The 57,671-nt window shown below is 49.6% G+C and carries 46 protein-coding genes and 1 tRNA gene (1 of these 47 only partly in view); 11 read left to right on the top strand and 36 right to left on the bottom strand.

Annotated elements, in window-relative coordinates; genetic code table 11:
- Positions 1 to 117: 117 nt before the first annotated feature.
- The gene (locus K331_RS0110225) at positions 118 to 1,221 is read right to left on the bottom strand and encodes an FAD-dependent monooxygenase (protein WP_084165443.1); all 1,104 of its coding nucleotides are present in this window, start codon (positions 1,219 to 1,221) and stop codon (positions 118 to 120) included.
- Between the two features lie 262 nt (positions 1,222 to 1,483).
- Here K331_RS0110225 and K331_RS0110220 point away from each other — a divergent pair, with 262 nt between their 5' ends.
- The 3 genes from K331_RS0110220 to K331_RS0110210 all read left to right on the top strand — a co-directional run bounded on the left by K331_RS0110220 (position 1,484) and on the right by K331_RS0110210 (position 6,114).
- Positions 1,484 to 1,831, top strand: coding sequence for a winged helix-turn-helix transcriptional regulator (locus K331_RS0110220; RefSeq protein WP_025680695.1), 348 nt, complete (start codon positions 1,484 to 1,486; stop codon positions 1,829 to 1,831).
- 288 nt (positions 1,832 to 2,119) lie between these two features.
- On the top strand, positions 2,120 to 4,153 hold the full coding sequence (locus tag K331_RS0110215) for a DUF6359 domain-containing protein (protein ID WP_404821480.1): 2,034 nt from the start codon (positions 2,120 to 2,122) through the stop codon (positions 4,151 to 4,153).
- 347 nt (positions 4,154 to 4,500) lie between these two features.
- Positions 4,501 to 6,114 (top strand): bifunctional metallophosphatase/5'-nucleotidase, encoded by a 1,614-nt coding sequence (locus K331_RS0110210; RefSeq protein ID WP_028590236.1) that lies wholly within the window; start codon positions 4,501 to 4,503, stop codon positions 6,112 to 6,114.
- A gap of 224 nt (positions 6,115 to 6,338) precedes the next feature.
- On the opposite strand, the gene phnE (K331_RS0110205) is transcribed toward K331_RS0110210, so the two are convergent.
- From phnE (K331_RS0110205) to K331_RS29255, 17 genes are all read right to left on the bottom strand, one after another.
- Positions 6,339 to 7,145 (bottom strand): phosphonate ABC transporter, permease protein PhnE, encoded by an 807-nt coding sequence (phnE, locus tag K331_RS0110205; RefSeq protein WP_028590235.1) that lies wholly within the window; start codon positions 7,143 to 7,145, stop codon positions 6,339 to 6,341.
- A gap of 139 nt (positions 7,146 to 7,284) precedes the next feature.
- Positions 7,285 to 8,100 carry a phosphonate ABC transporter, permease protein PhnE gene (gene phnE, locus K331_RS0110200; protein WP_018887207.1) on the bottom strand — a complete coding sequence of 272 codons (816 nt, stop codon included), beginning with the start codon at positions 8,098 to 8,100 and terminating at the stop codon, positions 7,285 to 7,287.
- Positions 8,090 to 8,905, bottom strand: coding sequence for a phosphonate ABC transporter ATP-binding protein (gene phnC / locus K331_RS0110195; protein WP_028590234.1), 816 nt, complete (start codon positions 8,903 to 8,905; stop codon positions 8,090 to 8,092). Before phnC ends, phnE (K331_RS0110200) begins: the two co-directional genes overlap by 11 nt.
- Positions 8,906 to 9,071: 166 nt before the next feature.
- On the bottom strand, positions 9,072 to 10,172 hold the full coding sequence (locus K331_RS0110190; protein ID WP_084165439.1) for a phosphate/phosphite/phosphonate ABC transporter substrate-binding protein: 1,101 nt from the start codon (positions 10,170 to 10,172) through the stop codon (positions 9,072 to 9,074).
- 350 nt (positions 10,173 to 10,522) lie between these two features.
- Complete coding sequence (locus K331_RS0110185; RefSeq protein WP_028590232.1) at positions 10,523 to 13,039, bottom strand: FAD-dependent oxidoreductase; 2,517 nt, start codon at positions 13,037 to 13,039, stop codon at positions 10,523 to 10,525.
- Positions 13,032 to 13,334 carry an ArsR/SmtB family transcription factor gene (locus tag K331_RS0110180; protein ID WP_028590231.1) on the bottom strand — a complete coding sequence of 101 codons (303 nt, stop codon included), beginning with the start codon at positions 13,332 to 13,334 and terminating at the stop codon, positions 13,032 to 13,034. Before K331_RS0110180 ends, K331_RS0110185 begins: the two co-directional genes overlap by 8 nt.
- Before the next feature lie 206 nt (positions 13,335 to 13,540).
- Positions 13,541 to 14,719 (bottom strand): amidase, encoded by a 1,179-nt coding sequence (locus tag K331_RS0110175; protein ID WP_028590230.1) that lies wholly within the window; start codon positions 14,717 to 14,719, stop codon positions 13,541 to 13,543.
- A gap of 245 nt (positions 14,720 to 14,964) precedes the next feature.
- Positions 14,965 to 15,756, bottom strand: a complete 792-nt coding sequence (locus K331_RS0110170; RefSeq protein WP_028590229.1) for an AAA family ATPase — start codon at positions 15,754 to 15,756, stop codon at positions 14,965 to 14,967.
- A 292-nt stretch (positions 15,757 to 16,048) separates the two neighbouring features.
- The gene (locus tag K331_RS0110165; RefSeq protein WP_028590228.1) at positions 16,049 to 16,378 is read right to left on the bottom strand and encodes a hypothetical protein; all 330 of its coding nucleotides are present in this window, start codon (positions 16,376 to 16,378) and stop codon (positions 16,049 to 16,051) included.
- 144 nt (positions 16,379 to 16,522) lie between these two features.
- Positions 16,523 to 17,803 carry a galactokinase gene (locus K331_RS0110160; protein WP_028590227.1) on the bottom strand — a complete coding sequence of 427 codons (1,281 nt, stop codon included), beginning with the start codon at positions 17,801 to 17,803 and terminating at the stop codon, positions 16,523 to 16,525.
- A 180-nt stretch (positions 17,804 to 17,983) separates the two neighbouring features.
- Positions 17,984 to 19,030 carry a glycoside hydrolase family 53 protein gene (locus K331_RS0110155; RefSeq protein ID WP_028590226.1) on the bottom strand — a complete coding sequence of 349 codons (1,047 nt, stop codon included), beginning with the start codon at positions 19,028 to 19,030 and terminating at the stop codon, positions 17,984 to 17,986.
- A 301-nt stretch (positions 19,031 to 19,331) separates the two neighbouring features.
- On the bottom strand, positions 19,332 to 20,393 hold the full coding sequence (locus K331_RS0110150) for a glycoside hydrolase family 53 protein (protein WP_028590225.1): 1,062 nt from the start codon (positions 20,391 to 20,393) through the stop codon (positions 19,332 to 19,334).
- A 41-nt stretch (positions 20,394 to 20,434) separates the two neighbouring features.
- Positions 20,435 to 21,313 carry a carbohydrate ABC transporter permease gene (locus K331_RS0110145; protein ID WP_018887196.1) on the bottom strand — a complete coding sequence of 293 codons (879 nt, stop codon included), beginning with the start codon at positions 21,311 to 21,313 and terminating at the stop codon, positions 20,435 to 20,437.
- Between the two features lie 302 nt (positions 21,314 to 21,615).
- Positions 21,616 to 22,506, bottom strand: coding sequence for an ABC transporter permease (locus tag K331_RS0110140; RefSeq protein ID WP_018887195.1), 891 nt, complete (start codon positions 22,504 to 22,506; stop codon positions 21,616 to 21,618).
- Between the two features lie 311 nt (positions 22,507 to 22,817).
- Positions 22,818 to 24,446: a type 2 periplasmic-binding domain-containing protein gene (locus tag K331_RS0110135; RefSeq protein ID WP_197031746.1), complete on the bottom strand. Its 1,629-nt coding sequence runs from the start codon at positions 24,444 to 24,446 to the stop codon at positions 22,818 to 22,820.
- Between the two features lie 286 nt (positions 24,447 to 24,732).
- On the bottom strand, positions 24,733 to 26,379 hold the full coding sequence (locus K331_RS0110130) for a response regulator transcription factor (protein WP_028590223.1): 1,647 nt from the start codon (positions 26,377 to 26,379) through the stop codon (positions 24,733 to 24,735).
- On the bottom strand, positions 26,376 to 28,148 hold the full coding sequence (locus K331_RS29255) for a sensor histidine kinase (protein ID WP_036634610.1): 1,773 nt from the start codon (positions 28,146 to 28,148) through the stop codon (positions 26,376 to 26,378). Before K331_RS29255 ends, K331_RS0110130 begins: the two co-directional genes overlap by 4 nt.
- 222 nt (positions 28,149 to 28,370) lie before the next feature.
- Between K331_RS29255 and K331_RS0110120 the strand changes: the two genes are divergently transcribed.
- Positions 28,371 to 30,416 carry a methyl-accepting chemotaxis protein gene (locus K331_RS0110120; RefSeq protein WP_226383576.1) on the top strand — a complete coding sequence of 682 codons (2,046 nt, stop codon included), beginning with the start codon at positions 28,371 to 28,373 and terminating at the stop codon, positions 30,414 to 30,416.
- A gap of 168 nt (positions 30,417 to 30,584) precedes the next feature.
- Here K331_RS0110120 and K331_RS0110115 read toward each other — a convergent pair whose 3' ends face one another.
- From K331_RS0110115 to K331_RS0110090, 6 genes are all read right to left on the bottom strand, one after another.
- Positions 30,585 to 31,598, bottom strand: a complete 1,014-nt coding sequence (locus K331_RS0110115; protein WP_036634608.1) for a metallophosphoesterase family protein — start codon at positions 31,596 to 31,598, stop codon at positions 30,585 to 30,587.
- Positions 31,598 to 31,933 (bottom strand): DMT family transporter, encoded by a 336-nt coding sequence (locus K331_RS0110110; protein WP_028590220.1) that lies wholly within the window; start codon positions 31,931 to 31,933, stop codon positions 31,598 to 31,600. Before K331_RS0110110 ends, K331_RS0110115 begins: the two co-directional genes overlap by 1 nt.
- A 4-nt stretch (positions 31,934 to 31,937) precedes the next feature.
- Positions 31,938 to 32,696, bottom strand: coding sequence for an HAD family hydrolase (locus K331_RS0110105; protein WP_028590219.1), 759 nt, complete (start codon positions 32,694 to 32,696; stop codon positions 31,938 to 31,940).
- A 144-nt stretch (positions 32,697 to 32,840) separates the two neighbouring features.
- On the bottom strand, positions 32,841 to 34,223 hold the full coding sequence (locus K331_RS0110100) for an ABC transporter substrate-binding protein (RefSeq protein WP_051289762.1): 1,383 nt from the start codon (positions 34,221 to 34,223) through the stop codon (positions 32,841 to 32,843).
- A 75-nt stretch (positions 34,224 to 34,298) separates the two neighbouring features.
- A complete protein-coding gene (locus K331_RS0110095; RefSeq protein WP_226383575.1) occupies positions 34,299 to 35,219 on the bottom strand; it encodes a carbohydrate ABC transporter permease in 921 nt (306 codons plus the stop codon).
- Complete coding sequence (locus K331_RS0110090; protein WP_028590216.1) at positions 35,219 to 36,094, bottom strand: carbohydrate ABC transporter permease; 876 nt, start codon at positions 36,092 to 36,094, stop codon at positions 35,219 to 35,221. Before K331_RS0110090 ends, K331_RS0110095 begins: the two co-directional genes overlap by 1 nt.
- 207 nt (positions 36,095 to 36,301) lie before the next feature.
- On the opposite strand from K331_RS0110090, the gene K331_RS0110085 reads away from it, so the two are divergent.
- Positions 36,302 to 36,883 (top strand): GbsR/MarR family transcriptional regulator, encoded by a 582-nt coding sequence (locus tag K331_RS0110085; protein WP_028590215.1) that lies wholly within the window; start codon positions 36,302 to 36,304, stop codon positions 36,881 to 36,883.
- A gap of 174 nt (positions 36,884 to 37,057) precedes the next feature.
- On the opposite strand, the gene K331_RS32660 is transcribed toward K331_RS0110085, so the two are convergent.
- The 3 genes from K331_RS32660 to K331_RS0110070 form a co-directional block, all read right to left on the bottom strand.
- Positions 37,058 to 37,534, bottom strand: coding sequence for a hypothetical protein (locus tag K331_RS32660; RefSeq protein WP_036634605.1), 477 nt, complete (start codon positions 37,532 to 37,534; stop codon positions 37,058 to 37,060).
- Position 37,535: 1 nt separating this feature from the next.
- Positions 37,536 to 38,294, bottom strand: coding sequence for a hypothetical protein (locus tag K331_RS0110075; RefSeq protein WP_226383574.1), 759 nt, complete (start codon positions 38,292 to 38,294; stop codon positions 37,536 to 37,538).
- A gap of 321 nt (positions 38,295 to 38,615) precedes the next feature.
- Complete coding sequence (locus K331_RS0110070; protein WP_028590212.1) at positions 38,616 to 38,957, bottom strand: zinc ribbon domain-containing protein YjdM; 342 nt, start codon at positions 38,955 to 38,957, stop codon at positions 38,616 to 38,618.
- Positions 38,958 to 39,288: 331 nt separating this feature from the next.
- On the opposite strand from K331_RS0110070, the gene K331_RS0110065 reads away from it, so the two are divergent.
- Positions 39,289 to 42,852 carry an S-layer homology domain-containing protein gene (locus tag K331_RS0110065; RefSeq protein ID WP_028590211.1) on the top strand — a complete coding sequence of 1,188 codons (3,564 nt, stop codon included), beginning with the start codon at positions 39,289 to 39,291 and terminating at the stop codon, positions 42,850 to 42,852.
- A gap of 189 nt (positions 42,853 to 43,041) precedes the next feature.
- Here K331_RS0110065 and K331_RS0110060 read toward each other — a convergent pair whose 3' ends face one another.
- The 6 genes from K331_RS0110060 to K331_RS0110035 all read right to left on the bottom strand — a co-directional run bounded on the left by K331_RS0110060 (position 43,042) and on the right by K331_RS0110035 (position 50,902).
- Positions 43,042 to 44,373, bottom strand: a complete 1,332-nt coding sequence (locus K331_RS0110060; protein ID WP_028590210.1) for a glycoside hydrolase family 32 protein — start codon at positions 44,371 to 44,373, stop codon at positions 43,042 to 43,044.
- 166 nt (positions 44,374 to 44,539) lie between these two features.
- Positions 44,540 to 45,382: a carbohydrate ABC transporter permease gene (locus tag K331_RS0110055; protein WP_018887888.1), complete on the bottom strand. Its 843-nt coding sequence runs from the start codon at positions 45,380 to 45,382 to the stop codon at positions 44,540 to 44,542.
- Positions 45,383 to 45,421: 39 nt separating this feature from the next.
- Positions 45,422 to 46,300, bottom strand: coding sequence for a carbohydrate ABC transporter permease (locus tag K331_RS0110050; protein WP_028590209.1), 879 nt, complete (start codon positions 46,298 to 46,300; stop codon positions 45,422 to 45,424).
- A 76-nt stretch (positions 46,301 to 46,376) separates the two neighbouring features.
- Entirely contained in the window at positions 46,377 to 47,687 is a 1,311-nt protein-coding gene (locus tag K331_RS0110045) for an ABC transporter substrate-binding protein (RefSeq protein ID WP_028590208.1), read from the bottom strand.
- Positions 47,688 to 47,991: 304 nt separating this feature from the next.
- Positions 47,992 to 49,098, bottom strand: coding sequence for a response regulator transcription factor (locus K331_RS0110040; protein WP_028590207.1), 1,107 nt, complete (start codon positions 49,096 to 49,098; stop codon positions 47,992 to 47,994).
- Entirely contained in the window at positions 49,091 to 50,902 is a 1,812-nt protein-coding gene (locus tag K331_RS0110035; protein WP_028590206.1) for a cache domain-containing sensor histidine kinase, read from the bottom strand. The genes K331_RS0110040 and K331_RS0110035 overlap by 8 nt, the downstream gene beginning before the upstream one ends.
- Before the next feature lie 181 nt (positions 50,903 to 51,083).
- Between K331_RS0110035 and K331_RS0110030 the strand changes: the two genes are divergently transcribed.
- Both K331_RS0110030 and K331_RS0110025 read left to right on the top strand, forming a co-directional pair.
- A complete protein-coding gene (locus K331_RS0110030; RefSeq protein WP_028590205.1) occupies positions 51,084 to 52,097 on the top strand; it encodes a LacI family DNA-binding transcriptional regulator in 1,014 nt (337 codons plus the stop codon).
- A gap of 136 nt (positions 52,098 to 52,233) precedes the next feature.
- A complete protein-coding gene (locus K331_RS0110025; protein WP_028590204.1) occupies positions 52,234 to 54,501 on the top strand; it encodes an alpha-galactosidase in 2,268 nt (755 codons plus the stop codon).
- A 215-nt stretch (positions 54,502 to 54,716) separates the two neighbouring features.
- On the opposite strand, the gene K331_RS0110020 is transcribed toward K331_RS0110025, so the two are convergent.
- Both K331_RS0110020 and K331_RS0110015 read right to left on the bottom strand, forming a co-directional pair.
- Positions 54,717 to 55,955 (bottom strand): MFS transporter, encoded by a 1,239-nt coding sequence (locus K331_RS0110020; protein ID WP_226383573.1) that lies wholly within the window; start codon positions 55,953 to 55,955, stop codon positions 54,717 to 54,719.
- Between the two features lie 196 nt (positions 55,956 to 56,151).
- Positions 56,152 to 56,445 (bottom strand): hypothetical protein, encoded by a 294-nt coding sequence (locus K331_RS0110015; protein WP_156897637.1) that lies wholly within the window; start codon positions 56,443 to 56,445, stop codon positions 56,152 to 56,154.
- A gap of 234 nt (positions 56,446 to 56,679) precedes the next feature.
- Here K331_RS0110015 and K331_RS0110010 point away from each other — a divergent pair, with 234 nt between their 5' ends.
- The 3 genes from K331_RS0110010 (at position 56,680) to K331_RS31860 (ending at position 57,439) form a co-directional block, all read left to right on the top strand.
- A complete protein-coding gene (locus K331_RS0110010) occupies positions 56,680 to 57,114 on the top strand; it encodes a hypothetical protein (RefSeq protein WP_028590201.1) in 435 nt (144 codons plus the stop codon).
- A gap of 8 nt (positions 57,115 to 57,122) precedes the next feature.
- Positions 57,123 to 57,278: a winged helix-turn-helix transcriptional regulator gene (locus K331_RS31435; RefSeq protein WP_318842586.1), complete on the top strand. Its 156-nt coding sequence runs from the start codon at positions 57,123 to 57,125 to the stop codon at positions 57,276 to 57,278.
- An 89-nt stretch (positions 57,279 to 57,367) separates the two neighbouring features.
- Positions 57,368 to 57,439 (top strand) — tRNA-OTHER (locus K331_RS31860).
- Between the two features lie 72 nt (positions 57,440 to 57,511).
- Here the strand turns inward: K331_RS31860 and K331_RS33110 are convergent.
- Positions 57,512 to 57,671: the 3' end of a transposase gene (locus tag K331_RS33110; protein ID WP_404821479.1), read on the bottom strand. It continues 203 nt past the right edge of the window; the window shows 160 of its 363 coding nt (coding positions 204–363); the start codon falls outside the window, past its right edge; its stop codon occupies positions 57,512 to 57,514.

The raw sequence follows: 57,671 nt of genomic DNA, 5'->3' as shown, positions 1-57,671 counted from the left end.
AATATCTACGTATTGTCCAAGAGGTCAGCTTACTGTGACAAAGCTCTTCTTCCACCCGCCACTTTGATGAATGGTTAAGACAGCTTGTCATATCTCACTAGACATCGCAAGATCTCGTTAGACCTCGCTATATTCAAAATGCTGGCTGAACGCTTCTTCCATCCTAAACTGTCGCTCCTGCTGCTGCTCGGCTGCTGCACGTCGCTTATATTCGAAGCGACTCAATCGAGCTGCGGACACATCCCCTGCTCTTAGGCAGGCAAGCAGTTCGTCAGCGAGCACATCGGCATCAGCGAGCGCAGCATTCAAGCCGAAGGCCCCTGTAGGTGTCATCGTATGAGCGGCATCGCCGAACAGCACAAGTCCGTCCTTCACCCAGGTATCACAGCTGGCACTGAATATTTGCAGCAGCACGAAATCCTTCCATGATGTAATATGTCTGCTCACCTGCTCATTCAGATCAGGGAATGCCTGAGCAAACAGCTGAATGAACGGCTCAAAAGATCCTTTTACCAACGCAGGATAGGAACGCTCTTCAATATTCCAGCCAATCTGTACATGCTCATGAGTCTGAGTAAAAAGAGATAGCTGATGCCCGTTCACGAGGGCAAATCTGGAAATGGGCTCCCAACCGGATGGGGTAGGAATCTTCGCCCAGAGCATGTCATATCCGTGTCCCGCCTTCTCTACCCCAATGCCAGCCCGCTTGCGTACGGTGGAATAGCGTCCGTCCGAGCCTGCAACAACTGTGCTATGGACCTTCAGAAGCTCACCATCTGCCATACGAACGGTAACACCGCAATAGTACCCCTGTTCATTCTGAAGCAGATCCATCATCGTTGCCCCGGTAAGTAGTTTGAAATGCTCATATCGGCTGGCTCTCTCCAGAATGGCATGAAGCAGCTCGGTCTGCGATATGTGGATGCCCACATGACCGGCCTCCTCTTGTGGAGCGATGGTCTTGAGAATATGCTGCTGTGCCCAGTATTCAATGCGCTCCAGCTTCAGATAAGCATCTGTGGGCATTTCCTTCAAAATCCCATGCCTCTCCAGCACCTTGAAGCCTTCTTCATTCACTAGTTCACCTCGGAAGGCTGCTCCAATAGACGTCTGCTTCTCCAGCAAGATTGTAGAGATGCCGTTCTCGACCAATAGACAAGCAAGCAAAGCCCCTGCCGGACCACCACCAACAATACATACTTCATAATCCAGATTTATCATAAGCTCCACCCATTGATATTAAGATAACAAATGTTTATTTTCTTAAGATAAAGACTGCATAACAAACGAAACTCCATTGAATAAGTGCACTTCAAAAGAACGAGTACACACTTCAAAAGAGGAAGTACACTTCAAATCATCTAATTACTTTATGTAACGAATTATATTTAAATAACAAGCTTCCGTCAAGTATATAATTTTAGTAAAGTAACATTGTATAATTTGCATAGTTTAGATATAATGATAACAAGAGGTGATTACTATAGAACTCCCACAATTGTGTCCCAGGTTCGAGAGAGCGGTTGAGATTTTGAGTAAACGCTGGACCACGCTGATTGTTCATCAATTGTTAAATGGTCCCCAGCGATTCGCTGCGATCGAGAACTCCTTGACTCATCTGAGCGGTAAGGTTCTATCCGAACGTCTGAAGGAACTGGAAGAGGAAGGTATCGTTCAGCGGACGGTATATCCCGAGAAGCCTGTACGCATTGAATATTCCCTTACGGACAAAGGCAAAGAGCTCGCCCCATTATTTGATGATATCTCCCATTGGGCGACTCGCTGGATTGAGCTGCCTGCCACTGCGGAGGCTTCTACCGCCAAACGTTAATTACACGTCGTCCTTTTTTTTCAAAAGCCCGCTTTCGTGAATTCTAGCGAAAGCGGGCTTTTGTATTGGAATCGAGCTTTTACGACAAAACACGATAAAACAACATTACACAAAACGCGAGAAAAATATGTGTATAAAGACCTATTTTTCGAAATTTTATATTTTTATTACAAAATTAGTTAGTAAAATCATCATTCCTTCGTTACCCTCAAAGTGTGTTGGATAAAATTACATGCAGGAGGGATTGGCAAAGTGAGAAATCGATGCTTCAAACACGCAGTAAGCCTGATGTTCATCTTCACGCTCTTATTATCATCATGGACGGGGAACTCGGTACAGCAGGCGGCAGCGGCGGACGCGCTGACCGTTAGCGAAGCTATTGCTCTAGGCAACAACGGTAGTTCTGTAACGGTAGAGGGCTATATCATTGGACATGCTACAGGCTCTAATGCTGCAAAATTCCAGGCCCCTTTTGCTAACGACTTCAATGTACTGATCGCAGATACTGCGAGTGAACAGGACAAGACCAAGCTTGTGAATGTACAGCTCACTGCTTCATACCGTGGCGATTACGGGCTGCAAACGAACCCTGACCTGATCGGCATCAAGGTGCGGGTAACGGGTACACTGGCGACCTATAATAATTTCCCGGGACTGAGAAGTCCAAGCGCTATCACTCTGGCAACCGATGATAACGGTACTCCTGGAGATGGAGATGGAGACGGCGGCGGTGACAATGGCGGTGGGAACGGAGATGGCGACGGCGGCGGTAATGACGGCGGGACTGATCCCGGCGACAATGTACCTCCACTGGAGAACGGGGCTGGCAAAAAGGTTCTGTTCGATAACACCCACGCCCAGACAGCCGGAGCAGCAGACTGGGTCATCGAAGGTGCATTCTCCGATTTTGCCGACGGGCTGCGGGCTGAGCAATTCGAGGTGGATCAGCTCGAACGCTCGATCCCTTATACTTTTGGAGAACAAGCCATTACGTATGACAAGCTGAAGGATTATGATGTATTCATCGTTGGTGAAGCCAATATTCCATTCAAGAAATCCGAACAGGACGCTATCCTGCGTTTCGTGGAAGAAGGTGGCGGCTTGTTCTTCATCTCGGATCACTACAACGCGGATCGTAACAAGAACCGTTGGGATTCCTCCGAAATTATGAATGGCTACCGCCGCGGGGCATATCACAACCCGACACTGGGCATGTCTGCTGCTGAAGCCGCCTCACCTGCCATGCAGGATGTCGTAAGCTCCGATTGGCTGGCGGACCATTTTGGACTCCGCTTTCGCTACAACGGAATTGGTGATGTGACCGCTACGGACATTGTTGCTCCGTCCCAAGCCTTCGGCATTACTTCAGGGGTGAGCGGTGTAGCCATGCATGCTGGCTCGACGCTGGCAATCATTGATCCTGCGCAAGCCAAAGGAATCGTGTACCTGCCCCAAGGCAACATCCCTGCATGGAGCTATGCAGTGGATCAAGGGGTCTATAACGGTGGAGGACGGGCAGAAGGCCCTTATGCAGCGATCTCCAAACGCGGCCTCGGCAAAGCTGCCTTTATCGGCGATTCCTCCCCAGTAGAGGATGCTACCCCGAAATATTTGCGCGAAGAGACAGGCACTACTAAAAAGACCTATGACGGCTTCAAGGAGCAGGATGACGCCGTATTCCTTGTGAATACAGTGAAATGGCTGGCGATGCAAGAAAATTACACCAGCTTCGATCAGGTGGACGGCTTGACGCTGGACACCCCAACGTCTCTGCTGCCCATGGAGACCCCTGCGAATTCGACAGAACCACAGCTAGAGCCATGGGCAGAGCCGGCTCCAGGCTATCTGTGGTATGACCCGACAACGTTCAAGCCCGGCTCCTACGGTGCTACTCAAAGCTCGGGCGGAACTGCTGGCTACAGCCTGTCCGTCCCTAGTAATCTCGCAGCTGGTGGGACATACACCATGACCGTCACTGCGCAAGGCTTGAACCCTGGACAGACCGTATCGGATCTCCGTGCTGGCATTTACTTACCTGGCGGGGAGCAAATTGCCCGCTTCCAAAGTGCTAACGGTAGCTGGTCTTCTTATGGATACAGTCCGACCTTTGCATCTACAGCCGACAATGATGGAAAGGCAGTGTACACCTTGACCTTCCAGCTGAAGGCGGGCGTTACAGGCCAAGCTAGCATGCGTCTCAGACAAGGCAGCAACAACCTGCTGACCGAGTCCGTTACCATTGGAAGCGCAACGACATCCGCAGCATCGATCATTCCGTTGCATCCTGCAATATCGAGCTACTCTGAAGCTCTCGCAAGCTGAGCCTGCTCAGCCTAGATATATCCGATCCACTAAGGCTCATATAGACTCATTCCAATGCATCAAGGCTGGATTAGAGAAATATCCGGCTTCTAAGGCCTCGTCAATCTCTATTTAGACCTGTTAAGAATGAGTTGAGATTCGTTGAGACTAGATTACTCTATTCAAGCTCCAGACTACCCTCCTGTCTCCTGACAAGAGGGTAGTTTTTTACATTGCATTTACATAACGTATACAGAGTCAGGCATTCCGGGCGCTAAGCTTAAGAGGTGATTTTACACACGCAGTTCTAGGCGAGGCTATATAGGAAATATCGCCTAGGACTGCGGCATAAGAGGAGGAACACGATCGTGAACGCAGCTGTGCGCCGTCAAATTGCTATTTTGACAACAAGTGATATTCACGGGTACATTCAACCCTATTCGTATATGGAGGGCGGACCGTCCAACCTTGGCTTCGCTCGAATCGCAACACTGCTTCAGGAGGAGCGAGGCAGATGGGGCGACCGCATGCTTTATGTGGATAATGGTGACAGCCTGCAGGGCTCGCCGCTAACCTATTATCAGGCAAAAATTGATAACTCTGCCGACAATGCCGTCGTCTCTGCCTTGAATGCGGCCCACTGTGCCGGAGCTGTCATTGGCAACCATGAGTTCAATTTTGGTCTTGCCCACCTGCAAGAAGCCATGCTGCAATCCGACTTCCCGTGGCTCTCGGCCAACACAGTATCTGCATCCACTGGTGAGCCAGCCTTTGGTCAACCCTATCTGCTACACGATACATCAGAAGGGATTCGAATCGCCGTACTGGGCCTGACTACCGCGCATATTCCCGTATGGGAGCTGCCAGAGCATATCGAGGGCCTTCGCTTCGAAGACCCGGTAGCCTGTGCCCGGCATTGGGTACCTTATCTCAGGGAGCAGCTGGAGGCGGATATCGTCATTGTCTCCTATCACGGTGGCTTTGAGCGAGATCTTCAATCCGGGGAGCCCACCGAGGCCTTGACGGGTGAAAATCAGGGCTACGAGCTTTGTCACGAGGTATCTGGCATGGATGTACTGCTGACCGGGCACCAGCATAGACAGATTGAGGGTCTTCAAGTGAACGGCGTCTGTGTCATCCAATCAGGCACGCAGGGGCAATTTCTTGGCAGAGTCATATTGGAGCTGGAGTTAGCATCGGACAGCCAATCCGACCCTAAGCCTCGCTGGAGACTGCTCACGGCCCATTCCGAGCTGCTTGCAGCAGGTGAGGTGGAGCCAGCGGAGCATATTCTCGAACGGACGGCTCCCGTCGAGGAGCGCTTGCAGCATTGGCTGGACCAGCCGATTGGCGAGACCGCTAATGACATGCGGCTGGTGGATGTGCATCAGGCACGACTGGAGGAGCATCCCTTCGTTGAATGGATCAACAGGGTGCAAATGGAGGTTAGCGGAGCAGCCATCTCCTGCTCTGCCCTGTTCGACGATTATGCCCCTGGCTTCGGTGAGCAGATCTCAATGCGAGATATTCTCGCCAACTACAAATTTCCGAATACGCTGCGTGTCTTAAGGGTGACGGGACAAGATATCCGTGAGGCACTTGAATTATCAGCCACCTATTTCTTGCTGGAGGCAGATGGCCGCATCGGTGTTCATCCATCCTTCCTCCTGCCGAAGCCCCAGCCCTATAACTACGATATGTGGGAGGGCGTGAGCTACACCCTTGACGTATCACGTTCTGTGGGAGAACGGGTAGTGATGCTGGAGCTCGACGGAAAGCCGCTTCAGCCCGAGGCCGAATATGAAGTAGTCATGAACAATTACCGCGCAAGCGGCGGAGGCGGGTTCGATATGTTCCGTGGCAAGCCTGTCATTAAGGAGCTACAGACGGACATGGCAGAGCTGCTCGCCGACTACATCCGTTCGAAACGAACCATTAGTACCACCGTGAACCATAACTGGCGCGTAATCAGCAAGAGCTGACACCCAACTCTCCAACTAAACTACGAGCACTGTAATTACAAAAAACAGGAGCTATCGGATAATGAATCCTAGTAGCTCCTGTTTTTGTACAGCATGTTACATAACTCGGGTTCAATCACCTTTGGAGGCTAGATGTCAATATCTTGCCGCCAGGCATATTGCTGAATATGAGCGGTCGACAGGGCTCCTCACTTACAGCGGCTCCATGCTCATATCATGCTCCACTAGCCCTTGACCAGCTTGGAACGAAGTCGATTGGATACCCACTCGATGATCAGGATCAGGACTACCAGCCCAATGAGAATGGCTCCGACCTGATTCCACTTGTAGCTTCGCATGGCGAAGATCAGCGGTGCACCAATTCCACCTGCACCGACGAGACCCAGAATGGATGCCTCACGCATATTCATATCGAAGCGATAGATCATAACGGACAGAAAGACCGAGAACAACTGAGGTACGATGCCGAAGCGGATTTTCTCAAATGTCGTACAGCCAACCGAGGTCATCGATTCCAGGACTTTCGTATCCAATTCCTCAATCGCATCCACGAAAAGCTTGGACAGCATACCGATGGAGACGAGCCCCACGGTAAGCACGCCGGCGAACGGCCCCGGGCCCGTTACACGAATCAGCATCAGACCATATACCAGTGCTGGAACGGTCCGAATCGTAATAAGCAGTAGCCTTGTAACCCAGGATACGGGTTTTGGTACTACATTGGATGCAGCCAGAAAAGCAAGCGGGACAGCCAACACAGAGCCTACCAGCGTCCCCAGAAAGGCAATGGCCACGGTCTGAAGCAGCAGGTACAACACGCCTTGCTCCGTGAAATTGAAGAGCAGGGTGAGATCCGGCTGAAACAGCCCTTTAAAAATATTAATAGCAATCCCTGCTCCGCTCTGGTCGATATCGTTCAGATTCACTGTCGTCAGTGACCATACAAAGAGCACGAGAATGACTGCCATAATGGTCAGGAGGTAGCGATGACTGCGTGGTGCAGCCTGCAGCTCCTTTTCTACTGTCGTCATAGGTCCTATATTCTCCCTTAGGAATAAATTTCATAAATGAACAACACGATTTTTGGTAACTAGATACAGACAAACTAAACCGTTTTGATCTATATCTAGTCATACATTGAAGCAGCTAAAGGTATTATGAAATTTATTCTTAGATTAACTTTTTCCGGAAATGCTCGCTTATCGTCTCAATGATGTATACGGTGACGATCAACGACAAAATGATCATGCCGACGCTGGAATACTCCCGCCAGCCCAGATTCTCATTGATGAGCAGTCCGATCCCTCCGGCCCCGACATAACCCAGAATCGCTGCATAACGGACATTGCCCTCAAAGCAAAATAGGGAGGTCGACAGATAGCTCGGAAGAATCTGCGGGAGTGTCGCGTAACGAAAAGCCTGGATTCTCGTCATTCCGATGGACTCCATAGCCTCAAAGGCTCCCATATCGACGTTTTCAATCTGCTCGTAGACCAGCTTCCCCACATACGATACGGTAAAGAGCATGATTGCTACCGTTCCTGCCATCGGCCCCAATCCGAAGATGAAGGTAGCAATCAGTGCAGTCACTAGGGTTGGCATTGTTCTCAGCAGACTCAGTAATGTCTTGCTGATGACGACGATAACTTTATTATGAACAATATTCGAGGAAGCCAGCACAGCCGCCGGCAGGGCAAGCGCCGCCCCGATCATGGAGCCGAGCAAGGACATCTTGAGCGTATCCAGCAGCGGTCCCCATATGGATGAGAAGCTGTTCCAATTGGGAGGAATCATATTCCCGATAATGACAAAAAATTGACCGATCCGCGAGAACAGCACATCCAGCTTGAAGCCGGTGAACTGAACCGAGAAGATGGTGCAAATCAACAGAATAATGATGACCAGCGGTGTTCTTGATCTTCTTTGCAGGACGACTTTGCCACTGGGTAGCTTGATCTGGTGTGGAGGAAAGAGCTTATCCACCATAGACAGAGCCTCCTCCTACGGCAACGGGCTCTGCTGCATGCTCGTTAAAGGATGCTTTCTCCTCCTCAAATTTGCCTCCATAAATGTGCTCCAGAATATCTGTAGTCACTTGGGAAGCTGCGCCGTCAAATACGACCTCGCCTTTGTTAATTCCGATAATACGATCTGCATATTCCAACGCGATTTCCACATGGTGAATATTCATAATGACGGAAATATTCATAGCCTTGTTAATGTTCTTGAAATCGTCCATGACGATACGTGACGTCACCGGGTCCAGTGAAGCAATCGGCTCATCCGCCAAAATGATATCAGGGCTCTGGGCCAAGGTACGCGCCAGCGCTACCCGCTGTTGCTGACCACCTGATAGCTGATCTACACGGACGAATGCCTTGTCGAGTATACCGACCTTATCCAAGGCCTCCAGTGCCTTGATCTTCTGTTCCTTCGTGTACAGCCCTATCCATTTACGCCAATGCGGCAGGTCCGGAACAAAGGAGACCAATACATTGTTAATGACCGTCGTCCTCGTCACCAGATTGAAGGATTGGAAGATCATTCCGATTCTCCGCCGAAACTGTCGAACCTGCTTTCCCTTCAGCTTGGCCACATCTACCTTATCAACCAGCAGTGTGCCTCCAGTGATGTCATGCATTCGGTTAATGCAGCGAATGAGCGTAGATTTGCCGGCACCGGAGAGACCGATGACCGCTACGAACTCCCCCTGCTCAATCTTCAGATTAATATCTCGCAATGCCGTCGTTCCATTGCTATAAGTCTTATCAACATGATTAAATTCGATCATGGAACTACTCCAATCGTTATTAGTGAGAGATTCATAACCCCGTGAGAAGCTTAATAACATGGCGGGAAGATTCATAAAACCAATGAGAACATCCAAAAAGCCGATGTTCTCATTGGTCTCCATGATGGGCCATCTCTGATATTTATCGTAAGTGCCCGTTGCTGTCTTACTTCTTCATATTTCTGAGCAGCTCTTGGGCTTTTCTCTCGCCATCGTAATCAGCTGCTGTAGCTTCCTTATAACCTTCATGCGTGTAGACTGCGATGACTTCTTTGCCTTCTGGTGTCTGTGCAATAGCGATGAACGCTTTTTGCAGTGCAGCCTTGAAGGCATCATCCATGATTGGGCTTGTCTTGCTTACACTGATGGTATCGTTGTAGATTGGCTGTGTTACACCAATAACATTAGTCTCATCCCAGATTGTGCCGCTACGACCGAAGTCTTTTGTCCATTGATCCACGTAGTCTCTTCTTGCATCCGCATAAGCTACGATAATATCAGCTTGTCCGGAAGCCAGTCGCGCAAAGGAACTACCGTAGGAGTCCGATTGTGTAACATGAGCCAGATCTGTCAGGCTCTTCTGGAAATTGTCCTGCAACCACAGGGTAGGATAGATATATCCAGCCGAGGATGAGGAAGACATAACGGCCCAGTTCGCACTGTTCAGATCCTCCCAAGTCAATTGCTCACCTTTATTTACTTTCTCAGCCAGCTCTTTACCCTTGTCCGTAGGACCCGCGATGAAAAGGCTGCGGTAATAAGTAACTTGATCGCTTGTAGGGTCTGTCGGCTTGTTGTCATTCCAATCCTTCGCCGCATCGGAGTCATTGGACAGTCCTGCACGGGTTGCCGTCAGAATGACGTCTGCTCCATCATCATACAGAGCATAAGTACCTCCCGGAATAAAGCCGATATCTGTAGTCCCCGCTGACAGTGCTTCACCAACAGCTTCGTATGTGGTTCCAACATTGATGTCTACGTTACCCACTGTATAGCCTTCCGTCTCCAGTTGCTTCTTGAGAAGCTCCTTAAGCGGCTCGGTTGCCGTTACGATCTGCTCCGGATCTTTGGATGGTACAAAGCTCACCTTCAGCTCCGGAATTTCCTTGTTTGCGGAAGAGGTATCCCCAGTGGTTTCCCCTGCTGGCTGCGTTCCGGCTCCGTTACTTTCTGTAGTGGTGCCTGCACCTCCGGATGCGCAGCCTGCCATCAGCCCTATAACTAAGATCCACAGGGCAACAAACATCAATCTGTTTTTGACTTTCACGTACACTGACCCCTTTTTTGGTAGATTTGTTAACACTCTGGAACTATACCAAACATGAACTATCATACTGCTGAAATATCAGAGCGAATTCAATTCTATGTAAAGGAAATGAAAAAATTAGCATATCGTAAGTAGGACCTGATAGGAACAAGGCATCTCGAAAAAATCAATTATAGAAAAACACAGTAATAAAAGTACTATAGTAATAGAAATAAGCCGTCACCCATGATCCTGGATGACGGCCTGTCTATTGTAAATCAAGTTACTCCCTGACTGGATAAAGTTCCTGTGTGTAGAAATGTCCACTAGTCCTGCACAGCCAATTTGGGATAGCCCCATTGGATGTCAATTTAGATAAAGAGATTAATTCCCGATTGATCCGCTTGCCCCAGGTAGTAGCCCACTCCGCCAAGTCGTACACCGTCAATCAGCTCCTCTGGCTTGATGCCCATGACATCCATCGACATTTGACAGGCGACAAGCTCCACTCCCTGCTGGATCGCCGTCTCGATCAGCTGCTCCAAAGAGAGAATTCCCTGGCTGTTCATGACACCACGGATCATTTTTGGGCCCGCACCAAGCATGTTCATACGTGACAGCGGGAGCTTACGGCTACCACGCGGCATCATGAGGCCGAACATACGACTGATCCCATTTTTGACGACAGGTGTCTTGGTGGACTTGCGAATGACATTCAATCCCCAGAACGTGAAGAACATCGTGACCTTCTTGCCGCTAGCTGCTGCTCCATTAGCAATGATGAAGGATGCAATAGCTTTATCCAGGTCGCCACTGAATACAACCATACTGGTGCCTGACGCAGATGCCCCTCGATTCAATTCAGCGTTCGGCTCCAGGCCCTTCCCCTTCTGAATATAGGCCTCAATTCGCCCACCTGGCAGTCTGTTAAGCTGAAGCAGCTCAGCTTGAACCATATTCGCCCAAGAGCGAATATCCTCGTAGAAGCCAGGATCTGACGCAATAACATGGAGTACCTGACCCTCGCTTAGCTGATCCATCTGCTGGCGCACCTGGATTAACGGACCAGGACAGGATAGTCCACAGGCATCAAGCACAACGTCTGCATGGGCAACATTCGTACTAGTCTCACCTGACATGCTGTGGGTGAATGACTCATGTGCAGCTGATACCGGGGCCGAGCTCGTTGCTGCTATCTCCCTTTTGACTGTCTGATTTGTGCTACTGGCATCACCTTGTCCCGGCTGATACTTGAACATTTGATAGCTCTTGTATCCTCCTGTCAGATTTCTAACCTTATAACCAAGCTGACTTAGAATTCTTGAGGCCGTATATCCACGAAGACCTACCTGACAATAGACCCAAATCTCCTTCTCTATATCCAGCTCCTGCAGTCGATCTCGCAGCTCATCTACTGGAATAAGCAACGAGCCCGGGATGTGACCATTGTTATGCTCCAGCTCTGTTCGTAAATCAACCAGAATCGTATGCTCGGGATCACGTCCTTGCAGCTCCTGTGGGACGAATACGTCCACCAGTCCCATTAATACATTGTCTGCAGTGTAGCCCGCCATGTTCACAGGGTCCTTGGCCGAGGAATAGGGAGGAGCGTAAGCCAGCTCCAGCTCCGTCAGATCCGTCACCGTGCCCCGCATACGGATGACCGTCGCGAGGGTATCTATACGCTTATCCACGCCCTCATGGCCCACTGCTTGCGCACCAAGAATGATCCCCTCATCGTTGAACAGGAGCTTGATGGTCATTGGCATTGCTCCTGGATAATAAGTCGCATGTGAGGAAGGATGAACATAGATCACGTGATAAGGTATACCTTCTCTGATCAACGTTTTCTCATTGTTCCCCGTTGACGCTGCTGTCATATCAAACACCTTCAAAATGGACGTACCCTGTGAGCCTTCATATGTTCTGTTCAGACCACAGATATTGTCTGCAGCAATTCGCCCCTGCTTGTTGGCAGGACCGGCAAGAGGCACCGCTGTGATCGCCCCATTGACATAGTCTCTGACAGCCACAGCATCTCCTACTGCATACACATCTCCAAGACTTGTCTCCAATCTCTCATTTACAAGGATATGGCCGCGAGGGCCCCGTTCGATCCCGCTCTCCCGCAGAAAATCCGTGTCCGGGGTAACACCAATAGCAAGCAGCACCATATTACCTTGAATAAAGGAGCCATCCGCCATGTGCACCTCAATACCATCTGCTACATCCCGGAACGATTGAACCTTGCGGGACATCAGCAGTTCGACACCACGCTGCTCCATCTCCTTCGCAACAATCCCAGCCATTTCTGAATCCAATGGTGACAGGAGCTGAGGACCTCCTTCGACCAGCGTGACAGCAAGACCAGCCTCTCGCAGATTCTCAGCCATCTCCACGCCGATGAAGCCGCCCCCGATGACAATGGCTGATGAAATACCATCCTCGGTAATCATTTGTCTGATTCGATCTGTATCTGGGATGCTGCGCAGCGTATAAATACGTGGACTGTCTATGCCCGGAAGCTGTGGCCTCAGTGGTCGTGCACCTGGAGACAGAATAACCTGATCATAGCTCTCCTCGTAGCTTCCACGTTCTTTGCTGTGAATATGGACAATCTTCCTGTCCGGATCTATACCAATGACTTCGCTATCCGTCCGAATATCCAGATTGAACCGTTGTCGCATGGCTTCCGGGGTCTGCACCATTAGCCTGGAACGGTCTGTGATCACCCCACCTATATAATAGGGTAGACCACAGTTCGCATAGGATATATACGAGCCCCTCTCAACCAGAACAATGTGGGCACTCTCATCCAGTCTCCTCAATCTGGCCGCAGCAGATGCCCCCCCTGCTACCCCGCCGACAATGACAATTTTCTTACCCATGAAATATTTCCTCCTCTGCAACGAGCACCCTTACCAGTTGTCTGATTCGGTCGTTCGCAATCGTATAGTATACTTCCAAGCCATTGCGCTTCGCCTCGACGATCCCTGCGCTACGCAGCTTCTGTAAATGCTGGGATACTGTTGATTGTGGAAGATCCAGACATTCCTGCATGAAGGCCACATTACACTCCTTCTTGGTCAGCAACCCGTTGACAATACATAGCCTTACAGGATGGGCCAGCGCCTTCAGCAGTTCTGCAGCTTCTTCATACGTTGTGATGACATCCTTTTGCATCAGTGCTAATCCCCTTCACAAAATCGTTATATTCATATATTACGATATAACGATTCAGAATGCAAACTCTTTACCTCCTTTAACGAAATAAACTACACCTCGTATATGCAAAAGAGCAGCAATTCTCCACTAGGAGAACGCTGCTCTGCTTGGCTAATATGATTTTGATTGCGAGCCTAGTACCCAACCAAATCTGTCTCTTGCAACTATGACTTCAATACAGGAAGGATGCTCACAGCCCATTCCAGAAGGCGTAGGTCCTGATTCTGACCCGCAATTACGGAGATTGCCAGTGGACAGCCCTGATCCGTGCCAAGGGGAATCGTTAGCTGAGGTAGTCCGCATAATCCAGCAATGCAGGTCAGCTGCATCGTCTGGCTTCTGCGTCTCTCGATGTGTGCCCCGGCAAGCCCCAGCTTGGGAGCAGCCCCCGGCGTAGTCGGAATAACGAGCAACTCCCCGTTTGAGAGCACACGAGTCAATTGCTTCATCATCTGCTGTCTCCGGTGCTGTTGCTCTCTATAGTCCACCTGCTCAATGGTGCGAGCCCAAGCGAAGCGCTCTGTGATGTCGGGCCCAAAGACAGGCTTCGTGCGCTCGATCCATTCGCCATGGGTCTGCCATATCTCGTAGCCCTGTATGATACGAAATACGCTCATCCACTCAGCTAGCCCCTCTGGAGCAATACGTGCCATTTCACGTTCCACTTGTAAGCTCCCCAGCTTGCTTAGCTCATTCTCCAGAATACCACGACTGCTCTCATCAGCCAGCTCCCACGCTTCTTCGGGGAATAGCATGCGCGTGAATCCGATTTCTCCGAAGCGGTTAGAAGGCAACAATGCCCGGCCAAGCTTCAGCATCAGCTCAGGATCACGAGCGATCCAGCCCACCGTATCAAAGCTACCTGCCAAGGGGATGACGCCGTCTAATGACACACTGCCATATGTTGGCCGCATCCCGTACACGCCACAATAAGCTGAAGGCACTCGAACTGAACCGCCCGTATCTGTTCCTAGCGTAAAATCAGCCAGCCCGGAGGCTACAGCAGAGGCGGAGCCGCTGGAAGAGCCTCCGGGTATGCGATCCGGGGCCTCGGGATTTAATGGTGTTCCATAATGAACATTTTCACCGTTCAGGCTGTACATCAATTCGTCCGTATGCGTCATCGCCGACAGCCTCGCCCCTTGCTGCAGAAGAAGCTGCACTGCCTCGGCATGCTGCTCAGCCGGAGTATGCGAGGAGAGCCAGCTTGGATTGCCCGCACTATTGGTATGGCCCTTGACGGCAAATACATCCTTCACCATGAAGCTCATACCGCTCAGTATACCCTCAGCGAGAGGCTCCACGGCGACGGATCGGAACACTGCACTGTGTGATTGCTTCATGTTCAGACCTCCTTCCAGAGGACCTTGATTGCAGTCCAACTGTCCATGCTGCCACCCAAGTAGCCATGGTTCAACGTGATACCATCTTAAGAGAGGTATTATCTTACGTAAACCATTCCAGCATATTTTTGGAGGAAGCACTAAGGAGACAGCAGGAAATTAGCATTATATATAAGCCGAGTTAATGCATCACATCAGCCAGCAGCGATCAGCCAGCAGCGACTTTATACTCACATGTGATCTGTTCACTCATCCTCATCATCCAGTAGCTCACCAAGCATACGCTCCCGATTGTTCATGAATTCCTTGGTGACAATATAATGGTCTGTCTCCTCCAGGCTGCACCGATTCAGCCCCTCCTCATCTACCTTGTAAATCCATGACTGCGGATAGGCCATAATAATCGGAGAATGCGTAGAAATGATAAATTGGGAGCCTTGTCGCACCAACTGATGAATGCGAGTCAGCATGGCCATTTGACGGAGCGGAGATAGGGCAGCCTCCGGCTCATCAAGAATGTACAATCCATTCCCACGAAAGCGATGTACAAAAGCAGCAAAGAACGATTCACCATGCGATTGCTCGTGCAAAGATTTCCCTCCGTATGCATCCTTGATCTTGGGCCCTGGTGCTGCATCCAGCTCGTCCAGATCCAGCTCGTCTATATGAGTAGCCAGATTATAATAGCTTTCCGCTCTGAAGAAGAAACCATCTCGTGCCTGACGTGTGCTCCGTACCAGTCGTAAATAGTTATACAACGAGGAATGTGTTGCCTGCGTAGAGAAGATATTATTTCGCGTTCCACCTTCGGCGTTGAAGCCCCAAGCTACGGCTATCGCTTCCATCAGTGTGGACTTGCCTGCACCGTTCTCGCCTACTATATATGTGACCGCAGGATGAAATTGTAGCTCCGACAACTGCCTGACGACCCCCAAATTAAACGGATAGCTTGATTCATATGGAATCATCTCCCGAAGAAGCCGAACTGCCCGCAAAAACGGCTCCTGCCCAAAGGTATTATCATATAATCTGTTCATTTCCGCCTCCCTCTAGCCCCAAGGGTATGCTCGTCTCTTGTTGATATTTTCCTATTAAAATTATAACCCAAGTCCAGCGGACGAAGCATGCTGATTGTGTTTGTGTTTGTCTTTATCATTCGCAATTAATCTCTTTTAAAAGCAAAATAAGGCCTGCAAAGCACCCTCCCAAGCCTGAGAGTAGTAGCTTGCAGACCTTATAGATTGTATAGGCCTTATAGACTCTGTAGACCTTTCAGTCTTCAATTCTTCAAGTCTTGCAGTCTTGAAGAAAATTCATCCTGTTCCCGCTCTAGTCCAGGACATGAATTGGCGAAAAATCTACGACCTCTCCATCCTTTACAGTATGAAGAGAGAGCCGCTGGGCATGCAGCTGCCGCAGAAACCGATGAAATACATAAATGGAGTCCGTAATACAAGACAGGTCTGGAGCCAACACGATGGTAGCCTGGTCCAACCGGGGCGCTAGCTGCTCAGAATCAAATTCATATTCCTCCTGCGCTCCCACGCGAACCACCTCTCCGCTCTCCCAGCCCTTCTCCAGCAAATAAGACTGACACCCCTCCAACTGTAAGGCCTCACTTCTCTCATCTGCAGCCCTGATCAATATGAGCACCTTCATACCATGCTCCCCCTGTCCACAAAGAACCTGAATTCAAGAATTGAACCCTCTTGCTTCAGTCTATGCGGTACAGGACAGGATCATGTCGGGATGACGAGTTGCCCTCATCATTGAGGTGTGAGCTTCACAGGCTGTAGAGAAAATCTAGCCCTTCAGCAAGTCATTTAGACATACAGCTCCATATGGGCGCACATGAATGACGAAGGTTGATGTATCGACAGTCTTCTTGATCAGCTCTTCATAGCCAGCTACATATTCATCCGGCAGGATTGCCAGAATAACACCAGCAAATCCACCACCATGCACACGACAAGCTCCCTGACCGATACGCTTCAGGTACAGCTCAGTCACTGCCAGGGTAATAGAAATCCCCTGCTCCTTGACGTTGGAATCCTGATATACATTCTGCAGCCATTTCCACGAGGAGTTCCCCGACTCGGTAATCAAGGTCAGGAAGTCATCGAATTGATTGCTTGTCAGAGCTTCCACTTGGGCATCTACCCGGTCGTTCTCTGCGAGGAAGTGCAATGCACGCATAACCGCACGGTCCCCTGCTTGCTCTCGCAGCTGCTTCAGATTCGCGTAGATCTGCTCCTCCGTCACATCGCGAAGTACCTCCGCACCCAACAGACGAGCAACCGCCTTCATTTCATTCGGCACAGCAGCGTAATCCTCTGTCAGATCGGCATGGTTGCCGCCCGTGTTGACGATGACAAGCGAGTAGCCGCTCTCTCTGAAATTATAGGGTACAGGATTAATGACAGGTGTAGCCGGATTGGCAAAATCAATAGCGATGAATCCACCATAGCCGCATGCCATTTGGTCCAAGAGGCCGGAAGGCTTGTTCCAGAAGTGATTCTCTGCATACTGCCCGATCTTGGCTAGTGCAACCGTATCCTGTGAACCTTCATTATAGAATGTGTTCAGAATCGTTCCGATCAGCATTTCGAAGGAAGCAGAGGAGCTAAGGCCAGAGGCCGGGATTACATTTGTGCTCACATAAGCCTGGAAACCTCCCACTTGCAGCCCTTGTGCTGCAAAGCCTGCGGAAATGCCGCGAATCAGCGCTGCTGTACCGCCTTCGCCAGACTGAGGGGACAAATCGCTAATATCAATGACGAACTTATCTGCATATCCTTCAGAAATGATCGTAATGACTGGAGCATCTACCTTGGAAGCGGCTGCAATCGTATCCAGATCAATACTGGCTGCGAGTACTTTACCATGATTATGGTCCGTATGGTTCCCTCCGATCTCACTTCTGCCAGGAGAGCTGAACAACACAGGAGCCGAAGCACCAAAATGCTCTTGATACGCTTTCAACAATGCGGTATAGCGTTCTGTCTGTTCGCTGAGCTTCGCTGCTCCGTATAGCTCCTCCAAAACTTGCTGCCATGTCTGCTGCTGTAACAATTCTGATGTCATCTTCAATTTCCTCCAAATATAAGACTATACTTCATACACCTGCGGCTGATGCTGCCCTCATCCTGCACGGATTGCCCTATTTCGCCATATGCTCGCCTTTTGTCGATTGGTGATCGCAGATATCTTATTGGTCCACAGCGTTCACTCTGAATGAGCTAATAGCTTTCATAGGCTTTCAAATTAGTTCAGGAAGCCCTCAAGCGCCTGCGTAGGTCGGCCGTCTGTTCCCCAGGCTCCTTTATTATAGCCATCGTTGTAGCCCGGAGTTGCGGCAGGCTCCCAATAGAATACGCCCTTGCCTCTTCCACCCGATAGATTCCTTACCTTCTGCTTAATATCCGAAATAAAGCTTTTAGCAGCCGCAGCTTCATTATACTCCAAACCGATTTCCGAAATCACAACATCTTTTTTGTATTTGCTAATCACATTATTTGCATTCTGAATCGTCTGATTCACTTTGCTCTGCCAGTCGGACTTGGAAGGATACAGGGACATACCCACCATATCAAAATTAGCGCCATTGTCAATCAGTCCGCCAATATTCCATTCAAACAGCGCGCGATCCTCACCGGTAGCAAGATGTACGATGGTCTTGGTGCTGCTGCTAACCGACTTGACGGCATTGTGCCCCGTGTTCACGAGCCACGCATAATTCTTCATATTTTGCGATGCTCTGCCGTCCGGCCACAGCATTCCGTCACTGGTCTCATTGCCGATCTGCACCCAATCCGGCGTAACGCCCTTGTTCTTCATCGTGTTCATGACATAGACGGTATGACTCCACACCGCATCCATCAGCTGCTGGAAATTATGATTACGCCATGCATAAGGCTTATTTTGCTTGCCCGGATCAGCCCAGGAATCGCTATAATGCAATGTCAGCATGACGCTCATTCCCAGCTTCTTGGCACGAGCAGCCAGCTCGGCAGCCTTGTCAGCATTCATATAACCGTTAGCATAATCGTTCATATTAGGATTTACCCATACACGAATCCGTACCGAATTGATCTGATAATCATCGCGCAAAATTTGCAGGACATCCTTCTGTACTCCCTGCTTATTCCTCCAGGTGTAGCCCTGCGCCTCCATTCCGGCCACCCAACTGATGTCAGCACCCTTGGCAAAGGCCGGCGCCGCCTCCACAGTCGTTGATGCTCCGGTACTCCATGGGACTAGCAGCAAGGACAAGCTTAATACAAGCAATAATACCGACTTCATGCCTCTCATAATGACATCCTCCCTAAAATATAAGATAACGGGTTACTCTAGTATTGTAAGCGCTATCTTTTGAAATCAGAAAGGGTAATTTGGAAACATTTAGTATGTTTTAACAATCTTCAAGCCTTCTCGACATATCTGACGTGTAAGGAACGCCCCTCTACCTACTACTAATAGAGTCAGTACGACAATACAGCTGCGAGCAGCAGCCTGTATCGGCTGCCGCTCGTTATGTGCTTGCTGAATCAACACAATTCTTGCAGAAGAAGCTCTCTCCAGGATTGTTACGTAACGAGGCTAGTGACACAAGTCAGAGTGAGTAGACCGGCAGCAGTGCAGAGAACGAGTCCAGCTTGCGTCCCTTGAAATCGAACATCGTAAGGTTCCCCCAATTGTTCGGATGACCAACGGACCATTCCGACTTGGATGGAATCCAGGCAGGCTCCCAATAGTAGAAGCCTACTCCACGATTGTCTGGGACTTCACGAATGATACGTATCAGATCTTCCAGGTAATGGCGTTGTCCTTCTACTGTAGCAGGGTAGCCCGGCAGAAGCTGCTCCTCCTGATTGAAGATCCATTCATGATCCATGAGCTGCTCCAGCGTCCACGGATAAGCGGTTTCTACAACAATTATGTCTTTACGATAACGCTCCGCGAGCTCATTCATGTTATCCCGCAAGGCTTCGAGTGTACCATGCCACCAAGGATAGAAGGACAGGCCTATTGTATCGTACTCGACACCAAGCGCTTCAAAGCGGTCATAGAACTGGCGACTGGCTGCGGCATCCCCGCCACGATCAATATGAATCATCACCTGAATGTCCGGGTCTACGGACTTGACGGCAGCAATCCCATATTTCACAAGTCCCGCGAATTGCTCCCACTGCTCATCCGTATTATGCTCTCCATCGACACGTCCTTCACTCCACAGCATGCCAGGCGTAATTTCATTCCCGATCTGTACCATATAGGGAAGAGCATCATGCTCCTGCAGCTCACGCAGCACATCTGCGGTATACATGCACACGGCGCGTTGCAGCTCCTCATAGGACAGCTTCTCCCATGCGGCTGGCTTCCATTGGTTGGCTGGATCTGCCCAGCGGTCTGAGTAGTGGAAGTCCAGCAGGAACTGCATGCCCTGCTCCTTGATTCGCTTAGCTACAGCTACGGTACGTTCCAGGTTGCAGAAGCCGCCCTGCGGATCATTCCAGATCCGCAGACGTACGGCATTCACATGATTATCCTTAAGTATGGCAAGCAAATCCTGCGTCCTGCCATGCTCATCATAATAGTGCCCACCATGCTGCTCGATTTCATCCATAAAGGACACATCCATCCCTTGAATGAAAGGCTTGTACTTATAGCCCACCACTACTCCCCCACTCCAGCTTGTTATAGTTACTTCATCTATCAACCTTTAACCGAGCCCAATGTCATCCCTTTTACGAAGAAGCGCTGCAGGAATGGGTAGACGATCAGAATCGGTGCACTGCCAATGAAGATCTGAGCGGCTTTGACTGTATTTTGCGAGATCATTTCCATTTCGATTGGGTTCACGCTCATTGAACTCATATCACGTTGAATGATGACGGTCTGCAGGAACGTCGCGAGTGGGAAGTTGTTGGCATTGTTCATGTAGAGCAGACCGTCGAACCAGGAATTCCAATGGAATACCATGCTGAACAGTGCAATCGTCGCAATCGAAGGCAGGGAGATCGGCAGATAAATGCTGAACAAGGTTCGGAAATGACCTGCTCCATCAATCAGCGCAGCCTCCTCCAATTCATTCGGAATACCTCGGAAGAAATTCAGCATCAGAATGACCAAAAACGTGTTTACCGCTCCCGGAAGCACCAGCACAAGGAAATTGTCCATCAAATTCAGCTTCTGAATGACGATATAGAACGGAACCAAGCCTCCGTTAAAAATCATAGTGAATACGAATATCCAGGAGTATACATTTCTTCCTTTGAACACGGAATTCTCTTTGGACAGCGGGTATGCTGCTAAAAACGTGAGGAGCAGGGTAAGCGCAGTCCCGATGATCGTACGCATAATCGAGATTCCGATAGAATTCAGGAAGACAGGATTATTCATCGTCTTCTTGTAGGATTCCAGCGAGAAGCCTACCGGCCACAGGTTAACCATATTGGCGTCAGCCGCTGACTTCGCACTGAAGGACACCGCCAGCACGTGCACCAGCGGAATGATGCACATAATCGCCAGAGTAATCAGGAAGATAGTATTGAAAATGCTGAATACGCGGTATGGTAATGTTTTATGATACACGGTTCTCCCTCTTTTCTTGATTCATGTCAGGCTCCAAGCCCTAATGTTGATTGGCGGGCGATGAGCTGCTACGGGTGCTGAGGTTTCTTGCGATCACTGTTCAAGCCTGATTTCTGAATTGGACCAAGTCTACTGTTGAAATCTGGCTTAAGCTTATGCTTCCGAAGCAGCTTTCTTCCAGAAAGCTTTTAGCGACCACTACGTTTCTTCAGAAATCCTCAGCCCCTCCGCTCTGCACCCTGCTAACAGTCAACCACTGATATTTTGATTTGAGCCTCATTTCATACTGTAATTGGCAGCAGTTAGAAGATTCGATATCCAGCCCATTTGTAAGCGAGTCTGTATGAGATCAGGATCAGCACCATGCTGATTATGGACTTGAACAAGCCAATCGCGGTAGCAAAGCCCATTTCACCGCTCACAATCGCTGTCCGGTACACAAATGTATCAAGGATGTCTCCCGTCTTATACACAAGCGGGTTATACAGGTTGAATATCTGGTCAAAGCCTGCATTCAGTACGTTACCGAGAGCCAGTGTACCTACTACCATCAACATCGGAACAAGCGAAGGCACCGTAATGTGCAGCGTCTGCTTCCACCGGCCAGCGCCGTCAATCTCGGCTGCTTCGTACAGAGCCGGGTTAATCCCCGCAAGTGCCGCCAGGAAAACGATCGTATTATAGCCAAATTCCTTCCAGACGTCGGTCAGAATCACTGTAAAGCGGAACCAATCATTATCACCCAGGAAAAAGATCGGGCCAGCTCCGAACATGCCGAGTACCCGGTTGACCAGGCCATCTGTGGCCAGCAGATCTATCAAGATGCCGCCCAAGATAACCCAGGACAGAAAGTGAGGTAAATAGACCAGTGTCTGCACAGTCCGTTGCAGGTATACCTTGCGGACTTCATTCAGCAGAATTGCAAATATGAACGGAACGAACAGATTAAAGAACAGCTTAAGCACAGCAATAATCGCGGTATTCCAGATGACCTGCAAGCTGTCTTCACGCTCGAACAGGTAACGGAAGTTGTCCAATCCTACCCATTCCGAGCCAGAAATACCGAGCCAGGGCTTATAGTTCTGGAATGCCATTACGATCCCGCCCATCGGGATGTAATTGAATATGATCAAAAATACAACGGCCGGCAGCAACATGACGTGAAATGGCCAGGTTTTCTTTAAGGTTTTCATCTTAGTCCCCCTGTAGTTCTTCTCAAGCTTCCATCAAGCTTCCTATAATGCGATTATATCAACCGTCCCAGAGCGCCAAACAGCACATAAAAGCAATATAAATGGCACAAAAGCAACCTCTTTCCGCAAGGATGCTGCACATACTACGATGAGTTGGAAATCATTCAATACATGATGCAAAATGCTCACATATCAGCTGCTATATTTTGGACAAAAAAAAGCTGTAGCCCCACTCTAATCAAAGAGCGGAGCTACAGACAGACGTTGGATTGAACAAGCCACAGCCTGACGTCATTGCTTGTACAAACCGTTTATTTCTTCACACCTTCATACCATGTGTTAACTTCCTCGGTGATCTGATCGCCCCCGCCTGCTTTCCAGGTCTGTACGAACGTGTCAAAGGCATCTACCGGGTTCTTACCATAGATAATTTCGTTGAAGGTCTGATTCTCAATCTTATTCAGATAATCCAGCTTGGATTTCATGGTCTGAGTAGTAGGGCCAGTGAACATGTTCTTGAAGGAAATATCCTCTTGGCTCATCAGGATTTGAGCAGCTGCAGGAGTCTCCTTACCATAGTTCACGGCTACGTCCTTCTCCAGCTTCGTTACAGGCTCCTTGCCTTCAGCCAGATTAATGAGTGCCTTCATCTGTGCATCAGGAATACGAGCACCGTCCCGAACGAGCAGGTAACGCACAGCATTGACGTATCCACCATCGATCTTGTCAATTGGCATTTGCTTGCCTTCCGCATCGAGCTGGTAGTCGTAGCCTGCGAACAGACCGTTATCATACTCGCTGCCTGGCTCCGGGTTCGCATAGTTGTCGAACAGGTAGTTCTGATACGTGAAGAATGCTTCTGGGTGTGCCATATCCTTCTTGATCAATGTCACACCGTTCGTGAACTGCGTGCCGTGACGCATCGCCTTGCCATCAGGTCCAGCCGGAATTGCGATAGGCTTCCATACAGCACCCGGCACATTCTTGACCGTATCCTGCAGTGGCCAGCCGCTCATCCAGTATGGTCCTGGAATCATTCCAGCGGTACCAGCAATAGCAGGCTCTGATGTCTTATTCTCATCCCAAAGTGCAGCCTCTTGGGGAATATAGCCCTTCGTCAGCCACTCGTTCAGCTTCACGAGACCATCCTTCATACCTGGATTAATGGAGCCGTATTCCAGCTTACCATCCGCTCCGAGATTCCATTGCTGCGGTAGTGTGCCGTATGCACCGAATACCCAGGAAGGATCACCCATCCATGTATTCATAGAAGTCTTGAAGCCGATGCTCAGCGGTACGACCTTGGCAGGTGCCAGACCGTCAGGGTTGTTGTTCTTGAATGCCTCCATGACCTGCTCCAGTTCTGCAATGGTCGTTGGCGCCTTCATATTTAGCTTATCCAGCCAATCCTGACGAATCCACAGTACATAGTCATGGTTGTACGCGTAATCCAGCACTGGAATACCCATACGCTTGCCATCACGGCTGTATTGATTCCATACATTCGGATCTTGCTCCATGGCTTTCTTCCAATTATCAGATGCGAACTTGTCGAACAGCGGGCCGACCTCCTGATACATGCCAGAATCGATCAGATCCTGTGCCAGCAGGTTGTCAGCTGTTCCAATGGTCACGACCTCCGGCATTTCTTGTCCTGAGGACATCGCCAGACGCAGCTTCGTTGCGAATGCGCTATTCGTGTCCGTGACAGACCAGAGAGACTTGACGTTAATGCCGAATTTCTCCTTCGCCCACTTGGTGGCTACACTGTCCTCAATGCTCTCACCGTTCTTGAACTCCAATGCCGGGTCGATCCCCCATGCTGTAGTAACGGTCACTTCAGGATCGTACTTTTCTTTGTATTCGTTTTCAAGAGCTGACGAGCTCGTGTCAGCACTATTAGCTCCGTTATTTGATCCCGAACAACCTGCCAGTAGCATACTCAAGGATGCTGTAATGGCGAGGAGCGATATCCATCTCTTTTTGGTCCATTTCGCTCTCAATGCTCTTCCCCCTCAATATCAAAATGATTACCCTTTCATTATAGGTCGGACGAAGACGACAGCCTATGACACATAATTAAGATTTCTGCACCTTTAGCAACATCTTGAGTTCTGGTGCAGAATGAGTCTTCATATTAAGACACAGTTCACTCTGCTCCAGACAGATTTCTTTTATTCCAGACAGGCTCCTCCTATTCCCGACACAGCTCCGCCTGCTTCGCCCCTATTGGTCACGGAACTCATTTGGTGTCATACCATAGTGCTTTTTGAACATTTTGCTGAAATACTGCGGATTCTGATATCCCAGTTCTGTCGTAATTTCATAGATTTTTTTATTCGTATGCTTGAGCAGGTAGAGGGCCTTCTCCATCCGCATTCGAATAATGTAATCCCCGAGCCCTTCTCCAGTCTCGGCTTTATAGATCTTGGACAGGTACACGGGATGCAGGTACACCTGATCAGCCAGTGTCTTAACAGACAGCTCCTGCCCCTGATCGTGGAAGATCAGATCCTGTACCTGCTTGATGACATAGCTCTTCGTATGCTGCTCGTTCTCAGACAGGTCGGATTCCAGAGAATTCAGGACAGACAGGGACCACTCCCTTAACTGAGGGAGGGATCTGACCGTCCCTTGACTGATCATCGGATCAATACCGCTCTGATTCAATTGATAGAACAAGCGTCCCTGCTTATGCGCAATGTACATGAACGCATTGGTCACGGACAAGAATACCTCATAAAGGTGCTCCCTGGAAAATGACTCCTGCTCCATATCGGCGTACACCTGCTCCAGCTTGGCACGAGCGCTATCCCACTGCTTGGATTCCAGCAGATGAATCAGTGCAGGTGGCTTATACAAGCCCTCCAGGGAGCGGACAGAGCTGGCCGTCAATCCTTGTCCATCCTCCAGATACATAACGGTCCCCATCTCTGTCATGGCGTGCTCATCCTGGTAGATTGAGCTTAATCCCGACTTGTAGGCATCCGGTATGCCTTGCGGAAAGGTGAACCAGCGAGTAACCGTAATGGAGATATGCCCTTTCAGATAATTGCTCACATTGCGCTGAAAGCTCTCCACATTGCGCTGCAGCAGCTCCCTGCGTGATTTCCTGTAGCGATCATCCAGCTGCTCATGCTCTTGCCGAGCTTCCTTCAGCTGCGCGACAAGCATCAGACAGTCATGAGGAGCCGTGCAATGCAGCACTTGGAACGTCTCTGCGAATACCTCCTCGGCAATGTTGCCAATTGCATACTCCATGAGTGAGAGCGAATGGTGATCCATCGTGCTGAAATAACGGTCTGGCTGGATCAACAGCATCACCGTTGGCATGTCGATTTGAAATGGAATTTCATATGCCTGCAGCTTGTCTTGAATCGTCTTGGGAGAGAGCTGGCGTCCCAGCACCAGATCATGCATCAGATGTGCCCGCAGTACCGTAAAATCCGATTTACGGTTGTAGTGCATCTTGTGCATTTTATCGAAGGCCTCCCATTCATCCTTCAAGGACTCGATCGCACCGCCCAGACTAACGAGGAACTCCTCATCATTCACCGGCTTCAGGACGTAATCGAACGCCTGAAGCTGGATTGCCTTCTTGGCATATTCGAAATCAGAGTGTCCTGTCAGCACCATAGAGCGGACATTCGGCCAGCGGCTGGCTACCTCCTCAATCAGCTCCAGTCCGTCCATACCCGGCATGCGAATATCCGTGACCAGAATGTCCACATCCTGCTCCTCCATAATCGTCAGTGCTTCCTGAGCCGAGGCTGCCTGATAGACCGTACTGACACCGCATTCCTCCCACGGCAGGGTCTGTGCCAGACTCTCCGTCACATAGCTCTCATCATCTACCAGCAATACATGAATCATAATATGGTATGCCTCCCTTGCTCTGAATCCGAATCTGAATCTGAATCATTCAAGCTCCAATGTATTGTCACTCGCAAGCCTCCCAAGGGCGAATGGGAAAAGGACAGCGTGGATGAGCTGCCAAAACGCAGCCGCATACGCTGATACACATTCCATACCCCACACCCCATATGCTCGTCCATCGGCTGAACAAGTCTAGATGCAAGATTGTGCAACGCTTCTTCACTCAAGCCTGTGCCATTATCGTCAATGTGAATGAGAATATCCTGCTCGCGATGCTCAGCCGACAATTCGATCAACCCCTCAGCGGAAGATGGCTCAATCCCATGGATGACCGCATTTTCTACAAAAGGCTGGATCAATAACGGCGGCACCTGCAGTTTCTCCATGTCTCTGGGTAGCTCGATCTTGTACTGGAGTCGCTTCATCCGCATCGTCTGAATCTCCAGATAGTGCGCTGTGAAGGCAATCTCCTCCTGCAGCGACACCATATCTCGCTCCTGTCTCGTCGTATACCTGTAATAACGGGACAGATGGTGGGACATGGCGATGACCGCTTCATGATTCTTCAGCTTGGCCATCGACGTAATGAAGGAGAAGCAGTTATAGAAGAAATGCGGGTTAATCTGCGACTGCAGCTGCTTGAGTCTGGCCTCGCGCACGTGAATTTTCTCGACATACACCTTCTCGAACAACTGCTGAATCTGCTCCACCATCATGTTGAAGCGAAGGGCCACGAAGCTGAATTCATTCTGCCCCTTCACCTTCATTCGCACGGAATAATCCTCCTGCATAAGTCGGTGGAATCCGCGCACGAGCTGCCGAATCGGCACCTGTACCTGTGAATACAGCATGTATGCCGCGAGGAAGCTTAGCAGCAATAGCCCTCCTACCGAACCATAGAACAGCTGATTGGACTTGTGGATCGGCTCCAAAATATCTGACAGTGGCGAGTAGTCAATCAAATACCAGCCTGTCAGCTTGGACAATACTATGTTCACACGATACGTATTCCCATCTACTTGCACCGTGCGATTCTCCATGTCCCGTAGCTCCTCGTGCGATAGCTCCTGAATCAGCCTGTTCGTCAGTTCCTGATCGGCTGTGCGATTCAGTATGACTCCCATTCCCTGCTTATAGTAGAAGGGCTCCTGCCCGCCATCATTTTTGAAGCCGTCCAGCATGCCCTGAATGTTGCTGCTATCGAATTCCACCTTAATCACCATCTGTACCTCATCGGGGCGAATCTGCACGGCATATGGAGTCGACGAGTAGAACGAGAAGGTATATTTGACTTCACCATTCTCCTCGTAGGGCTCAATCTTCCAGCCTGGATGAATGACCGCTTCCAGCTCCTCTCGATCAGGCTCACGCGCATCACGCTCGGACACTACACGATTCAGGGAGGGAGAATAGATGTTCAGACTCGCCTTCCAATTCGAGGAGTTCTCCTGAATACTCAGCTTGGTCTGGATTCGCTTGACCAGATTAATGGTGTCCAGATTCAGATAGTCATCCTCCAGATAAATATCCTGAAAGCTGGAGATGTCTGGATCATGCATCAGCAGGTTAGGCCAGGAGGAGACCAGCTCAATCTGGGTGTTCACCTGACTCTGGAAGAACGCCAGCTGCGCCAGATTGGACTTGTCCAGCTCCTCGCTTAGGACATCGGTAGTCGTTTTGTTGGAATAAAAATAGAGTACCATTACGGGAATCAGCATAATCACTAATATCGTTACAAATTTGGTATAGAAATTAATCTTCACCATCGGATGTTCACCATGATCCACGCACCTTAGTTATGAATTAACAAAGCTCATCTCGCCTATTATAACGTCCTGCGGATTTGCCATATAGGGCAATCTTGAAATATATAAGATGTTTTATGAATTTTATGTAAATTTCATTTTTTTTCGAAAATTTACTTTATTTATTCCCATCATTTGACGACATAATATACATCCTAAAGTTTATAGAAAGAAGTGGTCTTGTTGAAAAAGAGGGGACATATCTCAGCAGTCTTAAAACGAATCCAAAAAGAAACCTTACTTCTAAGAACCCGAATGATTGCTGCATTTATTGCTGTGCTAATCCTTCCTAGTGCATTCATTGGCTATTTCTCCTATCAGAGTGCCAAGGAAGAGGTACGCAACAAAATGTCATCGGCCATACCGCAGATCATGAGTCTGGTTGGCAAGACTGTGAACCAGGATGTTCGATCTACTCTTGATGATCTCAATACTACTGCTCTCCAATTTAATTCCGCCTCCGTAAGCGCAGACAAGCAGAGGGTTCAGGACACCTTTAATCAACTGTTAGCGACCCGTGCCCATCTGAGTTCGATTGTCTTGGCTAATGCAGATGGTGATTTTGTCAAAGCTCCTGTTAGTAACGATCCGAATTTCGACCCTCTTGCGGCAGCCTGGTACACCGGTGGCATGGATCGCAAGGGTGATGTGTTTATTTCAGACGTGTATACGGATGAGGCGACTGGCCAGTTACTTGTGGCATTCTCCAAACAGCTCCCCGATGGCAGAGGCGTGCTGACCGTGATTCAGGACCTGAAGCCGCTAGCCGAGCAATTAGCCAACGTTCACATTGGCGGTGACGGCAACATGGTCATTATGGACCGGAACAAGACGGTGCTCGCTGCGGCAGGTTCAGCCGCCAAATCCGGTGCCGTAAGCCTGGGTGGGAAAATGCTCGATATCGTGGATTCGCAGACTGAATCGACTCTGGATGAGAATGGAGAGCTAGGGTTCAACGTACATACAATTCCCTATATGGGCGGTGCCCTGGAGATCTACACGGGTGTGGACCCCCTAACAGGCTGGAATTATGTTGCGATCATCGGGCATGGTGATTTCAGTCAAGCTGCCAAGCCCATCCTCAACGTCAGTGTAACGGTTCTTGTGATCTCTGTCATTCTGGCCAGTGTCGTCATTTTCCTGATTCTGCGTGCCTTCCTGTTGCCTTTGAAGCAGCTGCAGCTCGCTACTCGCAGTGTGCGTGACGGAAATCTCTCCACTCGTGTGAACCTGAAGAGCAAGCACGAGCTTGGCGTACTTGCCGAAGATTTTGACCAAATGACCATTGCTCTACAAACGATGGTTACGGAGCTGACGCTAACCTCCGATAAGCTTAGCACCTCCTCTCAGAAAATACAGGAGAGTACAGAGCAGACCACGAATTCGGTGCAGCGTGTAACGGAGACGATTGCGCAGGCCGCAGAGACAGCTGCCAGCAGTGCGTCCTCCTCCGAGCAGACAGCTCAGGCGGTAGAAGAGATGGCCCGTGGCGTAGCGAACATCGCTGAGTCCGCGAATAGCATCGTCGATGCTGCTCAAGATACTGCCCAAGCAGTAAATATAGGAAGCCTGACCGTGAACGAGGTACGGACGCAGATGCAACGTATTCTCACAGCGATCCAGGAATCCTCGCGCATGATTACCGAGCTGTCTGACCTGTCGGCAGAGGCTGGTAAAATGAACACTGATATTGCGGATATTGCCAAGCAGACAAATCTATTGTCCCTGAACGCTTCCATTGAAGCAGCCAGAGCTGGGCAGCATGGTAAAGGCTTCGCCGTCGTAGCCGCCGAGGTAGGTCAACTCTCAGAGCAGTCCAAGCGGACTGCCGAGGACATCCGTGCCACACTGGACAAAATGTTCGAGCTGATCAGCGCCTCCACCACGAAGATGAACGGAGATGTAAGCAGCCAAGTCGATGAAGGGCTCAAGATCAGCGGCAAGGCAGCTGAGGTATTCAGCAGCATCGAGAGCTTCACCAAAAATATAGTCGATCAAATTCAAGGCATATCCGCCGTGGCTGAGCAGATCTCTGCCAGCACAGAGCAAGTATCTGCAACGGTAGCGGAGCTGGCTACATTGTCCAGACATTCCTCGGATAGCGCACAGAATACTTCGGCAGCAGCTCAGCAGCAGATCGCTGCCATGGAGGAGATTTCTTCGGCCTCACAGGAGCTCTCCAGTATGGCAAATGATCTACAGCAGCTTGTAGCGAGGTTCAAGCTGTAGCAGCAATAAATCCATCATTCTTAAGCTATCAGCAACACAGCCGATCACCAACACGAACTAACCCAAAAAAGGTCGAGATACGAGGAAAGCTTCTCCTCGTTCTCGACCTTTGGTCTGTCACCATTAGGCGGCAACAAGCCGTTATTCCCATACTTCAAGCTCAACGCTCTAGAGAGTTGGTTCTACCTCGTGGCTAACGGGGTAACTCACCGTGTACTCGACTCCCTCAAGCCAGCAGCCCTGCACAAAATCCCGGCCACGTACGACTACACGATCCTCATAGATCTCCACATGTAAGCCTTGGCTTCCTTCCAGATATTCATCCTCATCCGTCCAGAGATAGGCTACCGAGGCTGCATTGAACATGCTAGGCTGTTGCTGATCGTTACCATAGCGGGTACGCTCGTTATCCAGAGTCCAATGGGTATGTCCCGTGAACAGCATCACCTGTGGATAGCGATTCAGCACAGCCTTCAGCTCCGCATCCTGCTTGACACCGTACCAGCCCTGCTCCTCCATAGAACCAGCTACTGTATTCAACAGCGGCTGATGCAGGAAGACAAAGATCGGGCGATTCGGTACAGCCTTCTCTGCCAGCGTCGTCTCCAGCCATTGCAGCTGTGCGCTGCTCATCTCACAATCCTTGGGATGAGGCTGCTCAGTGCCCAGGAATATGAAATGATAACCGTCGATCCAATGATCATGATACGGTGCCAGCGAACCTGTCTCCTCCAGAAACATACCGAGCCGCTGCTCCCAGAAGTCGCCGAGCTTCTCTTCCTGCATAGGGGCTTCGGCGCTCTTCGCCATGGCTTCCTGCACCCATGCATGAATCTCCTGACTGCTCATACTCAGCAGATGGGCCGGCGGCTCGTCTACCAGCCCGATTCCCACGTCATGATTACCCAGCGTGTATCGAATTGGTGGCAGAAGAGTCCGATAGGATTCCAGGATTCGATGCAGCTCACGATATTCCCCCGGTCTCCCATGATCCGTCACATCTCCAATATGCATAATCCCACTGCTTCCCTCACTGAAGGAGAGTAGATCCGTTAGGGCACGCTCCAAATGAAGATTATGGATATGCTGTGGCTCCTCAGTAATATGGGTGTCCGTGATAACCTGAAACGTAACCAAAGGCTTCATTTGCCTTGCATGGTGTATTGCTGTCTCGTCCTTCATCAAGAATTCCCCCATTTCAATCCGATGACCCCAATCAGAATGAATCCCATCCATACCAGAGACATTGCTCTTATTCGTTCGCCAAATACAAAATGATCAAAAAGACCGATCAGCGTAATACCTACCCCTGACCAGATTGCATAAGCTACACCGAGAGGTATATGCTTCACGGCGAAGTTCAGCATCGTAAAGCTTGCACCATAACAGACAAACATCAGCACTGATGGCCATAGCCGTGTAAAACCGCCTGACAGCTTCATCATGATCGTGCCGCTAATTTCCAGTGCAATCGCCAGAGCAAGCAGGCCCCAGCCAATATAATTTTGATTTGTCATCCTGTTAGTCGCCTTCCATTAGCTCAATAAATGAATGAATGCTGGCGTCCGCCAGCGACAATCGCTCAGGTTCCCCAATTCCAACCTTCCATAGTACGCCAGCCTGAATTCCCATCTTCATATCGCCGTCCGTATCCCCGATGACAAGTGCGCGCTCCGCTGCTACCTTCATTCGCTCGCAGGCAAGTAGCACCATATCAGGAAACGGTTTGCCTCGCTCCACCTGATCATTGCTGATAATGACCTCGAAGTATTCCTCGATTCCCAGCCAGCTCAAGTGTCGCTCCGCCTGACGGGTCTCGTCTGCTGTAACAACACCCATAGGAATCCGTGCCCTCCGGCAATGCTCCAGAAATTCGTGGGCACCCGGCATCAGCCTGACAGGGCGAGTGCGTTCCAGCTCCAGCTCCGCATGGTTCAAGCTCTGTGACACCATCAGCTTCGCCTCGGCCCAGGATACGCCAGCTCGGTAGCCATGCCATGTGAGCACAGCCTCTACTTCTCCCATGCTGCCCATCGCAAGCGGCCCACGAGCATCATAACCGATTACCCGCCCCTGCTCATCGTGCTCTGTTCCCCAGATTGCAGGGAGTGCTTCCGCAGTGAGCATCCGTCCTTGACGGGCCAACTCCTCCTGAAAGCAAGTCAGTACGACCTCAGTCCAATGGCCCCAGAGATATGTGAAATCCAGCAATGTGCCATCCTTATCGAACAACACTGCCTCCACCGGCGCTGGAGCACCTGGGATTGTTAGCTTCGACATGTACCGCACTCCTTCCCCATCCGTCACAAGCAGCCATCAGCTAAGCAATATGTGCTCCATATCGCATCACTGATGGCTGGCTCATGTATTACACGCTTGCTTGAGATTACACATGGACTTGCTTGCTTCAGCTTGCTTGTTTATTTACTTATTCAGACGATCCAGCTCTTTCTGTGCCTTTTCTTTTGCTTTCTTCAATGCTTCAGCCGCTGGTACATTTTTGATCTGCACTTCATCTGCCGCATCCTTCAACGCTTCGTTAATCTTACCGCCTGTAGGGTCCTGGAATGGCGATGAGCCATGAGCAGCCTGTTGCAGTGGTACTGTAATCTGTGGATTCTTTGCGCTGAATTCCTTGAAGGCAGGATCTTCCTGCGCAGATTGTCTAACTGCAATGTAACCTGTGTTCATCGACCATTGAGCCGTGTTGGAAGCTTCAGAGAAATACGTCAGCCATTCGAAGGCTGCTTGCTGCTGCTCTGGGCTTGCTTTTGCCAAAATTCCTGCCATACGTGCTTCTGCCACTGGCTTACCTTCTCCGACACCTTCCCAGCCCGGCTGTTCCATTGCAGCTACGATGCTAAAGTCCAGATCTCCCTGATCGCCACTGGAGCCTGTATAACCTGCTGCTTTGTTCTTCAAGACATCATCAATCGTCTTATACCAATATTCCCAGCCTTGTCCGCCGTATTGGATGCCCATGATCTTGTCCTCATGAATCCATTTGCGGAACAGCTCCCAAGTCTCCACCCATTCTGGGGAATCAATCATCACAGTCTTGCCATCATCACTAAGGATTTGGCCACCTTTGCTAAATACAGCATCAATCATGTTATCCTTGCCCCACATTGGCTCCCAGCCATAGAATGTGGTTTTTCCATTCTCCTGCTTGGTCATCTTGGCTGCAGCGTCAGCCAGGGCTTCCCAAGTCGTCAGGGTGGCAGGATCAATGCCATGCTCCTTCAGGGTGTCCATACGGTAGTACATCACTTGTGTTGTTCCATACATGGGTAGGAAATATTGCTTTCCGTCCACTTGGCCCTGCTGCAGGAAGGTCTGTACGTAATCCTCTTTATTAAATTCAGGATCGGCAGCAATCAGGTCATCCACCGAAGCATAGTAGCCTTTGCGCGCCCAATCCACGTTGGAGCCAAGCACGGCAGCAGGTACTTTGCCCGATGCAATAGCTGCCTGAAGCTTCTGCTCGGTCTCCGTATAGTCAGCCTGTACGATACCCTTTACCACGACCTTATCTTGCGAGCTGTTGAAGTTGTCGATCATCTTCTTCATATTGTCGCCCAGGTTGCCCCCAAGACCATACCAGAACTCGATCTCTACCGGAGCTTGTGCTGCTGTCGGCGCATTCGATGGACTACCGTTTGTTGCTGTATCAGAAGTTCCTGCTGTTGAAGCACTGCCACACGCTGTGAGCAGGGCAAAGCTCGAAGCCAGCACCAGCGACGTACCTCTCTTCCATTGCTGTGACCACATGGTGCGCATGTTGCTGTACAGATGATTCCACTTCATGAATAATATCCCCCTATGTGAATTGAAATTGATACTTCGCGAATACACGTCATTCTTGCTCGTGCCTGTTCCGACTTAATTCTTGTTCACGCCTGCCGTGATATTAACGCTCTCCATAATCGTCTTCTGAGTGAATACGAAGAGCAGCAGCAGTGGCGCAATCGTGAAGGCTCCAGCAGCCATAATCTGCGGCCAGGCCAGCCCATAGGCTCCACCCTCAACGAAGAAGCTTCTTAAGCCCGCTGACACGAGCTGAAGATTTGGGTCCTTCGTAATCAGCATGGGCCAGAAGTAGTTGTTGTACTGCTCGATGAATGTGATCAGGACCATTACCGCAAAAGTCGAGCGAATCAGCGGCGCCACAATCGTCCACAAAATTCGGAAATGTGAGGCCCCGTCCAATTGTCCCGCCTCAACAAGCTCATGTGATACCTGAAGGAAGGCTTGGCGAATCAGGAAGATCGAGAACACACTGACACAGTTGGACAAAATTAGTCCTGTATAGGTATCCAGCAGCTGCAGCTTGCTTAATATCAGGTAGCTCGGCAGGTAGACTGCCGTGCTCGGAATCATATATCCGAGCAGCACGATACCTGTCAGCAGACCCTTCAGACGGAATTGCATATGCGTCAGGGCATAAGCCATCATGCTAGAGTTGATCACTTGTAGTACACAGATCGCAGCAGCCACGCCGATGCTGTTCAGCATATAACGAGCGAACGGAGCCGCATGCCAGGCATCCAGATAGTTGCTCCATCGGAATTCCTGTGGCCAAAAGGTTGGCGGGAACTGCCAAATCTCATCATTCGTCTTGAAGCCACTAGTAACCATCCAATAGAACGGAAAGGCCATCGCGAGGCTAACCGCCGCCAGCAGGATATAACGCAGAAGACTCAGAAGCCGCTCCCTGCTGAACCAAGCCAGCTTCCGCGGACGACCTGTCGCTTGACTCGGCGCCTGCTTCGGAAATTTTTTAGGAATCACGGTCATGTTCATCAGTAGTGCACCAGGCGTCTGCCCAGCAGGAAGGAGATTCCTGACAGGAGTACGCAGATCAGAATAATTACTACCGCAATAGCCGAAGCCTCACCTACATTGAAGGATTCGAATGCGGATTGATAATACATGTAGAGCAATGTCCGGGTCGCCCCTGCCGGTCCACCTTGAGTCATCACGTTAATCTGGTCATAGGCCTGCAAGGATTGAATCGTCAGAATGATAGACAAGAAGAAGGTCGTAGGAGAGATCAGCGGCAGAATAATGCCTCTGAACTTGTCCCACCAGCCTGCCCCGTCGATGCTCGCTGCCTCCAACAGATCTGCTGGAAGATTGCGTAGAGCCACCAGATAGAAGACCATGCACCAGCCAATCGACTTCCACAGGGTAACGATCAGTACCGCCACTAGCGCCCAGTCCCCATCACGAAGCCAGCTTATTGGAGAAGCTCCGAACCAACCCAATAACAAATTGGCCAGACCTACCTCTGGCTCGAAGATCCAGGACCATGCAATGGACACAGCCACTGTCGGCGTAACCCATGGTGAGAAAAGCAGCATTCGGAACAGGCCTCCGCCCTTCATCTTTCGGTTCATGAGCAATGCTAGCCCAAGCCCACCTACCATTGTCGGAATGACACTGCCAAGCCCGAATAGAAGTGTTACTCGCAAGGCTTGATAGAAATCCGAGCTCGTAAATAAATATTGATAGTTCTCCCAGCCGACGAACAGCTTGTCGGGACTCATAAAATCCCACGATGTCAAGCTTAGGTATACGATGTAACCCAGCGGCCACAGCCAGAATAGCAGCAATGGAAGAAGCGCCGGCAGAGTGAACATTACAGCTTCCGTCTCCTTCATCAGCCTTACTTTCATATTCAATCACGTCCTTAAGTTTTAACTTTTCTGTTACCAACAAGTTAATCGGCTGTGTTGGATGACTTTTTTCTTGTGTACAAAAATGATTGTACGATGCTTTTGATAAATGTAAGCCTGACTTATGTTAAAATAACGGGTGTCCATGTAAAAATTTTTTCCCAAATCTTGCAGTATGCCTGCTAACTCCCCCCTCGAGGTGACCTTATGAAGGATCAAAAGGCCTTGACACCGGATAACTCCGGGCTAAGTACTACACAGAAGCATCGTACAGAAATGATTGAAGCAATTGCGAGCACGATGGATTTGTATGGCGTGAACCATACGTTTGGCCAGCTATACGGGATTATGTATTTTGAGGATCGACCGATGACCCTCGAAGAAATGAAAGAAGCCATGCAGATGAGCAAGAGCAACATGAGCTATGCCGTGCGTGCTCTGACTGAATCTCAAATGATCTATAAGCTGGAGGAGAAGAAGGAACGGAAGGACCTGTATGTAGCTGAGACTAACTTCTACCTGACATTTCAAAATTTCTTCGGGGATAAGCTTCAACGAGAGGTGGATGTCATGACGCACAGTCTCCAGCAGGTCAAGCCAGAGCTGATTGAATTCATTCTGTCGAGAGAGACGTCTTCCACGGAGCGTGAGACGGCTTTGCAAGATTTACACAAGCTTGAGCAGGCCGAGCAATATTACAAATGGCTGCAGGGCTTTGTGGATCGGCTGCGTGAGGGTGATTTTTTCGAAGGTGAATCTGTGAAGCAGGAACGTCCTACAGAGGACTAAGATGTACAGGCGTACAGGCGTATAGGCTACCGTCATGTCACGCAGGACTGGCTTGCCGAATTTCTTGTCCAGGCCCGAGTGCTACATAGTGCATGCGGGCTTTTTTGCATTTTCCGTGAAATCTATATGTATACCTATAGTCAAATTAGTTGTAATTACCTCTCACCAATCTCCTTATATAGTGAACGTCTCTACTAGACGCTCCAGATTCAAAGAGGGGGAAGCAACAAGACTTACAACGAATTCAAAAATCTCAACACGATTGAAGCGGTTGTGCTTCATCCATATGCCTTCAGCTGCTTTAACGATAATGATCCCAACCTTGCTCATTGTCTTCGGCCTGATACCAGCAGCGCAGCCTGGAAGAACATCGTTAATCTGACCTCCAATCTTAGCAGCTCTGCCAATCCGATCGCCGCAAAATGCTTCTACAACACCAATAAGAGATTCGAAGAGCTTAGCTACACTCAGAACGGGAAGCTCTATTATAAGTTCCCTGGGGGAAGCACGGTCCAGATTAGCTCGAAAATCTCGATTGGTGCGCATATGTTCTTTGATTACATTGTGAATGAAGAAGTGCTGGAATAATAGAGACGGCCTTAGTCCCCGATACTTGAGGCTAAGGCCGTGTTGGCATATATTATTAGCCATATTAGGACTCGACAGGCTTCACTTCGATCTGATCCACTACGAATTGATTCTTGGCATCATCGAACTTATATACGACGTTAATATCACACACATACATGGGGGATACGCCGACAGAGCCCGGTATATGCAGCTTGATTGACTGCCCCTCTAAGGAATAGAGCACAACACCACCGAAGTAAAGCTCCTCTTGATCGACCGTTGTTTCAGCATCTAGTGGATATTCGAGCTTGTATTCCTGACCTTGCGTCTTTACTGTAATCCCTAATGTACCATCGGCTTGTTGGGTTACATGCGATTCAATCTGTTCCGCAACAATGTCCTCATAGCCCTGTACCTGGATCTCGGTAGCGTCCTTGGCATCCACCACATGAATCTCATAGAGGCTCAGCCCTGTCCCTCGTCCGGTCTGGATGATGATGACAGCCTCCTCTTGACCATCTCCTGTAAGATCCGTATAGAATACCTGGGGGTCAGTTCCTGTATTGGGGATCTGCCAATCCCATTCCTTTTGTACTCCATTGATCTCCAGCACTACCCCTTCAATGGCATGCCCCGTGTCCTTCTTAGCATACAATTTTACTTGTCCATCTGCAGAAGCCGCTATCCATTCGTCATGCTTCTCTTGCTCCAGTTGCATCGACACGTGCTTGCTGGGAGACTCTTCTGGCTCTGGTGCAATTGGGGCCACCTCTTGTGAGCTGCACCCCGCCAGCATGATAGCGCCAAGCACGAAGGCTGCGCCTACTTTTCTTATCAACACAATAATCTCCTCTCCTGACTAGTTAGCATTTTGCATAATTCGATCTGGAAAAATTATACCAAAACCACAAGAAGAAGAATGACATGTGAATGACAACATTTTAAAATAAAGTTAAATTTATGTTAACAAGCTGTCTGCTTCACTATATCAGCTCAAGTCGTTGCCTTCACCATTTGAACGTGTGATGTCGCCTAGCACAACTAACTTAGCTTTCACAAAGCACAACAAAGCACAGGCCAAATGCCTGTGCTTCCCATCGTCATAGTTAATTTATAAGGTACATTCCCTACCTCGCCTAATTCCCTGCGGTATCACCGACGATTATATCTTCTTCACGAATTCGGACTTCAACTTCATCGCACCGAACCCGTCAATTTTGCAATCAATATCATGATCTCCATCCACCAGACGGATACTCTTCACCTTCGTACCGATCTTTAGGACAGACGAGCTGCCTTTAACCTTCAGATCTTTAATAATGGTCACGGAATCGCCATCCTGCAGTACATTACCATTGGCATCCCTTACGACCTTCTGCTCCTCAGCACCTTCATTCTCGGCACCGGGAGTCCACTCATGAGCACATTCCGGACAGATCAGCAGGCTACCATCCTCATAGGTATAAGCTGAATTACATTTCGGACAATTCGGTAAATCTATCATCTGTCTATCTTCCCCCATCTCTCATCTCAACAGCCATGCACAACATCTGACATTACAGGCCTGTCTATTATTCTACCTAACCATTCTACAATCTGTATCTTGACGATGCAATGACAGTCCGCTCTTCAAGCTTATGAGTACTGACTTTCAAGTTCCGGCTTTTGAACTGACCTCAGAGGTAAATAAATTTAAGCAAAACTTAAAAATCACTATAATAATGAGTAAGGTATAATGATTTAGATTAGCAAAAGAACCCAATCTGCAGCTACTCATACTCGAGAATGGCACCTCGCTATGAATCATGCTTCACATCAATTACAAGGGGGATTCAATGAACAAGCAATACTTCAGCAAACAGGTATTCAGGCCTATCGGATTGATCATGCTATGTGCAATCTTGTCAATCTCATTCCTGCAGCCTGCCTATGCGGCTCCACCACCAGCGCCTAATGTAATAACTGCCACGGAGCAAATAATCATTTCCGGATATCCCGGCGGGGCCACCATAACTGTGTATACATCAGACGGACAGGTGTACGTTTCATACCAAAATCTCCCGGCTAATAGTACCTTACATGTCCCTGTATGGCCTGATTCACGACAGTATTATGTAACACAAACTGTAAACGGCGAAGAAAGCCCCCCTTCCAGCTTAGTCAATCCACCCCTACGTACACCTGTTGTTACTCCCGGGGTAGAGTACATTGATGTTTCCAACTTATCAGGCACCCCGAGTCTACGGCTATTCAATGCCACTTCAGGCCAAGAGGTACCTGCAAATCCTGTGTATCTGGGCGGCAATATGTACCGACTGATCAATGTCGTTCCACATAGCGACCTCTACTATGTCACCCAGACGCTGAACGGAACCACTAGCTCGAACTCAAGCTTCGTTACACCATTGCTGCGCGTGCCGACAGCAACTGGCGGCTTGGGTCATGTAGATGTCTCCAATGTGCATCCAGGCGCTACTGTGAGGCTCCATCGCAATGATGGGACAATCATGGCGACGAACCCAGCCGATCAAGGCGGTGGCGTGTATCGCTTCGAATCCGTCGCACTGGGCACAGGATACTATGTAACCCAGACAATCAACGGCATTAACAGTGCAGACTCCAGTAGAGTTGACGTGACAGAATATGTCCCAGATGCTCCTGTAGCGACTAGCGGAGCAGAAACAATCGTCGTCAGCCAGTATGTATCCGGTGCAACACTCAAGCTGTACACTACAACAGGCGTCCTGAAAGGGACTTATCCGAATATCACGGATTCAAGCTATACCATTACGGATGTGCTGCCTGATCCAGACCAATACTATGTCACCCAGACCGTGAGCGGCAAGGAAAGCGTCAATTCAAGCTTCGTTAACCCGACACTGCGCACCCCTGTTGTTAATGCTGGATTAGAGTACATTGATGTCTCCAACGTATCCGATCGAACAGAGCTCAAGCTCTTCAATGCTTCCACAGGGCAATCTGTCGCTGCTAACGTAGAGTTCCAAGGCAATGGTGTGTATCGTCTCGTTGACGTTGCACCGCATAGTGACTACTATTACGTCATGCAATCGATTCATGGCATCAGCAGCATTAATTCCAGCTTCGTCTCACCAGCGCTTCGGGTACCAAGTGCGGCTGGTGGCGGGGAATATGTGGATGTATCTAATGTGTATCCAGGCGCTACTGTGAGGCTCCATCGCAATGATGGAACAATCATTGCCACGAACCCAGCCGATCAAGGCGGTGGTGTATACCGCTTCGATTCCGTTACAGCTGGTACAGGGTACTATGTTACCCAGACCATTAACGGTATGATTAGCGCCCCCTCCAACCAAGTAGTCGTAACTGTCCATATTCCTGGTGCTCCCTTGGCTATTGGAGGTGAGGAATCCATTACAGTCAGCGAATATGCACCTGGTGCGACACTGAAGCTGTACACGGGGACTGGCGTTCTGCAAGGGACCTATTCCAGTGTTACAGGATCGGTCTATACGATCGACGACATCCTGCCTCATCCTGACTATTACTACATGACCCAGACTCTGGATGGTGAGGAAAGCGTCAATTCCAGCTTCTTCAATCCGTTATTGCGTACTCCGCTGGTGACACCAGGTGTTGAGTATATCGATGTCAGCAACGTGTCTACTCAAGCGGCCTTGAAGCTGTATGATGCGGCGAACCATAACGTGGTCTCCAGCACCTATTCGGCTCTTGGAGACGGCAATTACCGATTTGAGAATGTCGTGCCACAGGCGGAGTACTATTATGTAACCCAGTCCGTCTATGGGATTGAGAGTACCAATTCGGTCTTCGTCAATCCTGTTCTGCGTACACCTGTTGCAACTGGCGGCAGAGGCACCGTTGAGGTCACAAATGTATACCCAGGTGCCACGCTTAGATTGTACCGAGCGTCTTCACAAGCAGCGCTTGCCATGCAACCTACAGAGCAGGAAAATGGGAGCTATCGCTTTAGCAAAATTTCATCCAGAGGCAGCTATTATGTAGTTCAGACGATCAATGGCGTTGCAAGCCCTCATTCCAATGCTGTTAATGTAACTACTAGATCAAGCAGCTCATCGGACATTGATAACAGTAACAGCAGTAATGGCGTATCGTCTGTACCTCCGGTCCAAACACCAGTGCCCCCGCCAGTAGACACCTCTAAGCTGGTGAATGTGTGGGTGAACGGGCAGATTCTAAAGGCTGGTGTCTTAACAACCAGTACGCAAAATGGTCAGACGGTTCATTCCATTCAAATGGATCGGGAGCTGATCCGCAGCGTATTGAATGACCAACCGCAAGGAGCTACGGTAACTGTACCATTTACAGACCTGCCGGCTGCTGATGCATTCGTCGCGAACTTCGACGGCGATCTGATGCGTGAAATGCAGCAGGCGTCCACCCTATTGTCTGTCCAGACAACAAGTGGGCACTATATTGTATCCGCACAGCAAATCCAGCTGCAATCGGCTAGCTCGGATGATATGTCCAACGTGGACGTTCAGATCAGAGTTGCAGCAGCTTCAACTGCTCAGACCGAGGCGGCGGATCAGGCGGCTACAGCAAATCAGTTGGAACGCCTGTCTCCACCTGTTCAGTTCGACATCACTGAGGTAAGTGACGGTCGTTCAACAGCCACTAACCGCTTCTCCACCTACGTGGAAGGATTGGTTCCAATACCGGAGGATGTGCAACCGAATCGGATCACCACGGCAGTCACTGTGGACCCTGACGGTTCCGTGCGTCATGTACCGACTCGGATCGTTAACGTAGATGGCCGCTGGTATGCTTCGATCAAGAGTCTTAGCAACAGCAGTTATATGCTCGTCCGACAGGAGCAGACCTTCACGGACATTTCAGGCAGCTGGGCACGAAGCTCCATTGAAAATATGGGGAATCGACTGATTGTGTCCGGTACGGGAGCTGGACAGTTCCAGCCGCAGCGTGCAATCACCCGGGCAGAGTTCGCCTCCATCCTGTCAAAGGGTCTTGGACTAGAACCCACTAATGACAAGGCAAATTTTGCGGATGTAGCTACTAACTCCTGGTACAACGGATCGGTCTCCGCCGCTGCGGACTATGGACTGATTACTGGCTTCTCGGATGGTACCTTCCGCCCAGGGCAGAGCATCACCCGCGCAGAGGCCATGGTTATGCTGTCTCGGGCAATGACACTCACGGGACTGTCTGGCAGTGCTTCTGGAGACAGTACTGCTGTCCAGCAGTACACTGATGCAGATCGCGTCCCTAACTGGGCTCGTGAGGCAGCAGCCTCCAGTGTTCAGGCTGGCCTGATCACTGGACTGAGCGGTAATCGTCTGGCCCCGGAGCAGGTCGTCACTCGCGCAGAGATCGCTACGATTCTGGAGCGCTTGCTTCGTGAGTCTGGCCTGATCTGACGGTAGCGCTCATCAGATAGCCTACAGCAATACAAAAACACCCGGCATTGCGTTAAGGGAAAGATGCTCTACAACCGAGCATTTCCCGCCCGCAATTGCCGGGTTTTGTTATCCTTGCCAATGCCTTGCCTAAGACTACGCCAAAAGTCATGCTGTATCCTGCTCGATATTGCTGTATACTACTCTGCTCTACTGTACACTCACAGATAATTCTACTGTGCTGGTGAGCCCACCCTGTAGACCATACACAATGTTACTAACTACATATCTTCCATCATCAACGAAAGTCTCGATGATATCCGCATCCACGAAGATATCGAGCTTACAGCTTGCGTCCAGCTCAGGGGTCTTGAATTGCGTATCATAGCCCTCCAGCTCTCCGAACACCTCTGATCGATCCGTATGTAGTACACCATCCTGTAGCCAAATTCTATACTTACCGATGCAGACTTCATCCCCGTTGTGGAGTGTGGCTTGAAGATAGTAGGGCTTTGTGAAATCGAGTTGTTCCAGTTGCTCTAGCTTGCTAGAGAAGCTGTTCAGCACCTGCGGGTGGGGGCGAAAATAAATATGGTCCTCCACCACTTCAATTACTCTTGGCAGACACATCATGCCAATCCACGGCTCTTCTCCTGTCCGCTGGACCTTGCGCGGCATACGCATCCAGGAGATAAGGACTCGTCTACCTTCCGCATCGAGGTTCGTCTGTGGCGCATAGAGGTCGAGGCCATAATCGACCAACTGATAGGTATCCGGGATAGCCAGTTGGGCACCTTCCTCCTGAAATGAAACCAGGCTGTAGATGGCATGGCTCGTATAGAATCTCCCTTGTGGCACCCCTTCCGGTGACATCAGCAGGATCGAATGCTCCGTCCCATCTGAATCCGTCAGCTTGAACAGATCAGGACATTCCCACATATAGCCCAGCCCCGGCTTCGAATAGCTGTTCACGTATTGCCATTGCAGCAGATCGTCGCTTTTATAGAACAACAGCTTCCCTTGTCCAGCTGCCTTCGAACCCAGCACCATATAATACCCGTCCTGCCCCTTCCAGACCTTCGGATCTCTCGTATGTGCACGGTCACCGAGCTCCGGGTCCGTAATGGGAGGTACCACAAGATGTTTCTGTTGGAAGTTATCGAAGCTAATTCCATCCTCGGAGATTAGCAGAGCTTGGCTGGATTCGAACTGCTCATCTACAATCCGGTGTATATTGTTGTCATCAAAGACCTCATATTTGACACCTGTATAGTACAAATGTAGCTTCCCCTCCACCTCAAGCGCAGTGCCTGAGAAACAGCCATTTCGATCATAGCCCTTGCTGGGAAAAAGCGCGACGCCTTGATGCTCCCAATGCACCAGATCCCTGCTCACGGCATGTCCCCAGTGCATGGTGCCCCACATCGTACTATAAGGGAAGTACTGATAGAATAAATGATACACGCCCTTGTAGTAGATAAAGCCATTCGGGTCGTTGATCCAATGACCGGGTGCTCTGAGATGAAGCAGATCCGTCTTCAATTACCGTTCCTCCTTGACGTCAAAAGACTATAGTATCACGAGTTCATCACATTATGATCCTCGTTCATTAGAACAGCAAGCGCTAGCCGTCGTCGACAGGGCTCCCCGCTTGCAGCAGCTCTACCTCACAAGTGATCTGGTCAAGGTACCCTTACACCATCTCCAATTATCCCTTCACTGCCGAGCCTACTGTCATCGCACGCTCAACCTGGTCACTCAGGAGAAGATAGACGAGGACCATCGGCAGAGACGCGATCGTCATGACCGCTCCCATAGCTCCCCAATCTGTACTGTAGGAGCCCTGGAAGAATAATAGACCCAGCGGTAGTGTCTTCATATTCTCGTCCGAGATCAGAATATATGCCAGGGTAAATTCGTTCCAGTTGTTCAAGAATTGGAAAATAGCTACGGTAGCAATGGCTGGAAGTGCAAGCGGTACAACGATACTGAGGAAAAGCCGATAAATGCTGGCCCCGTCCATACAAGCCGCTTCCTCAATCTCCTTCGGAATTCCCATCAGAAAGCCATAGAACACCATAGTAGAAAATGGCAGACCAATAGCTACATAAGGCAGAATCAAGGCTCCATAGGTATTGGTCAGGTGAAAATCACGAACCAGCAGTGCAAGTGGGATCATGATGACCTGCAACGGCATGAACATCCCGATAATCATGTACATTCGCGCCAGTGAATTGAAGCGCCATTTCATGCGGGCCACGGCAAAAGCAAACATCAGAGCCATGAGCATAATCAGCAGAGTGGATATTGTCGATACCACGAAGCTGTTCATGAAATAGCGTGGAATATTGAATTGCTGCCAGGCGTTGATATAGTTCTCAAATCGAAAGGTCGTCGGGAATCCAAACGGATTGGTTACGAATATCTCATCATTGTTCTTCAATGAATAGGAAATCATCCAGAATAGCGGGTAGATGGATACGATCACATACAGCCACAGCGGTAGCTGTAAGACGAATTGTCCGATTTTGCGTACAGCCGTTATACTCATTTTGTTCTCCTTTACATCTCAAGTTGCATTCATGGCGAATCAGGCGTGTTGCCCACGATCAAATACCTTGTTAATGATGACAGTAGCAAGCAGCGAGATCGCTACTAGCACTACGGATACAGCACATGCATAGCCATAGTTACTTTCCATGAAGGCATAGCGATAGATCATGTAGGTAAGGGTGTAGTTAATCGTACCTGGACCTCCACTGGTCATGATCAACATCTGCACGAACGCACCAATCCCTGAAGTAATCGCAATGATGAAGCAGAACTTGAACGTCTCTCTCATCAAGGGCAGGGTGACGTAGAAATGCGCCTTCCATTTGCTACAGCCATCAATAGTGGCTGCCTCGAAGTAGTCCTCTGGGATGGATTTCACACCTGCATACAGGAGTGCGAATTGATATCCCATGAACTGCCAGGCATTGACGAACGCAATCGCAATAATAGATGCAGTCGGAGAAGTGAGCCAGTTCTGCTGGTACGGAATATTCAGCAGCGTGAACAGACGGTTAATGAGTCCGTTGGTCGGATCATACATCGCAATCCAGAGCTGACATACGACCGTAACTGACAGCACCACGGGAATAAAGTAAGCGGTCTTCAGGAATTTTCGACCATGAGTACGGGGGTCAGCGCAGATCAGGGCAAGGATCGTACCAAGTCCGATCTGGAAGACGATCAGGACAAGAGCGAAGATGCCCCCATTCTTCAACGAAGTGATGAGTAGCGGGTCATGGAACAGCTCTATATAGTTGCTGAGTCCCGAGAATTCGGGCGTGCTTAGTCCATCCCAATTATAGAAGCTACGAAATACCGTCTGAAGTACGGGATATATAAGAACAACGCTATAGATCAGCAATGCTGGCAGCAAAAACAGAGTCAATGCCGTCTTGTTACCTAAATATTTATTCATGTGTTCCTTCCACCCCTTTTGTCTGTCAGAGCAACCCCTGATGATGAATCACCAAGGGCTGCCGGGTTTCTAGTTATTAGTTCTCTTTATCCAATACACGATTCAGACTTTCGACGAATTCCTCCGGCGTGTAGCTATCCACCATGATATACTGCGTGCCGTCATTGATGGCATTTGTAATAGCTGTATTGCTCAGTAGCTGTGCGTAATTCTCTGCATTTGGCAGGAGCTCTGTTGCTACGCGCTGCATCATCGCAGGTACATCCGAAGCGATCGGCAGATCAACCTTAGGGGATACGATCGGGCTACCTAGCTGTGTGTAACGGTACTCGGCAGACTTGGCTGCCAGGAAAGCAGCGACCTCGACCGCTGTATCCTTGTTCTTGCTGCCAGGGTATACGGCATAGCCTTGCGGAGCTCCCGCCCCATTGATGAAATACTTGGATTGCTCATAAGTAGCCTCATCCTTGGCTGGCCAGTACATCCAGTCCACCTGATCTCCCAGCTTCTCCTGCGAGCTATAGATCTCCCACTGACCATTTACGAACATGGCAGCTTTACCTTGATAGAACAAGGAGGACGCCTGATCATAGTTGGTATTCGTTGCATTCGCATCGAATAATCCCGCTTGCTGCAGCTTCTTCATCTGCTCAGCAGCGGTCACAAAAGCCTCAGGCAGCTGCTTCAAGCCCTCCTGACCGATTGCACCAAAGCCCTGCGGCTGCTCCCGGGTCACGAGACCGTTATAGAAGGCGGTCGTAATCCACTTTTCTTTTGCAAATATGGACATCGGTACAAAGCCAGCAGCCTTCAGCTTCTGTGCAGCCTCTGCCATCTGATCAATCGTCTTGATCGGCGTCTGGATGCCAACCTGTTCGAAGATCGCTTTGTTGTAGTAGATGATCTGGAACTCGATTCCAGTATCGGGATACGCGTATACATGATTATCCGGCGCCACCAGACGGGATTCTACGCCTGGATTCAGGTTCTGCTTGAATTCGGTAGTAGCTTCATAGTCATCCAGCAGCTCGACATTTTTGGATTTTGCCATCGTCTGCAGTGTCGACCAGTCTGTAAAGTAGATATCAGGCATATTGCCCGTTGCCGCATATGTCTTCAGCTTCTGATAGCCATCCTGCACCGCAGCATCCAGCTCAATCTCTACATTCGGCATTTCCTCTTTAAGCTTCTCCACCGCATAGTCGAACGGCTTGGACGTATCATCATCAAAATGCTGCGCATACACCTTCAATTTGATTGTCCCATCACCAGATGGATTGGATGCTTCCGAGGAGGAGGATTCAGTTCCCCCACAAGCAGCCAAGACCAATGACATTGTAAGCGTTAGCAATACAGCCTTCAATCGTTTGTGACTCTGTGCTTTCATTTCATTGCCCCCTTGTGCAGCTCTCTATTGACTGCGTTTTCATTGCTGTAGCTATAGTATAGTCAACACCGACGTGGTTCTTTAAGGCACAAAACGGGCGCTATCTGTAAAAAACGGGACAAATCCCCGCAGAGCGTTCACGAATTTCACGAAATTCACGTTTTTCCCTCAAATGAAGAGCAGCCACCCTTCTATGAAGAATAGCTGCTCTCACTATAGCTAATCCATTCCATCCGAACGAATCCTACTGAACTAGCCCTACTTATCTACTTCTACTATCTAATCCTGCCTAACGATACACAATCTATCTTTTCCTGAGCTGCTCATATTCTGTGGGGGTCATGCCGAAGCATTTTTTGAAGGATTTGCTGAAATAATTCGGGTCGTTATAGCCGACGCTCTCCGCGATTTCATATAGCTTGCGGTTGCCCTCCAGCATGAGCTCCTTAGCCTTCTTCATCCGAATATGTGTAATATGATCAACGATTGAGAAGCCAGATTCCTTGCGGAAGACGCGCCGCAGATAGCTGGGATCGACGAATACGCCACCGGATACCTGCTCTGCAGACAGATCCGGATCGGAATAATGCTCCTGAATGTAATGGATGGCTGCAGCGAACAGATTCGCAGCCTTCGTTGGACGGATCTGCTCCATCAGTCGAATCAGCCGATGGTATAGCGATGCCAACCATTCCTCGGCGGCCTCCCAGCTTCCAAGCCCTCGCAAGTAATCGTAGGGTGAGACAACATCCCCGTTATCCCATAGCTGATCATAGCCTATACCCCGTTCGCTGGCAAAGGTCAGAGCCAGAGATACGATTCCCATCAGTGTCGCATCCGCATACTCGTCTCCCCACTCATACATTCGGAGCTGCCGCACCGCCCTGCGGACCTCCTCCAGACACTCGCTGTCCTTCATGATCAGGCCGAGGACGACCGCATCGCGCAAGCTGCCAAGATCGGGCAGCACAGCCCGAGTGCCACCACTAGCTCCCATCGACTCCCTAGCTTCGCCGCTCTGCTCTACTGTCGGTAGCTTCGGTAGATCCGGTGCAATCCGTGTCAGCATTGCGCTCATTTCTTCTGCATTAAACGGCTTGAGCAAATAATCCTTAACGCCTGTGCGCACCGCTTTTTGCAAATATTCGAACTCGTTATGTCCAGAAATGAATACAATGGCCATCCGCTCGAACCGGACCTTAAGCCGCTGCGCCAGTTCAATCCCGTCCATGAAGGGCATATTGATATCGACCAGAGCCAGATGCGGCTTGTGCAGCTCTGCCTCCTGAAGTGCCTCTTGTCCATTTCTCGCCTCACAGCAGACCTGAAAGCCATGGCTTTCCCAGTCCATTTTCAGACGCAGAAAATCACGAAATAAAGGCTCATCATCCACTATCATCACTTTATACATGCTGTGTCCCACTCCCCTTTTGCAGCATCGGCAAAGACAGCTCGACCCTTGTCCCTTCTCCAGGAGCGCTGTGCACCATAATTCCGTATTCCTCACCAAAATACAAATTCAATCGTTGCTGAACGCTATACGTGCCGATCGAACGTGCACCCTCCTCGAAGGAATCACGTGACATGATGGCTTCTACCTGTGCAGAGTCCATCCCTACACCGTTATCCTCCACCCGAATAATAACCTTGTCATCCTGAGTGAAGGCAGATATACGGATGAACCCCTTGATTCCTTTGGCCTTCAGCCCATGATAAATCGCATTCTCTACCAGTGGCTGGAGCGACAGCTTCGGAATTGGGGTACCCGCCAGTTCAGACGGAATATCAATCTCGTAACGAAATACATCTGGATAGCGAATCTGTAGAATCGTCAGATAGTCATCCGTCAGCTCTGTCTCCTTCTCCAGAATGATGAGCTCTCGTCCCTTATTCAGGGCCATACGGTAAAAATCAGCCAACGCCTTGGTCGTATCTCTTGCTTCATCATGACGATCCAGCTCATTGAGCGCATAGATGGTATCCAGCGTGTTGTATAGAAAATGGGGCTTAATCTGTGCACTCATCAAGGCGAGCTCAAATTCACGCTTGCGATTCTGCTCCTGCCTGACGGTATCAAGCAGCTCCCGTACCCGTCTGACCATATAGTTAAAGGCCTCGGCAATCGTACCGATCTCATCCTCGGAACGTACAGGCACTACCGTATGAATATCTCCGTTCACTACCTTTCGCATCGCCCCGGTCACCTGCTCCAGCGGGCTTACGACCATTCGGGACAGGAAGCTCGCGCCCAGCCAGGAGAGCACCAGGCAGAACAGGCCAATCGCTGCGGTCAAGCCGACATTCTTTCGCACATCCGCCATGAGCAGATTCAAGGACACGACATTCACGAGCTTCCAGTTCATCCGATCATAATCGACTACCGAAATCAGATTGCCTTCCTCCTGGAACGAGCACGCTCCAGCGGAGGATTGATCGGCGCAGGACTGCATCGACGACGCCAGCTCAGAGCTAATGGGTTGCATTAGCTGGGCATTATCTTCAGCTACGACCACCTGATGGCCTCGATCGAGAAAATAGTAGGTTTTCGACGTAGAAGCATCACTGGATTTCAGATATGCGGATAACCGTTCCTCCTTCACCAGCAGGAACAACGTACCGTACACTTCTCCATTGTCGATGTGAATGACCGTCTTGCGGAGCGTCAGCATTGGGGAGCTCGGGTCCGGAGTCAGCAGGTCTCTGCGTTCCATTCCCATCCAGATTGCGCGTCCGTAGCTGTCCATCTCCTGACCACTATGCACCAGCTTACGGATCTGCTCGGCATCCCCTTTCTCATCATAGGAGGCATATATATGTCCGCTGCTATCGACGAATACAGCTCCGTCTACCTCCTTGAAGATCGATACATCAATGGACAGACGGCTCTGCATGAGATTGGCAAAATGCGTCTGCTCAACCGTGGATGCTGGAGGCTTGCCATTCGATTCATACAAGCGGTTAATATTCGTCACCATAATATTCGCGGCAGTCTCTACACTGCTGAATATGTAATCGGTTCTGGATAGAATCAGTTGAGATTCATCCATGACATTGCTGGTCGTCCGCTCAATCAGAGAGCGGCTGAAGATCTGGCTCGATCCGACCCCAAGAATAACCAACGATAGTATGATTAAGGGTAGAAATAAGGCGATTACCTTACTCTTGAAGCGTAGTCGCCCGAACCATTTTTGTGCCCAAGACATGAACTTGTACATGATCTGCCCCCGCAATTCGAAGAATATTCATCATGTTAACACAACTTCTTCACCGAAGAGTAGATAGAAAATTCACAGAGAGCTGGGAGGATGTAAGCGGTTATTGAAATCGTTTGTAGAGTGTGATAGGCTTAAAGCGTAGTTTTAGTAAATTTATTAACTAAAAAAGGTGTGAGCGCAGTTGGCAACGATCAAGGACATTGCCCGGCAAGCCGGCGTATCCGCCGCAACCGTGTCCAGAGTGCTTAATAATGATCTGTCTCTGTCCGTGAGCGAGGATACCCGGAGTAATATATTCGCCATTGCGGAACAGCTTCAATATAAGCCCAAACGACTGGGGCAGCTCAAGCGGAACATGCAGCGTGCTGGCAAAACAGTCTCACTGTTGCTCTGGTGCTCCATTGAGGAGGAACGTGACGATCCTTATTATGCTTCCATTCGACGCGGCATCGAGATCCGCTGTGAGGAGCTTGGACTGACTCTGGGTCAGACCCTGCGGGGGCGCCACTCTATTGCTCAATTACAGCCTGCTGACGGACTGATCGTCGTCGGTGGTGTCGATCCGGAAGAGATTACCCCACTGCCTGTCACCAAGGAAGCGATTGTCCTGGTCGATCAGTACCAGGAGCTATTGGATTATGATACCGTGCGGGTACACTTTCGCCAGGCTGTCGATCAGGCTCTGGGCCATCTGGTTGAGCTTGGACATCGCAGCATCGCCTTCGTAGGTGGCGAGAGTAACGGAGAACGACGGGCTCACTACTTCAAGAAACTTTTGCAGGAGCGAGGACTCTATAACCCTGACTTCGTTCGTGTGGGTGCTTGGAGCAGCGCTGACGGGTACCGCATGATGAATGACCTGCTGACAGGAGCCGAGCGGCCTACCGCGGTCTTCGCCGCCAGTGATCCACTGGCCGTCGGTGTACTGCGTGCCCTACACGGACATGGACTTCAGGTGCCACAGGACATGGCTGTCGTCGGCTTCGATGACATCGAGATGGCTGCTTACCTGCAGCCTGCACTCACCACCATTCGGGCGTATCCCGAGCAAATGGGTCGATCTGCTGTCCAGCTACTCTCCGAGCGACTGGAAGGACGGGAGGCCCCCGCACATAGCGTCATCGGGACCAAGCTCATCGTTCGGGAAAGCTCAGGCACTAGCACTGGTTTAGGGTCAGACGCAAATTCTAAATGAATGAAGTGTAGCTTCATTAAACGGATGTCGTTTTCAACTTCAACAACTGTAATGATACGAATGTTCGGTACGAATGTAACGCTACGAATGTAATGATGGCGTCACAACCAGACTATAAAATTCGGGAGTGAATCTGATGAATATTTATGTAGACGAGACACTAGGCTTATTCCATTTGCAATCTAAGGACAGCAGCTATCTGTTCCAGATCATTGAAGGCTACCCTGCCCATCTGTATTGGGGTGCACAGTTGAATCATGACACCAGTCTGGCCCACATTGTGGAGCTACGTGAGCGCTGCTCCTTCTCGCCGAATCCGGTGCCTGCGAATCGCAACATTTCGCTCGACACGCTTCCTCAGGAGTATCCGCAATATGGCACCAGTGACTTCCGCCAGCCTGCTTATCAAGTGAAGCTTGCAGATGGCAGCAGAATTACCGAGCTGAAATACAGCGGCTACCGGATAGAAGCGGGCAAGCCCAAGCTGAATGGACTTCCTGCGGTCTATACGGAAGCGAATGAGGAAGCTACAACGCTCTATTTGGAGCTTAAGGATGATTATTCTGGCCTCAAGGCAACCTTGCTATACACCGTTTTTGCCAATCATAGTGCGATTACACGCTCGACTTTCTTCGAGTACGAGGGCAAAGGGTCGATTCAACTGGATGAGGCTATGAGCGCATCCATTGATTTCAGCGATTCCCAGTACGAGGCTCTCTATCTGCCAGGTGCGTGGGTACGTGAGCGTCATATTCAGCGGAGAGAGCTCGGTCCTGGTGCGCTGCGTCTGGAGAGCCGTCGCGGCTCCAGCAGCCATCAGATGAACCCCTTCCTGGCCCTGCTCCGTCCAGACGCCACCGAAGATGTCGGTGACGTATACGGGTTCAGCCTCGTGTACAGCGGTAACTTTGTCGCCCAAGCCGAAGTCGAGCAATTTGGTCAGACACGGGTGAGCATTGGTATCAATCCATTTGATTTCTCATGGCAGCTTACTTCTGGAGAGTCCTTCCAGACGCCTGAGGTTGTAATGGTCTATTCTGACCAAGGACTGGGCGGCATGTCCCGCACCTATCACCGCCTATATCGAACTCGCCTGTGCCGCGGTAACCATAGAGACGAAGTACGTCCGATTCTGATCAACAACTGGGAAGCGACCTACTTCAATTTTGATGCTAACAAGATCGAAGCGATTGCTGAGGCAGCAAGCCCGCTTGGCATTGAGCTCTTCGTTCTGGACGACGGATGGTTCGGCAAACGCGACAATGATGACAGCTCCCTCGGAGACTGGTTCGAGGATCGGCGCAAGCTGCCGGGAGGTCTTGCTGATCTTGCCAAGCGTGTCAACGATAAGGGCATGCAGTTCGGCCTATGGGTAGAGCCTGAGATGGTCTCTCCAGAAAGTGAGCTGTACCGCCAGCATCCGGACTGGTGCCTGCACGCTGAAGGCCGTCGTCGTACGGAAGGTCGCTCCCAGCTCGTGCTCGATCTGTCGCGGAAGGACGTTATCGACTATCTGTACAATACGCTAAGCGCTGTCTTCTCATCGGCCCCAATCACCTATGTGAAGTGGGATATGAACCGCAACATGACAGAGGTCACCTCGGCGTCTGCCTCCCGTGAGCATCAGCAGGAGACGGCACACCGTTATATGCTTGGACTGTATGATCTTCTGGAGCGCCTGACTACCAGCTTCCCGCATATTCTGTTCGAAAGCTGCTCTGGTGGTGGTGGACGCTTTGACCCAGGCATGCTGTATTATATGCCGCAGACCTGGACCAGCGATGACACCGATGCGATTGAGCGTCTCGCAATCCAGTACGGCACGAGCATCGTATATCCAGCCAGTACGATGGGTGCGCACGTATCGAATGTGCCGAATCATCAGGTGCACCGTATCACCTCCCTTACGATGCGCGGCGACGTCGCCATGAGCGGTAACTTCGGCTATGAGCTTGATCTGACCGCACTGTCTGCTGAGGACCAGGCGCTGGCTGCAAGACAGGTTGCCCAGTACAAGGAGATTCGTTCTCTCGTACAGCAAGGCGACATGCACCGTCTTCTCAGCCCGTTCGAGGGACGTGGCAGTACAGCGTGGATGTTCGTGAATGAGGACCAGTCCGAGGCATTCGTAGCCTTCTTCCGTGTACTGGCCGAGGCCAATGGGCCGATCCGTCGCCTGACGCTCAAGGGACTGGACCCGAACAAGAAATATCGTCTTGAATCCGGTGTAGCGCATATTCCTGCTGATTCCGCTACTAATGCTGGCAGCGAGACTGCTACATTTACTGAAGCCTTTGGTGGACAGAGCTTTGGCGGTGATCAGCTGATGCGAATTGGTCTGGTCACTTCCGATCTCCAAGGCGACTTCGCCAGTCTGACCTTCCGTCTGCGCGCTGTAGAGTAATCGAAATCGAGACATTGCATCGGCAAAAAATGAAGTCAGATGAAGTGAGACAAGTCAAACGAAGTCACCATAGACGTAGCTAGCTGGCATCTGAATAGCAATATAAACAGTAAGTAGCCCGTTAAAGAGGATTTCCTCGATAACGGGCTACTTTTGTTGTTGTACTACAGCCTATTTTTAATATGATAGAGCCTCATTGTGTATAATAAGCTTTCTTAGAACGTTTCTTTGCCGGGTATCTTAGTGGCAGACTCCGCTGAATGGCTCTCTCTTGCTGATCTGGAATGATACAACAAGAAAAAAACCGGTACAATCGCTATTAAGCCACAAATAATCCACGACAAACGAATAGGTGCTTGATCGGATGACAGGTCTAAGAAATTGCGACTGATGATTCCTGTAACAACAAGTCCAATACACATTCCCAACTGGGAAATAGCCGAATCCAGAGATAGAAGCGTAGAACGGTACTCATTACTGATTCTTTTATTCAAGAAGATTTGCTTAGCTGCCGGGTACATTCCCCGCCCTACTTCGTAAATCAGAAAGGTCACTAATACCGGGTAAAATGTATTAAACACTCCCGCTGCAAATAACCATATGCCCAACATCAGACACGAAAAAATAAGAATGGTAACATCCTGATACTTCCGATACAGGCGCTGGACCCAAAGACTGCCTGACGTCATACACAATGAATAGCCTGCTTTAATCATCCCCATAATCCAGACCCCTTCTCCAGACAGACCAACCAATCGTGGTTGTTGAAAGGTATTCCCTGCTGAATTAGAGAAGCTAATGAACACACCAATGAGGAAGACGATCCAAATAGCCTTATTACTCATCCCTATGTGGATGCTTTCTTTAACGATATCCGTAAGCTTAAGGCTGCTTTGCCGACGTTTCTCCACATGATGCTCTACCATAAAACCCGCAACCAGAATAAAAGTTACTACGATTGAAACCATGCTGATAAACCACGGAAGTGCATAACTGTAACTGGCTAATGCAGCACCGAGTAATCCGCAAAGGATACCCGAGATATATCGGATGCTATTAGCATTCGTGAATAGTGTTTCTATCGGACGATCACTGTGCTCAACCACCCAGGATTCCAACGAGCCAGACTGTAAACAAATAGCCAATCCTCCAAAAACCTGCGCGAACATCAGTAGCCACATATCCTCGGACATTACGAACAATACACTGTAGATCATAAAACACACTAGCCCCAACAGCATAGATATCTTACGTCCGTATTTATCCGATATCGCACCTGTAGGAACCTCTAACAAGAACACACTTAGAAATAAAATCACAAGTAAGTAATTAGCCATCTCCAAAGACAAACCCTTGAAAAGAAGAAATAGAATTAATGTCGTCCCTGTAATTTCACTCATAAAAAATTGCAAAAAGCTGATGGAATAGAATAATTTGTGAGCTTGGATGTTCATAACTTTCCTCTTTCAAACAGTTGTATATTTCGAAATTTAGTTGCTTCCATGCCACTTTACAAGAACGATTTCCACATGGAAATTGCCTTTGCGTATAGAATTATATAAAGTGGGATCGTATGAGAAGCTACTTTGGGAAATAAGAACTCACGCTTCCTGACAAAAAAACAGCCTGTGCAAAAGGCTGTTCTGACAACTATTCGGATGGTAAAAGTTTAATCCGTGGAGTATCTTCTTGCTTATAATTCGGGAGCAGTTGAACGGGAGCTTTTTCTTCATCGGTGATAGGAACTATCAGCGGATTTTCCTGATCAAGATTGTTTTCAATTGGAATGTAGCCATCATTTAAAGCTACAGAGGAACCATTATTTATTTCTATTGATCCAACAGGCTGTTGATTAGTCGTAACTGAGTTTCCATAAATCAAGATAATAGAAAGAAACAAAGTACCTAAAGCTATATACATGGTACGATGTTTTTTCATCATCATTCCCACCTCATTAAATTGACTTATATTTCTATCTATATTTTACATTAAAGTGAGTGTATGGGCTACTTTCATTTTCCTGAATCCGTGAAACTACTGATATGATTCTATTAGAAAATAGCCATGAGGTGGAGTAAGATAGAGGAAAAAAACGATTTCCTTGGTTTTCTCGACTTCACCCCGGAGGTGCACCATGAATCCTGTACGTTTCCAACTGGATCAATCACTAGAGTTTCCTTGACCTATAAGAAAGTCGACGGTTACGCCCCCTCCTTTGCCTATCTGGGGCAGGAGGGATATGGCATCAACGTCAACTTGCGCGAAGGCAGCACCCATGTACAAAAAGAGGCGGACACCTTTTTGTTGCACAGCCTGGAGTTGGCCAGACGTGCGACGGACCAGCCGCTGCTGGTGCGCATGGATGCCGGCAATGACGCTTTGACGAATCTGAACCTCTGTTTGGAGCACGGTGTCGACTTCATTGTGAAGCGCAATTTGCGCAAGGAATCGCCGGAGGAGTGGCTGATGATTGCGAAACAAGATAGCATGTGTTGTGAAGAACGAGAGGGCAAGCCAGTCTATCTGGGCGCGATGGACTGGACCGATCGCAAGTTAAGCCGACCGAGGTTCTCATACAACAACTTCGTGAACTCGAAAAAGATGGTATTGTAGGTCGGCATGTGTATAATCAAATGCCTCCAAAAGTTGAATATTATATAACGGAATATGGAATCACAGCTAATAAAATTATTGATGTCATGTGTTCTTGGGGCAGACATAATATTAAAATACAGCAACAGCAAGGTGAAGAGGTAAAACTATTGGAAAATAATTAATATTAAACTAATATTGATCATTCATTCATATCTCATCCCCAAATTTTTATTGCCTTTCTGTCCTCTTCTGTGGTATTAAATCCCGTTGCAGGACGGTAGTACATCGGGAGAGTACTATTTTGAACAGGGTAGGGGTATGGGTTCGAACCCCATCCGTCCTATACAGAAAACTCCTTGATATTCAAGGAGTTTTCTGCTGTTATCCCTAGCGTTAATTGAGTAGTTGCTTTTTTCTAAAAGTCCGGTGAAAATGTGTCTTTCCGTATATTGAACCCGTGGAACACCTCCCCCAATAAGGCGAGAAATCGCAGAAAAGAAGCGTGTACAGGAACGTTCTTGTGCCCTTCCCTCGACACTGCGTATACGGAACTACCGGTCAGAGGGCGTTGCGCC

It is taken from the genome of Paenibacillus massiliensis subsp. panacisoli DSM 21345, from assembly GCF_000426545.1.
GTDB lineage: Bacteria > Bacillota > Bacilli > Paenibacillales > Paenibacillaceae > Paenibacillus > Paenibacillus panacisoli.
This window is presented reverse-complemented; position numbering and strand designations above follow the sequence as displayed.

Excerpts from the sequence above, each read along its gene's own strand:
- K331_RS0110225 (WP_084165443.1), bottom strand. The coding sequence starts at position 1,221 with ATGATAAATCTGGATTATGAAGTATGTATTGTTGGTGGTGGTCCGGCA.
- K331_RS0110215 (WP_404821480.1), top strand. The coding sequence starts at position 2,120 with ATGTTCATCTTCACGCTCTTATTATCATCATGGACGGGGAACTCGGTA.
- phnE (WP_028590235.1), bottom strand. The coding sequence starts at position 7,145 with ATGACGACAGTAGAAAAGGAGCTGCAGGCTGCACCACGCAGTCATCGC.
- phnE (WP_018887207.1), bottom strand. The coding sequence starts at position 8,100 with ATGGTGGATAAGCTCTTTCCTCCACACCAGATCAAGCTACCCAGTGGC.
- phnC (WP_028590234.1), bottom strand. The coding sequence starts at position 8,905 with ATGATCGAATTTAATCATGTTGATAAGACTTATAGCAATGGAACGACG.
- K331_RS0110185 (WP_028590232.1), bottom strand. The coding sequence starts at position 13,039 with ATGGGTAAGAAAATTGTCATTGTCGGCGGGGTAGCAGGGGGGGCATCT.
- K331_RS0110180 (WP_028590231.1), bottom strand. The coding sequence starts at position 13,334 with ATGCAAAAGGATGTCATCACAACGTATGAAGAAGCTGCAGAACTGCTG.
- K331_RS0110175 (WP_028590230.1), bottom strand. The coding sequence starts at position 14,719 with ATGAAGCAATCACACAGTGCAGTGTTCCGATCCGTCGCCGTGGAGCCT.
- K331_RS0110170 (WP_028590229.1), bottom strand. The coding sequence starts at position 15,756 with ATGAACAGATTATATGATAATACCTTTGGGCAGGAGCCGTTTTTGCGG.
- K331_RS0110165 (WP_028590228.1), bottom strand. The coding sequence starts at position 16,378 with ATGAAGGTGCTCATATTGATCAGGGCTGCAGATGAGAGAAGTGAGGCC.
- K331_RS0110160 (WP_028590227.1), bottom strand. The coding sequence starts at position 17,803 with ATGACATCAGAATTGTTACAGCAGCAGACATGGCAGCAAGTTTTGGAG.
- K331_RS0110155 (WP_028590226.1), bottom strand. The coding sequence starts at position 19,030 with ATGAGAGGCATGAAGTCGGTATTATTGCTTGTATTAAGCTTGTCCTTG.
- K331_RS0110140 (WP_018887195.1), bottom strand. The coding sequence starts at position 22,506 with ATGAAAACCTTAAAGAAAACCTGGCCATTTCACGTCATGTTGCTGCCG.
- K331_RS0110135 (WP_197031746.1), bottom strand. The coding sequence starts at position 24,446 with ATGCTACTGGCAGGTTGTTCGGGATCAAATAACGGAGCTAATAGTGCT.
- K331_RS0110130 (WP_028590223.1), bottom strand. The coding sequence starts at position 26,379 with ATGATTCATGTATTGCTGGTAGATGATGAGAGCTATGTGACGGAGAGT.
- K331_RS29255 (WP_036634610.1), bottom strand. The coding sequence starts at position 28,148 with ATGGTGAAGATTAATTTCTATACCAAATTTGTAACGATATTAGTGATT.
- K331_RS0110115 (WP_036634608.1), bottom strand. The coding sequence starts at position 31,598 with ATGAAGGACGAGACAGCAATACACCATGCAAGGCAAATGAAGCCTTTG.
- K331_RS0110110 (WP_028590220.1), bottom strand. The coding sequence starts at position 31,933 with ATGACAAATCAAAATTATATTGGCTGGGGCCTGCTTGCTCTGGCGATT.
- K331_RS0110105 (WP_028590219.1), bottom strand. The coding sequence starts at position 32,696 with ATGTCGAAGCTAACAATCCCAGGTGCTCCAGCGCCGGTGGAGGCAGTG.
- K331_RS0110100 (WP_051289762.1), bottom strand. The coding sequence starts at position 34,223 with ATGAAGTGGAATCATCTGTACAGCAACATGCGCACCATGTGGTCACAG.
- K331_RS0110095 (WP_226383575.1), bottom strand. The coding sequence starts at position 35,219 with ATGAACATGACCGTGATTCCTAAAAAATTTCCGAAGCAGGCGCCGAGT.
- K331_RS0110090 (WP_028590216.1), bottom strand. The coding sequence starts at position 36,094 with ATGAAAGTAAGGCTGATGAAGGAGACGGAAGCTGTAATGTTCACTCTG.
- K331_RS0110085 (WP_028590215.1), top strand. The coding sequence starts at position 36,302 with ATGAAGGATCAAAAGGCCTTGACACCGGATAACTCCGGGCTAAGTACT.
- K331_RS32660 (WP_036634605.1), bottom strand. The coding sequence starts at position 37,534 with ATGGCTAATAATATATGCCAACACGGCCTTAGCCTCAAGTATCGGGGA.
- K331_RS0110070 (WP_028590212.1), bottom strand. The coding sequence starts at position 38,957 with ATGATAGATTTACCGAATTGTCCGAAATGTAATTCAGCTTATACCTAT.
- K331_RS0110065 (WP_028590211.1), top strand. The coding sequence starts at position 39,289 with ATGAACAAGCAATACTTCAGCAAACAGGTATTCAGGCCTATCGGATTG.
- K331_RS0110055 (WP_018887888.1), bottom strand. The coding sequence starts at position 45,382 with ATGAGTATAACGGCTGTACGCAAAATCGGACAATTCGTCTTACAGCTA.
- K331_RS0110050 (WP_028590209.1), bottom strand. The coding sequence starts at position 46,300 with ATGAATAAATATTTAGGTAACAAGACGGCATTGACTCTGTTTTTGCTG.
- K331_RS0110045 (WP_028590208.1), bottom strand. The coding sequence starts at position 47,687 with ATGAAAGCACAGAGTCACAAACGATTGAAGGCTGTATTGCTAACGCTT.
- K331_RS0110040 (WP_028590207.1), bottom strand. The coding sequence starts at position 49,098 with ATGTATAAAGTGATGATAGTGGATGATGAGCCTTTATTTCGTGATTTT.
- K331_RS0110035 (WP_028590206.1), bottom strand. The coding sequence starts at position 50,902 with ATGTACAAGTTCATGTCTTGGGCACAAAAATGGTTCGGGCGACTACGC.
- K331_RS0110025 (WP_028590204.1), top strand. The coding sequence starts at position 52,234 with ATGAATATTTATGTAGACGAGACACTAGGCTTATTCCATTTGCAATCT.
- K331_RS0110020 (WP_226383573.1), bottom strand. The coding sequence starts at position 55,955 with ATGAACATCCAAGCTCACAAATTATTCTATTCCATCAGCTTTTTGCAA.
- K331_RS0110015 (WP_156897637.1), bottom strand. The coding sequence starts at position 56,445 with ATGATGATGAAAAAACATCGTACCATGTATATAGCTTTAGGTACTTTG.